Source organism: Neobacillus drentensis (assembly GCF_036965645.1).
Taxonomy (GTDB): domain Bacteria; phylum Bacillota; class Bacilli; order Bacillales; family Cytobacillaceae; genus Neobacillus; species Neobacillus drentensis_D.
Genome location: NZ_JBALPZ010000085.1, coordinates 1 through 56,342 on the forward strand (window position 1 = coordinate 1; position 56,342 = coordinate 56,342).

Genomic DNA, 56,342 nt, shown 5'->3' on the forward strand with positions numbered 1-56,342 from the left:
ATATACAACAATAAGATTAATCCATAATAATGCCATAGTGGTTAATCCTTTCACTAATCAAATTCTAACTCTAACCGCTTTTTAAAACTGTGGTTTTCCCAGTCCTTGAAATATACAAATATAATGCAATACCAAAAGGAGTTGCAAAAAATGTAATTATTTTATTTGGAGACTCTAACAAATATTTAGAATTCCTTATCATCAAATTACTTGACACATAGTGAATAGATTCTCTAAATCTTTCCCTAAATGAAGGGGCATATCTCATAGCCACTTTTCTAAAAAAGGAAAAACCATTTGGATTTTTTTTATATTGATTGATAATATTCATGCTTGATCCATCTGGTAAATACTCTACAATACAGAGAACTTCATTTATTGTTAGTAATGGATATTCTTGATCAATAAGAATGTATTTATAACTTAGTGGGCAATACTTCTCACCGGGAAAGATAGGATAAGGTGGTATCTTTCGAGTTAAGTCCGACCGATAAACAAGTTTTTTATCTCCCTTTACATTGTGCTTTGCATATAAGTTCGATAAGGTGGATTCTTTTAATTTTTCTGGCATCCTTGTACCAATTACTTTTCCTTCCGGACTTGCATCTAGACCCACTAATCCTGCGTATTTTCCACTACCAAATTTTTTCCAAAGAGTAATTATTTTTTCAACAGCATCATCTGGCATATAATCATCTGAATCAATACAAACATTCAGTTCAGTTTCAATCAGTTCATATGCTGTGTTATGGGCACCATGCATACCTAAGTTTTCCTGAAAATGATAGCGAATTGGCACAATCTTTTCCTTCATCCATTCTGTAACTAGTTCTTTCGTGGTATCTGTTGAACCGTCGTCAATAATCAACCATATAAAATCTTTACACGTTTGTCTTTTAAGACTTTCATAACAAAGATGAAGGGTATATGCTCGATTATAAGTGGGAGTAAACACTGTAAGCATTGCAGGCATTTCATTCACCTCCATTGATTTAGAATTATTTATTTCCCACCAAATAGTAATCCTTATAATAACTTGTTAGCCATTTAGCCATGGTTGTAGAATCATAACCATTATTCTTCAACAATTCTGAAGTATCAACATGATCATATGTAGAATTTAGAATAATTGTTGCCCACTGCTCAGGTGACCTATTTAAACTGACGTACTCCACTCTTCCTGTTACATCACTTTCTAATGTAATTGAATCTGATACAACACATTTTAATCCTGCAGCCTGCGCTTCAACTAAGACAACTGGTAGACCTTCAAAGAGGGAAGGAAAAAGAAATAAATCCATAGCTTGCATTAAATTTGGAATGTCAGTTCTAACACCTAACAACTTAACATGAGATGATAAGCCTAGGTTGACGATCTTTTTTTCTATTTGCGGACGTAATTGACCATCTCCAACCAAAAGTAATGTAACATCTTGCCTTTGTTGAAGGACGGCTTTAAAAACATCTAAGAGATATTCATGATTTTTTTGTTTATTAAATCTTCCGATATGTCCAATAACTAATTTGTTTTCAATTCCAAACTCTTTTCTTAAACTACTTCTAACCGTTTCGTTATATTTAAATTCATTAACATTAACTGCATTGTTAAGTACTTTTATTTCTGTTGAATTTGCTATTTTATTTCCGAAAAGCCATTGACCTGCCTTCTCAGAACAAGCGAAATAATGAGTTGGATTATTTTTCATAAGATACCTAGCATATAATCGAAATGGGAGTTTTATATCTATTCCCAAATCACTTAAATGGGAGTGGGCGATTCGACAAGGTATTCCTGCATTCTTAGCAGCTCTTAAAACAAAGCTACTATTCTCGTTAATATGAGAATGCACCACTTTATATTCCAAATGTTGTTTAAAGAACTCATCAAGAAGTTTAAAATATAGACGATAATTACCTGGCTTAATTTGAGGCATACGATAAATCTTACCACCTAGCTCTCTTATCTCTTTATCATAGTGACCTTCCTCTTGACGATGTACAATAAAATCAAATTGTACTTTCTTTTTATTCAGTTGCCTATAATAATTCATTAACATGGTTTCAAGGCCACCACGATTCATGATCGTGACCACCTGAAGAATTCTAATAGGTTTCAAACCACATACCCCTATCTAATAACTTTTCTAAGAAATTCAATACAAATTAACATAAAATAAAAACCAGTAGCAAAACGATTTTTTGCGCAAAAATAAAATACTCTCCAGATAATTGGTAGCTGTGATAAATCAAATTCTTTAAAAGAGTGCTTTATTCGTTTCTCTTTTAAAAACATCCTAATCCTTCTAATTTTTTCAAAACCAGAAGAATCATTATCTTTAGTGATTGTATTTAATCCAAGTCCCAGTGTATTTAAACAGATCCGATTATTTAATGCTAAATAGTAATCATTATTCATATTTTTATCTTTCAAAAAATCTTCAATGTAACCAAAAAGATACATCCATTGGTTGATTAACTTTGGTTTGAACCTAGAAGTAACCGAAGTACTATTGGCACGCCAATAATGATAAAAAGGGCTATTAATAAATAAAAAGGACTTAGCATAATAAGAAGCTTCAATATTAAATAAGGTATCTTCATTGGTACCAATCTTTTCTAGATCCAAAAATTTAATGTTATTTTCTACGATTAAATTTGTCCGATACAACTTTGACCAAACAGTACCCCATGCGTCCAAAAATTCCGGATTTGCTATTTCATGATTAATTGGCCCAATTAAGCGTCTCATTATGTTAATTTTTACATCCTCATTTATATACCGGACCTTATTAGGAAGATTAAAATCTTTTATTTTTGAATGACTACCAAACTCACGGATATATGAACACATTACAATATCAGTATTTTCGGTAATCGCATTATTGTACATTTCCTCATACATTATTGGATTTATCCAATCGTCAGGATCAACAAAACCTATGTATTCACCTGTTGCAATCCGAATTCCTTCATTTCTCGCAGAGGAAACACCATCATTGGGCCTATCAATTACTTTAATACGAGCATCTTTTAATTCAAATTCTCTAAGAATTTTTATGCTCAAGTCATTTGAACCGTCGTTAATGACAATAATTTCTATATTATATAATGTTTGAGCTAACAGACTTTCTAGGCACCTACTCAAATACATTTCCATATTATATATAGGAACGATTATACTTACTTTGGGTCTCATTGGTGTCCTCCCCCATATAAACTGAGTAGATATCTTTTAACTCGAGAATTACTCTTGATATTGAATAATTCTTCATTTTATTCACTCCTGCTAAGCCAAATTTCTTGCAAAGTACTTTTGATTTATATACTTCTAGGATTCTTAAGGCAAAACTATTAGAATCGTTAGTAGGTATCACATATCCATTTTGTTCATTGTCAATTAGCTCGGAGTGCCCTCTATTTATAGTTGCTATGACTGGCAAGCCGCTGGACATTGCTTCCATTATATTTACTGGAAGACCTTCTCTTAAACTAGATGCAACAGATATATCACTTATTTTCAGCAGATTTCCAATATCTTTCCTATACCCAAGAAAATCTATGTTGTCACTAACATCTAATTTTCTAGCAATCTCCTTACATTTATTTAATAACGTCCCTTCACCTGCTAATAAAAGTCTTACATTTTGTACTTCATCTTTTATAAGAGCCAAAGATTCAATTAGTAATTCTTGATTTTTGTTCTTATTAAATTCAGCAGCGTAAAACATTAAAAAATCATTAGGCCTATAGCCTAATGACTCCCTTAAACTAAATTTCTCTGACTGTTCTACCGGTTTATATTCTTCAATATTAACCCCGACACCATGGACATGTTTAATTGATTTTGCCTTAAAACGATGAGTTTTTGCCAACAAGTAATCTTCTTTATTAATAGTAATCAGGCAATCTGTGACCGAAGACAGGACTTTTTCAATAGGATAATAAAGAAGCCAGTTTATAAATGGCGCTCCTTTACAAAAATGAAAACCGTGTGCTGTATAAATTACCTTCGTTCCCTTTTTTCTTACTTTCCTTGCAGCTAAGCGTGTTAGTACTCCACCCATAGGTGTATGACAATGAATAATATTGTAATGATTTTTATTAATTATTTTTTTTAGTTCCTTATAAGCCTCTATATTCATTTTTTGAAAAGGTGATCTTTGAACGGGGATATTAAACTTTTTATCTACGAAAGGAAGTTTTAATGATCCTGCAGCAGCAACGTGCACTTCCCATCCTTGATCTTTGAACCATTTTAGGTACGGTAAATGAAACGCTTGAAAATGATAATCCACGGTGGCACAGAAAAGAACTTTTTTTTTCATTATTAACTTCCATCCTTTTTTAACTAAGAAATCTCATTTTTTTTGCTGCCCCCGGAATAATAGCCATTCTTACGTTTATTTTGAAGACGCCTTTAAACCGGAACTGTTATTTTTGGTTTCGTGATTACTTTATGATTAGCAATTTCAATCAGTCTGGCCCTAATTTCTTCTTTTCCCAAATTTGAGTGTGTTAAAATTATTTCCTCAATTTCTTTTATTAATAGTTCAGTAGTTTTCCCAATATAAATCTTTGGATAAATTTGCTGCTCATGAACCTCATCCTCTTTTAGTAATTCTTCAAATAATTTTTCGCCTGGTCTTATACCGGAAAATTCAATCCCAATTTCCTCAATTGAATTACCAGAGAGTTTAATAAGGTTTTTTGCTAAATCTACTATTCTTACTGGTTCACCCATGTCTAATACGAAAATTTCTCCTCCATTTGCTAGTGCTCCTGCTTGAAGTACTAATCTTGATGCTTCTGGAATCGTCATAAAGTAACGGATCATATCAGGGTGGGTAACAGTCACAGGTCCCCCGTTTTCAATTTGCTTTTTAAATAGAGGTATTACACTTCCTCTACTGCCCAATACATTCCCGAAACGTACGGCTACAAATTTAGTTTCACTTTGTTGATCCATATGTTGGATGATCATTTCGGCTAACTTTTTTGCGGCACCCATTACACTGGTCGGGTTTACAGCTTTATCCGTTGAAATCATTACAAAGGTTTTCACACCATTCCAACTCGCAGCTTTTGCTATATTCATTGTTCCAATGATGTTATTTTTAACAGCCTCTTCTGGATTTGCTTCCATCAAAGGAACATGTTTATGAGCAGCTGCATGGTAAACAATATCGGGTTGGTATTTACCCACAACTGATATCAATTTCTTTTCATCCTGTATATCAGCAATTACCGGAACAAATTCAATTTTAGAATTTTTACTTGTTTCGTTTAGTTCCATTTCAATGGAATAGATGCTATTTTCACCATGCCCTAATAAAATAAGTGTTTTAGGATTAAAGTTCACTACTTGTCTACAGATTTCTGATCCAATAGATCCTCCAGCACCAGTGACTAAAACAACTTTATTAGTGATATTATCAGATATGCTATTTATATCTAATTCAACAGGTTCCCTTCCCAGTAAATCCTCTACCTGCACATCTCTAAACTGACTAACAGAAATTTTACCTGTCATTAAATCTTCTAACATAGGTAGTATTTGTGTTTTTGCTTTTGTCTTCGCACATTCAAGAAAAATAGTATTCAACTCTTTTTTTCTCAATGATGGTATGGCAATCACTATATTAGCAATTTCATAATCAATAACTGCCTTTTCGATATTATCAATACTTCCAACAACCGGGATTCCTAATATGTCAAGTCTATGCTTTTTATAATCATCGTCAATAAATGCCACTGGTAATAAGTCTGCTTGATTATTTTGTAATAATTGCCTTGCAACCATAGTTCCGGCCGAACCCGCCCCAACTATTAGCGTTCTTTTTTTATTATCAATTTTATTTAGGCGTGAATCTCTGAGCATTCGCCAGCAAAAACGAGATCCTCCAATGATGGACATGTTAAGTAACCACGTTACGGCCAGTAAACGAACGAATATTTCTTGAACGATTAGCTGCTGGAAAAACGCTGCAAGCAATACTGCGATTGTTACAATCTTTAAGATACTTAACAATTCTCCAACACTGGCATATTCCCAGGCTTTTTTATACAAATGAAACTTAAATGATAATGTAAAGTGTCCGAGTAAAATAACAATACAGCTTAATGAAACTGGAAAGGTTACAACCTGAATAGTTCCATTAACTAAAAAGCAGCTTATAAATATAGCAGTTAATACTATGCAAGAATCTATAAGTATAAATAAGGATAATCGCTGTTGATAAGACATATAAGCCCCCCTTGAATTAGAAAAATAAAGAACCCCCTAATTCATTGTTTTCGATCTGATTCTGATTGCAACGCCAATCAATTTCTTTATTTCATCTAACTTCTCTCTAGATGCATCTTGTTTAATATATCTCACTGCCTTTTTTATACATTTTGGATAAAGATGATTATCCTTCAGAAAATCACTTCCTTTTAAAAATCTTTAATTATATATTCTTGATAAAGAACACATAATTAAACATTTTTTGTAAAAAATAGGGCATCTAACCCTTCCTCACATCACACTCTTGACGACCAGCGTCTAAGGCCTTTCACCCACAGTATGACCGAGTGCCTCCATTGATATAGGAAAGTAGACATCTCCAAAAGTATAACTAATGTTAAAACTTCATTTCGTTTCTTATAACGAACAAATTATTTAAAAAATTTTATCCTTACAGGACAACTATCGATTCAAAACTACTCCTATAATTTTGGCTTTCGCAAAATCAAGCACTTTCTTCGCTTCTGTAGCTTTTTCTAATTTAGTTTTTCCATTTTGAGTTACAAGGATAACCCCATCACATTGACTTGCAAGAAGCTTAGTATCTGTTACTTCAAGAACTGAATTGGAATCAATAATAATAACTTCATAGCTTTGTTCTACTTTTTTGAGGAGCTCTTGCATCCGCTGTGAACCGATTAACTCAACTGGATTAAAAGGAACTACTCCACTCGGTAGCAAATCCAATCTCCAAACCTCAGTATGAAAAACAGCCTCTGAAAAAGATAATCTTCCCGTAAGAACATCCGTTAAACCAATGGAATTAGAAGTGTTAAAGAAAGAATGTAAAGCAGGTCTTCTTATATTCGCATCTATTAGAAGGACTTTTTTCTTCTGCTGTGCTAATGAAACAGCAAGGTTTGTCGCAAGTGTTGATTTTCCCTCACCATCTCCTGAAGAAGTAATTAAAATAGTACGACTATTTTGCTCAGACATGATAAATTTAATATTCGTTTGTATCATTCTGAATTGTTCAGAAATCATAGAATCAGGATGAGTATAGGCAATAATTATTCTTTTCTCTACTGACAGCAATCGTCGAATTTTATTTATGACCAACATTCTCACCCCTAGATTCTAACTGAAATTTCATAGTTCTCTTTTTTACATTTCTTTTGGTTACTTTTGGAACCCTTCCTAATAAGGGAAGACCTAGTAAGTTTTCAATATCATTATCAGGTCGGATTCTATCATCATAAGACTCTAATAAAAAGGATAAACCAAGTCCAATAACAAGACCTCCAATTACTCCAATGTATAACTTATTATTGTTTTTTTGATTAATTGGAACTGGAATTTCCTTAGCCTTGGATAAAAGTCGAACATAGTCCTGACCAATTATATTTGGTACTTCGTCCTTAAATATTTGAGCAGTGGTATTGGCAATTTTAGCTGCTTGTATTGGATCAGGATTAACCACACTGATACTCACAACTTGGGAAGAATCCACACTCGCAACAGTAATTTGTCCTGCCAAGGCCTCAGTTGTTGTGTTAAGTCCGAGCTCATTTATGACTTTTTCTAATATTACTGAATCTCTAATAATAACTTGTAGGGTTTTCCTTGATTCTTCATCTGCCCCAATGATAATTCTAGAAGAAGATGAATATAATGGGGTAACGGTGGTATTATTTAAAATATAACCTAACATACCGGTTAGAATTGTAACCAATGCAATTATCCAAAAGTGCCTTTTGAGAACAGAGAATAACTCTTTTAAATTAATTTCCTTTGACTTCTTTCTACCATTACTTCGATTTAAGCTTTCCATTAAACCACCTTTATTTTAAGACATTCACAAATATTATTCGTTCTACATAATGAACAATATAACAAAAAAATATACTTACTAGAACTATATTTATTATATTAGTTCTTTATTTAGAACATGTCAATAACAAAATCTACTTTGTGAATAAGCATGAATGGTAAAAATTATGAAACGGCAATTAAACACTTACCCCCATTTGCTTTTTTAGTAATTTACTAAACAATCCCCTTGTTTCACTAGCAAGTTGCTTAAATTTCCCTTGTTGAATGATTTCTCCCTGTTCTAACACGATTACTTGATCAGCATTTCGAATGGTAGAAAGTCTATGCGCAATAACTATAACAGTCATAGCTCCTCTAAGTTTCTCAATAGCCTCTTGAATCTTTGATTCATTCTCCGTATCTAATGCACTAGTCGCCTCATCTAAGATAAGAATGGACGGTCTTCGTAATATTGCTCTGGCAAGTACCAGTCTTTGTCTTTCCCCTCCTGAAAGTTTAATGCCCCTATCACCAATGAGACTATCAAGTCCGTTAGGCAATTTTCTTACAAAATCGTCAGCTGCAGCAAACTCTAATGCCTCCCATAACTGTTGTTCGCTGGCATCTTGATCGATAATTAACAAATTATCACGAATTGTAGCATTAAACAAAAACGGATCTTGGGGAACATAACTAATTGATTTCCTGAGTGATAATAAATTTTGACCTGCCAAGTTCATTCCATCTAGTAAAACTTCGCCGCTTTCAGGCGTATTTAGACCCATAATTAAATCAATTAATGTACTTTTTCCAGCGCCGGATTGCCCGACTATAGCTGTCATTTTATTGGCCGGAATTGTTAAATTTATGTTTTTTAATGCATAAGAGGGTTCGTTTTTATTATAACGAAAATATACATTTCCCAAATGTATACCATGTATAATAGACAAAGGTTTTACTTTAAGAATATCCTCTTCATTAAATTCTTTTAAAACATAACATTGTCCTTGTAAGTCTATTAAGGCTTTGAACGAAGGTGCTATTGACCCTAACTGTTCTAAGTTTGCTTGTATACCACTAAACCGTGGCCAAAGTCTTGAAAATATCATTATTATTAGAATTAACTGCGCAGGCTGCGCCTTAAACATTTTAATTGAAAAGAACATAAATACGACTATCAGGAAAGCCGAGACTATTTTGTATATTAGTTGAGAAATTGTGTTTAATTTTGCCAGATCTATAATATTTTGTTCCATTCGCCGATTTATTGAAATAAACCAAGAAATATGCGTCTGTTCAAGCATATTACTCTTTATGTCTTTAATACCATTAAAGTGATCTGTAACACCAGCTAAAAATAATTTAGTTAGATTGTATGTTTCATTTCCTAATTCACTAGACTTATTAACGAATTTCCGTAAAAAAAAGATAATTACAGCACCGAACCCCATGACAAATAGCGTCATCTTTGGAGACATCCAGAAGGCAATCCCTAATTGTACAAATGTAAATACCAAAGATGTTAAGAATTGTAAAAACATATTTGTTCCTAGACTTACTCTTGAAATTTCGGTTGTCATTAAATTAATTAGATCCGATTTTCTCTTATTAAGAAAAAGAGACCAATTTGCTTGAAGCAACAACTTATAGGTTTGTTCTCTTAAATGACGAATAAACCCTTGTTGAATTTTTACATTTAAAATGGTTTGCTGTCTTTGAAAGAAGCTTTGACATAATATTAAAAAGAAATAAAATACAAAAATAAGTATTAAACTATATGTTTTAGGAAGATAGTGAAAAAGTTCAGAGACCTTAGAAAGTACTGAGGATGAATTAGAATTTACATTAAAAATTCCAGATAAATTAATTAAAGGAATTAATAAAATTACACCAATACCTTCAAATAAACTTATTAGAACCATACCTATAAGGTTAAAGTACAAAATTCGTCCCGTAAAAGTTTGGATTTGTTTTGTAAAGTACAATATCTGTTTCATTTCAATATCCTCCTATGTTAATACATGGCTTTTAGTTTTCCTCCAAACCCACAAAAACGGACGTAATGGAAAATATAAAAAATGAAGATTTTTTGGTAATGGCAATGTCTCTTGATCTGTCGGATATGGATATAAACAACTAATTATAAATAGAAATTTTTGATGATTGGACATAAGTGATAACAAATGACGTTTATGATATTTTGCAATGTCTTCCGGAACTGTACCAGAATGTAGCTCAACCATCTTTTCTATATAATAAATTGCTTCTTGTGACAGTCTTCTAGATTTACCGGCTAATACTATTTGTTTAAATTCCGAAGGTATTTTAGTACCTAATAGTTCCATGGATAAATTTACAGCCTGCCCTCCTACGTGAACATATCCGTATTTATCCAGTAATTGAATACTCTTATCCCAACTAAAATCCTTTTCTATGATTCGGTCAATATCAATTAACCATCTTAGACGGGACCATCCATGGCGCGCACCATGTGTAATTAAAAAGAATAGTAAATCTTCATTTCCTAGATAATAAAGTGGCTTTGAAAATGCTCTGATATTCCTTTTTCTTTTCCATAATTCATTAAAACTAGGCTCTTTACCTGGTCCTGGATTTAATCTCCAATGAACTTCCACTTTAATATTTTTTATTGGGTTATGATATGTTAAATGGTGATGTCTCCATTTCCAATCACCTAATATTGTTTGTATATAGTCATCTTTTTCGTACCCCATTTGAAAAAGAAGTTTTTCCGTTCTTTCTAAATCTTCTATGGGTACTAGAAGATCCAAATCACATGAAGTTCGAAGGGATAAATCTCCATAAAGCTCCGTAGCTAAAACAGGTCCTTTTAAGAAAAGGAGGGGAATAACATTTCGTGATAATAAATCACCAACCTCATCCATTTCCGCCCTTAATTGGAGCATTTGAAAAGTATTTATCTTAAACATTTGGGATAATTCTTGGATTACAAAAGAAGGAATAAGATTGTAAGTATCTACCTTTTTAAAATAGGAATACAATAAGGGATGTACACGGTGGTGAATCGCTAATTGCAGAAAAAGATTCCAGTCTATGGTTTTTGTAATCCATTGATTATTTAACTGGGGATTAATCTCCTTACCCGCCTTGATAATATCTAAAATAAGTTTAAGTTCCTCAGGGATACGTGATAAATTAAGAGAGGGATTCTTATTCATATTTTTCTCCTTCTTCTTGTTCTTTTCCCAGTCTTTTTGCAAATTTGCTGACAACGCTAAATTTTCCCATCTCTTCAAAACCTGTTATATAATATGGCCCACTCCGCAGCCAAGCATGTGCTATTAAGTTACCATTTTCATCTTTTGCAGTACCTAAGTATAGCGTGCTTTCAATATTTCTTCGTTCAAGCATTATTAATCCAGCAATCGCCTTGACAAGACACATACTTTCCCAAAAAGTATATCTGCTCATGATTTGAATAGCCTGAGATATCTGTCTAAGTATTTTTACATTCGACTCATCACAAGTATAAGTAGATTCAACCATTTGTTCACCAAGTTTTGGTGCTACCTTTGCAAATGATTTGCTTTTTAAAACCCTAGCCCATGCCAAGAATAATAACGCTTCAATTAGTAATAATTTTGAATAAATATCTAACGAAAAAAACAATTTTATTTTATTCACAATCAACTAACCCTTTATCTTATGATTTATAAATCAGAGCCATCTATTATAATTAATTTTTCCTTATTTAAGTGATCTAAAAATGATTTTACTTGTTCTTCACACTCCCTTTGGCTTACATCATATAAAGAAATTAATTTGGAAATTATATCAGAAACCAAGATAGGTTGTTCTAATTGCTCCCAGATAACTCCACCAATCTCTCCTAAATTATAGTACTTTCCATTATTAATACTTAGCATCACTTTTTCTCCGTCCATATCACTTACAATGTTTCCAGGACTTTGTGATATTTCACTATTGATGGAGACACTTTTAGTCGTAGTCATTTATTTATCCTCCTTGTTAATAGTTCCTAAAACCAACGAAACCAAATCATTAGCAGTGTATCCATTCATTGGACGCTGAAGCCTAAATATATTCAAATCATTAATAATTCTAGTTGAAATTATAAAATGCCAGTCTAATATCCCTAAACGAGGAATCAAAAAATTCCTGTATGTATGTGCAAACAAAGTTTTTAAACTTTGTAATTTTCCAATTTTTAAAAGATTAACTTCTCCTAAGTTTTGCTTTGATAATTCGAAGATTCCAGCTAGTTGTAAGGGACGACCTGTAAATTTAGTTTGAACTGGTACATTAAATTTTGTTTCCCGTTCATAAATAGGTTTTAACTTTGTTGAATCCATCCCTAAATGGTCCAAGCTTTCCTGCCATAATTTTTGCTGAGGATAAGAGGGAATTACAAATGGTATGGAATTTTCAAAAGAAACAGGGATTATATCATCACTAACCAAAGAGAATCCTCGTTTCATAAATGCGGAAGCAAGCGTGGATTTCCCTGCTCCGGATTCACCTATAAAAGCATATGCCTTTCCATCTATCTCTATAGCACTACCATGAAGTGGAAGTATGTTTCTTTGCATTAAAATAACACCCATGCATGTTCCAAGAAGATATAGCCGGAGCAAATCCTCTTCAACATTGTGTTTGGGTGAAAATAATATTTTGGAACCCTCCTGGATTGAAAAAAAGGCAACGTCAGGCACATAGAACAAGACTTGATTATCAAGAACAGCATGAAAATATGGATTATTCTCTAGTTCTTTTTTATGTTTAGTAAAATCACCAAATTCTATTTGAATATCTTGTTTCTCTGTACTTTCACCAACTACAGGAAGTTCAGGAAAACTAATATCGCTAACTATTTTATATCCAAAAGCCTTATAAACTATTTTTTCCTTAGTTTTTAACATCTTTTTCACTCCAGAACTATCCATGATTTTTAAAAGCCCTTATACCCGCTTCGCAGTATAAGGGCTTTTAACTACTTTTTTAATTAACTAGTAAAACGTCTCCAAGTCCCTGGATCTTTTGGATCTACTGCCTTCCCCGGTACATATGCTTCGTCAGTATATGGTCCCCAAACAGTTGAAGCCATTGTCATTTTTACATCAAGTACTTCTAATACAGGCTGATTCCATTCCTTTTTCATAGTAACACCTCCTTTCAAGTGAATTTCTTGATAAATCGATAGACTATTAAACTTCTCATTAGAATTTTAATACCTGGATCAATAGCTAACTCAGACCGTACATCCCCATTAATCTTCTTTAATGCATTTTCTATTACTTGACCGTTTAAAAATTCTAGTATGGTTTTATCTTTACTTAAATACCCCAACTCTTCTTTAAAATGCATCCACACCGGTTTCATTCGATGTACCCAATCGGCCCCTTGAACCCCCCGAATACGTTGATTCAGCCTAATCTGATCTGGTAATAAATTTTCCGTTGCTCTTCTTACCAAAGCACGGTCCATTCCATTCTGGACGTATTGACTCTCTGGAAGAGACAAACAAAAACGAACCACTCTCAGATCATTTGTTGGGTCCCGTTTCCAAAGTGAATAGTTTAAAGATAATTTAGTTGCAAGTGTATTACTTGGATTCCAATGAAAAACATCTTCAAAATGTCTTCTTCTTTGTTCATATATATTTGCTGAAGAAAACCATCCAGATTCATCAATTCCGAACTTTTTTAACTTATCAAAGACACCGGTCTTTTTAGCAAAGGAAGTATTTATTAAACTCGGAAATTGATAAGTTGAGTTAGATTGTAATAAACGATCAATTATTGGAAATGCTTCTCTAGTTATAAGCGGTAATAGTCCATATCTACTTCCGCCTATATTTTTGCTATACTGCTGTAATTCTTGGATTAGTCGTACCCATTTCATTTTTTTTAATAATACAGCGTAATAATCTATAGCAGTCCCCCAGGAAATAGTTAGATTTCCTCTTCCACCATTTAATAAAACACCTACATTTTCCTCTTGAGCTTTCTCAAACATCCCTTTTAACCAAAAAGAGTTTTCGAAAAATTTATATGGCATTTCCATTATTGACAGAAAATCGTCAATCTCTGAAAAAGAATCTCTTCCTTCAAAGTCTAAAAAATGTCCTTTTATATTCCCTACATGATTTATAATTTCTTTTATAAAAGGAGTCTCATTAGGCATAAGATGGCTAGGTGTAAAATCTTCAAAATTCTTTGGAGGGATATAACTAAAAGTCTGTAGTTGCTTACCTTCATTTTTTAGGACATGTGAAGCAAAACTAACGATTGATCCAGAATCAAGTCCTCCGCTTAATTGAGCCCCAACCTGACGAAAGGTTCTCAACCTTGATCTAACTGCCTCTTGATATACTTCTTGAAAAGCTTCTACGTATTCAGAGTTTGACTTGAGACTTAATTCCTGATCAAAAGATAATATAATGTATTGCTTCAGTGTAACTTTCCCATTCACAACTGAAATAGAATGTGATGGTGGAACTTGTTCTATCGATTTAATAACAGTTTTAGAAACATCAACTACATCGATCATTCCAACAATGGCCAAATATTCTGCTAGCCATTGTTCATTTATTTTTTTTTCAATTTTGGGTAAGTGAAGCAGTGGTTTCATAATAGTGCAAAATGCAAAATATTTTTGATTTCGATGGAAGTAGAGCGTTCTCCCCCCGGAAAAATCTCTTGCACCAAAAAGTTTTCGGTTCTTTTCATCCCAAATCATAAAAGAAAAATCGCCAATTAAATATTTTGGAGTGTCCTCTCCCCACTTGTGATAGGAAAGCAAGATTAGTTCACTATCAGAAATACTTTTTCTATTTCTTCTATTAATCTGTAGTCTTTCAAACAACTCCTCACGATTATCAATAATCGCGTCGGCAGTAATAGCTAACTTCCGTTCCCGATCGTAATAGGGAAGTATTTCCCCTAAAGACTCGGGTGTGATCCATTGAGCATGGCAGCCAAGAAAGACTTTGTCATTATGCCAAGTTTGAATATCATCCGCCGGATATTTTTCTATTTCTTTCATCATCCGTTTTCCGTGCTCTAGATTGATTGGTTCATCGTTTAAATGATATATTCCGGCTATAGCGCTCATCTTTTCCTCCTGCCATACATTTCATCAGTTTTACTATCCTTTTCTTGAAATGTAAGTTCACTAAATAGAACATCTATTCCATAGTAAACTAAAAGAAATTTATTTTAATTTAATTTCCCGAAACTATGGTATAATTTTATCAACGTTATGTATTCCAACTACTATTTTATATTTCATAATACCTATATCGGTTCTTTATTAAGAACAACTTATAACCCTATCATAAATCCACAAACTACCACTGTCAACAACTTTTCCATTAACTTTTTATATAATTTGTTAAAAAGATTTTTCGCCCAGTTTCTTCATTGATATAGTTATTATAAAAAAACAAATTGACATAACACGAAATTTGTAGTAAATTTTATAAATAATCTAAATAATTGTTTTCTTATCAAGAGAGGTTGAGGGAAGGGCCCTGCGACGCCTCAGCAACCTTCAATGTTTTTTCTCATTGAAAAGGTGCTAAGTCCTGCAAATTTACTAATTTGCAAGATAAGAAGAATGACAAATGTGCTGCCTACAAAAGTCTTCTTCTTATAAGAAGACTTTTTTTATTTATCAAAAAGCTTTATTACCTAATCGCGTTAATGCGAAACTATAAACATTTATTTCAAGGAGTGTGCGTTATGTACAAAATCGATACGAAACTTGCCCAAATCGGCAACCGCAGTGAAACAACAACTGGAACCGTAAACCCACCTGTATACTTTTCAACAGCCTTTCGCCATGAAGGAATCGGGCAATCAACAGGGTTTGACTATACTCGAACAGGGAACCCAACACGCCAGCTCCTTGAAAAAACAATCGCTGATTTAGAAGGTGCTGATCAAGGATTTGCCTGCAGCTCTGGTATGGCTGCTATCCAGCTTATTCTTGCACTATTTGAATCTGGGGACGAATGGATCGTTAGTGAAGATTTATATGGCGGTACTTATCGCCTATTAGAAAAAGGCTATAAAAAATGGGGCTTAACGACTCAATATGTAAATACCTGTTGTCCGGAAGAAGTGGAAAAGAAAATCACAGCAAAAACAAAGGCGATTTTCCTAGAAACACCTACTAATCCGCTTATGCAGGAATCGGATATTGCAGCGATTTCAAAGATTGCAAAAGAACATGGCCTGTTGTTAATCGTGGACAATACATTCTATACGCCGCTTTTACAGCAGCCAATCAGCCTTGGTGCGGATATTGTCATCCACAGTGCAACGAAATACCTTGGTGGTCATAATGATGTTCTAGCCGGCCTTGTTGTGGCAAAAGGTAAAGAAATTTGTGAAGCATTGGCCTTCCACCATAACGGTGCCGGAGCCGTGTTAAGTCCGTTTGATTCTTGGCTATTAATGCGCGGAATGAAAACATTGTCATTAAGAATGGAACGACATGAAAAGAATGCAAAGGCCATCGTAGAATTCTTTTCACAGCATGATGCTGTAACAGATGTTCTCTACCCAGGACGCGGCGGGATGGTTTCCTTTAGAATTAAGGACGAAGCATGGGTGAATCCATTTTTACAGAATTTAAATTTAATCAGTTTTGCAGAAAGCCTTGGCGGAACGGAAAGCTTCATTACTTATCCAGCAACGCAAACACATATGGATATTCCAGAAGAGATTCGCATTCAAGCTGGCGTTTGCAATCGTTTATTACGTTTCTCGATTGGAATTGAAGATTCACAAGACATTATTGAAGATTTACAAAACGCTTTTGCTAAGGTACAGGAAGGGGTAATTGCATAATGGCACACGAAGAATATAGTTTTGAAACCAGACTGCTTCACAACAAGCATAAAATTGATCCAGTAACAGGGGCGGTTAGTGTTCCCATTCAGCATGCCTCTACCTTCCACCAATCTGACTTTGATTCGTTCGGTAAGTACGATTATGGCCGCAGTTTAAATCCGACTCGCGAAGCACTGGAAGATGTGATCGCAGAACTTGAGGGCGGAGTGAAAGGATTTGCTTTTGCATCAGGGATGGCAGCTATTTCAACTGCCTTCCTTCTTCTATCCTCTGGCGACCATATTGTGATTACCGAGGATGTGTATGGCGGTACATTCCGAATGGTCACTCAAGTTCTTTCGAGACTTGGGATTGAACATACCTTTGTCGATATGACCAATTTAGAGGAAGTAAAAGAAGCGATTCAGCCGAATACAAAGGCATTTTATGTGGAAACACCATCAAATCCTTTAATGAAAGTTACAGATATTAGAGCGATTAGCGAGATTGCTAAAGAAATCGGTGCGTTGACATTTGTTGATAATACGTTCCTTACTCCTTACCACCAAAAGCCATTGGCACTTGGTGCAGATGTTGTCCTGCATAGTGCAACAAAATTCTTAGCAGGCCATAGTGATGTTGTCGCGGGTCTTGCTGTTGTCAAAGATGAAGAGTTAGCTAAAAGACTAGGATTCTTACAAAATAGTTTTGGAGCGATTTTAGGTGTTCAAGATGCATGGCTTGTTTTACGAGGAATCAAGACATTGTCTGTTCGTTTGGAACAATCACAAAAATCAGCGATCAAAATCGCAGAATTTTTAGATGCACATCCTCTTGTGGAGAAGGTTCATTATCCAGGGCTCGAAAGCCATCCGCAATATCAGATTCAGAAAGATCAAGCCGATGGTCCGGGTGCCGTTTTATCCTTTGAATTAGCTACAGAGGATGCCCTTCGTACCTTTGTTGCGAATGTGGAAATTCCTGTTTTTGCGGTTAGTTTAGGCGCGGTTGAATCTATCCTTTCCTATCCTGCAAAAATGTCTCATGCTGCTATGTCTAAAGAGGACCGACTGCAGCGTGGAATCACAGATGGTCTTGTCCGTTTATCAGTTGGATTAGAAAATCCAGATGATTTGATTAAGGATTTTTCTCAGGCCCTTGAGGAGGTTCGTGCGCAACATTTAGTGTTACATCGAGGAGAATCATCATGACCTTTTTAGACAAATTAAAAAACCAAATTTTAATAGGCGATGGTGCCATGGGCACACTGCTTTATTCATTTGGAGTGGATACATGTTCAGAAGAACTCAATTTATCTCAAGCAGAGCAGATTCAAAACATTCATCGGGCCTATATTGATGCCGGGGCAGATGTCATTCAAACCCATACGTATGCAGCCAACTATTTAAAGCTGCAGCGGTATGGATTAGAAGACTCGGTTAAGGAAATCAACAGCGCTGCTGTCCGAAATGCAAAAAAAGCCGCTCAATCGAATGCTTATGTTCTCGGAACGATTGGCGGCAACCGCGGGATTAAAACAAGTTCGATTACAATCGAAGAATTAAAACGAAGCTTCCGTGAGCAGTTATATTGCCTTTTGCTTGAAGGTGTTGATGGGCTGTTATTCGAAACCTTTTACGATTTAGAAGAGCTCGAAACCGTCCTAACAATTGCTCGGAAGGAAACAAAGCTGCCGATTATTGCTCAGGTTTCCCTTCAGGACCCTGGATTTTTACAGGATAGAACACCAGTCAATGATGCTTTAAAAAGACTGGAAGGCCTTGGCGCCGATGTCGTCGGCCTTAACTGCCGGTTAGGCCCGCACCATATGTTATTGGCATTGGAACAGGTTGAGATTCCGAAGCATGCTTTCCTATCTGCTTTTCCAAATGCAAGTCTTCCAACCTACACAGACGGAAAGTTTCATTATGAAGGCGATGCCGATTATTTCCAGAAATCGGCGCAACGCTTTAGAAACGAAGGCGTGCACTTGCTTGGCGGCTGCTGCGGTACAACACCAGACCATATTCGCGCGTATGCATCTGAATTAAAGAATAGTATCCCTGTGACTGAAAAAGTTGTAAAATTGAAACAAAAGCCGATTATTGTCGAAACTGCTCCTAAAAGGGAATACACTCCCCTGCAGGAAATCGTGAAAGAACGACCATCGGTTATTGTCGAATTAGATCCTCCTCGAAAACTGGATACAACTAAGTTTTTCGAAGGAGCAAAGGCACTTAAAGAAGCTGGAATAGATTCGATCACGCTAGCGGATAATTCACTGGCTACAGTGCGGATTTCCAATGAATCCTTAGGCTATCTTTTAAAAAGTGAATTAGGCATGCGGCCTCTGATTCATCTTGCCTGCCGTGACCGCAATATTATCGGACTTCAGTCCCACTTAATGGGACTTCACACGCTTGGAATGAATGATATCTTAGCTATAACGGGAGACCCTGCAAGAGTGGGTGATTTCCCAGGTGCTTCTTCTGTTTATGATGTGTCGTCATTCGAACTGATCCAAATGATTAAACAGATGAACGAAGGCTTGTCCTATTCAGGTAAAGACTTAGGTCAAAAAACGGCTTTTAGTGTTGCCGCAGCCTTTAATCCTAATGTCCGCTCTGTCGAGAAAGCCGTGAAGCGTTTGGAGAAAAAGATTCAATACGGTGCGGATTATTTCATTTCACAGCCAGTATTCTCTGAGGAGAAATTGATTGAAGTCTATGAAAATACGAAACATCTTGATACACCGATATACATTGGCTTAATGCCGTTAACAAGCAGCAAAAACGCAGAGTTTCTTCACAATGAAGTACCTGGAATTAAAATTGCCGATTCCATTCGGGACCGAATGGCTCTCTTAAATGACAATCCGCTTCAGGCTGCCAGAGAAGGCGTTGCAATTACCAAGTCACTCATTGATACAGCATTAGATTTATTTAATGGAATTTATTTAATTACACCATTCTTAAGGTTTGAATTAACAGCTGAACTCGCTGCTTATTCAAACCAGCGAGCGAGTGAGAAAAGCGGAGGCACCCGTTTAGCTGCGTATGGACTAGAAAGCTCCAACTGAGATAAAGGAAACACGGAGAGCGAAAGTGAACCGATGTTGACTTATCATAGGGCGCCCAGGGCTAGTACACTAGCTGCTGAGCGCAGGGGCTGGACAATTCATGAAGAAGAACTAATAAACAGTTTTAGTACGATTAGGGGGGACAGCTATGCCGAAAACACCATTTTCTGAACAACTTAAAAAGCGCATCTTAGTCATGGACGGTGCAATGGGTACGATGCTGCAGCAAGCCGATCTTACAGCAGAGGATTTTGGCGGTGAGCAGTATGAAGGCTGTAATGAACACCTCGTTCTAACGGCTCCTTCGGTTATTTCTCGTATTCATCGTGAATACCTAGAGGCCGGTGCAGATATCATTGAAACGAATACATTTGGTGCAACCAGCCTTGTTTTAGATGAATATGAACTTGGATTTAAAGCTTATGAGATTAATAAAATCGCCGCGATGCTTGCTGTCAGGGAAGCAATGAGCATTTCGACTGATGAGTGGCCGCGTTATGTCGCAGGGTCCATGGGTCCGACGACTAAAACTTTAAGTGTTACCGGCGGAACCACCTTTGATGCTCTCTCTGCTACTTATGAAGAGCAGGCGATTGGTTTAATCGACGGCGGTGTTGATTTACTTTTACTTGAAACGAGTCAGGATTTATTGAATGTAAAAGCAGGTTTTGTCGGGATTCAAAGTGCTTTTTCAAAAACGGGTAAAACCCTGCCGCTCTTTATTTCAGGAACCATTGAACCAATGGGGACAACCCTGGCTGGACAAACGATTGAATCGTTCTTTATTTCAGTGGAACATATGAATCCTATCGCGGTCGGTCTTAACTGTGCGACCGGTCCTGAATTCATGCAGGATCATATTCGTTCACTTGCAGGTTTGTCTACAACGGCTGTCAGTTGTTATCCGAATGCCGGCTTGCCTGATGAAGATGGTCACTATCACGAAACACCAGAAATACTGGCGAAAAAATTGTCTGACTTTGCCGCACATGGCTGGTTGAATATAGTCGGCGGCTGCTGTGGCACAACACCGGAACATATCAAGGTGATTGCTGAAGCCATGAAACAATATCAGCCACGTCCGTTCCAATCATCCAATACTCACATGGTTTCCGGTATTGATCCATTTATTTACGATGATCCTACTTTAAGACCTATAATGGTTGGGGAACGTACAAACGTTATCGGCTCTCGTAAGTTCAAACGATTAATTACGGAAGGCAAATTTGAAGAAGCGTCAGAAATTGCCCGCGCTCAGGTAAAGGGCGGTGCGCATGTTATTGATATCTGTCTTGCCGACCCTGATCGTGATGAGATGGCCGATATGGAGAATTTTATTAAAGAAGTCGTTAAAAAGGTAAAAGTTCCGCTTGTTATTGATTCCACTGATGAAAAGGTTATCGAAAGGGCACTTAAGTATTCTCAAGGTAAGGCCATTATCAATTCCATCAACCTTGAAGATGGTGAGGAACGCTTTGAAGCGATTGTTCCTTTAATTCACCGTTATGGTGCGGCTGTCGTGGTGGGGACGATTGATGAAGAGGGAATGGGAGTTTCAGCAGAGCGGAAATTGGAGATTGCCAAACGTTCTCATGACCTATTAGTTCATAAGTATGGACTTAAGCCTCAGGACCTCATCTTTGATCCGCTTGTGTTCCCAGTTGGTACAGGTGATGAACAATATATTGGCTCAGCTAAAGCAACCGTAGAAGGAATTAGGATGATTAAGGAAGCTATGCCGGAAGTACAGACCATCCTTGGAATTAGTAACGTTTCCTTTGGTCTTCCTCCTGTTGGACGCGAGGTACTGAATTCGGTCTTCCTCTACCATTGTACGCAGGCTGGCTTGGATTATGCGATTGTGAATACGGAAAAGCTGGAGCGCTTTGCTTCGATTTCAAAGGATGAAGTGCAATTAGCAGAGGCTTTGTTATTTGATACAACGGATGAAACATTAGCTACATTTACCGAGTTTTACCGCGGGAAAAAGAAGGAAGCAAAAACAACCATTCCTAATATGACACTAGAGGAAAGACTTGCTTACTATGTGATTGAAGGAACAAAAGAAGGTTTGCTTCCTGATTTAGAACTGGCGCTTGCCTCCTACCCTGCTCCATTAGATATTATTAACGGTCCATTAATGGACGGCATGAAAGAAGTTGGCCGCCTGTTTAATGATAACCAGTTAATTGTGGCGGAGGTTCTGCAAAGTGCTGAGGTTATGAAAGCCTCTGTTTCCTTCCTAGAGCCTCATATGGAAAAAGGTGATGTGTCTGCCTCTAAGGGGAAAGTTATCTTAGCAACGGTTAAAGGTGATGTTCACGATATCGGTAAAAACCTCGTAGACATCATACTAAGTAATAACGGCTATAATGTGGTTGACTTAGGGATAAAGGTTACTCCAACAGATTTGGTGCAAGCGATTCGTGAAGAGAAGCCGGATATGGTCGGATTATCAGGTCTACTAGTAAAGTCTGCGCAGCAAATGGTGTTAACAGCTCAAGACATGAAGGAAGCTGGAATTTCTGTGCCAATTCTTGTTGGTGGTGCTGCCCTTTCTCGTAAGTTCACCGATACAAGGATTGCAAAGGAATATGATGGACTTGTTCTTTATGCAAAGGATGCAATGAACGGTCTATCGCTTGCCAATCAATTGCAGTCACCGGAAGAGTATCAAAAGCTGCTTGATGATAAAGCAGAAAAGTTGGCAGCATTGGAGATTCCAAGGGAATTACCAACCCGTGCAGCTAGTGCTGTTGCGGTAAAAGTAAAACCGGCGGTGTCAACAGAAGTACCTGTCTTTAAGCCGATGGACACCAAAAGGCATATTTTAAGATCTTATTCTCTTTCTCATATTGAGCCGTATATCAATATGCAAATGTTAATCGGGCATCATCTTGGTTTGAAAGGAAAACTTTCTAAGCTGCTTGCAGAGAAGGATGAAAAAGCCTTAAAAATTAAAGGAACTGTTGATCAATTGTTAGCAGAGGCCAGTGCAAATAACTGGATTACACCTGCGGCAGCATATCAATTTTTCCCGGCCCAATCGGACGGTAATAAGGTATATATCTATGATCCTGAAAATCAGACTACCATTATTGAAACCTTTGATTTCCCACGTCAGGATTCAGCACCATTCCTTTGTTTAGCAGACTTTTTAAAGTCAGTTGACAGTGGTGTGATGGATTATGTTGGCTTCTTTACGGTAACTGCTGGAAGAGGGATACGTCAAAAGGCAGATGAGTTTAAGGCAGAAGGACGTTTCCTTGAAAGTCATGCCCTGCAATCATTGGCGCTGGAGTCTGCTGAAGGTTTTGCTGAGTTGATTCACCGTCAGATGCGTGACCGCTGGGGCTTCCCGGATCCGCTTGATTTCACGATGCAAGATCGTTTTACGGCGAAATATCAAGGGCAGCGGTTCTCATTTGGTTATCCGGCATGTCCGGAGTTAGAGGATCAGAAGAAGTTGTTTAAGTTGATTCAACCGGAGGAAATTGGAATTGAGTTAACGGAAGGCTGCATGATGGAGCCTGAAGCATCGGTATCAGCGATTGTTTTTGCGCATCCTGAGGCTAGATATTTTAATGTGAATAGGTAATGTTTTAAGGGTATCCCAAGTATAAGGTGGGATACCCTTTTTACTATGACCATTGACCTAAAAAATAATCTAAACTGATTTACAAGCTCATATAAATGTACTATTATTCTTAATAGGAAACGTTTTTTATATTTTATTGAGAACTTACGATGATATTTTACTATAAAGGAGGTGGTAATGAGTTTTGAAGGCAATAATTAGTTTTACCCTCGTCTTGATTGTTGTTAGTACTTTAATGATCCCTACTTCTACATATGCCTCTACATATTCTACACAATCGAATTCTAGTAGCGGATTTTCCCAAACATTTTCACTTTCTTATCTACTCACTATCTTTAAAAATGATAGTTATAAAAATGATTCCCAATATTATAGTCTCGAAAAAAACAACTATGATAATAGAAATGAAGATGATTGGTGGGAGAGTTTTTTGAAGTGGTGTAATGGGGGAAGTTCTGGCGGAGGAGGAGATCATGATGAGTGTCAGGATAATAAAGGCAGTTGGGGAAATGATGATGGCTGCCTAGACTCCGCTGAAATTTGGAAAAAATGGTATTGTAACTGATATTTATGATTTAGTCCGCGGGATTTTTGTCTGCGGATTTTTTTTATGAGGATTTTTATGTTGGTGGATTCCGCCGGCTTTTGTGTTTATTCCGCCCTGTAGCATCCATCCACCAAGCTTATCCTCATTTCCGCACAAATTCACGTTCTTCCTTGACAGAATTTCGCTTTTCAACTATAGTTACCTAGGTAACTAATTATAAACAAATTGGAGCGAATCATGTCAACCCACGAATTATTCCATACACTTCATCAGCTTTCAAGACAACTCACCAATAGACTCAATGAAGCACTAAAACCAACAGGATTATACAGTGCCCAGTGGGCCGTTATCTATGTTCTAAAAAATAAAGGATCGCTAACACAAAAAGAACTTTGTGATTACCTATTTGTTGAAGCGCCGCCGATGACGAGAACCATCCAACGTTTAGTTAAACAAGGATATGTAACTCAAGTTCCCGGGAGAGACAAACGAGAAAAGCATGTCCAACTAACAGAATTGGCCAATCAGGAATATCCAAAATGGGAGCATATTGTTAACTCGGTCAATCATGAACTAATGAGAGACTTCCCTATCGAATCACGAGAACAATTTCTAAAACTGCAAAAAAGCTGGCTACAGCAAATTTTATAAATAGAGGTGCAACACATGAACAAACCTAAATTATGGACAAAAAACTTTATTAGTATTTCCTTTAGCAATCTATTTCTGTTTTTATCTTTTTATATCTTGCTCGTAACACTACCATCTTACGCACTTGATGAATTACATAGTAGTTCTTCTATGGCTGGTCTGATGACGACAATCTTTTTACTTTCGGCCATCATTTCCCGCCCGCTTGCCGGTCAATGGCTTGAACGAGCAGGTAATCGCAAGGTCCTGCTGACAGCATTAATTATCTTCGCTGCAGCCTCGCTGTTATATTTCTTCCCTAGTTCCATGGTTGGCTTTTTAGTCATCCGCCTGTTACATGGAGTTGGCTTTGGAATGGCGACAACAGCGGTGGGTACGATTGTCGCGGATCTTATCCCTGCCTCCCGTCGTGGAGAAGGAATGGGCTATTTCGTTATGTCAACCAATTTAGCAATGGTTATTGGTCCCTTTATTGGTCTATTGGCCATCCATCAATGGGGCGCTAAGACCTTGTTTATTATCAGTGTGATTGTTTCCATTTGTGCGTTAATTACTGGTTTAAGTGTAAAACAAGTCAAAACAGAAACTACTGTTCAGCCGAAAGCTCATTCCTCTTTTTCTTTCAGCAGCCTATTTGAGGGTTCTGCCGTTCCCATTTCGATTGTCGGCGGCTTCTTGGGAATTGTTTATTCTGCTCTCTTATCCTTTGTATCGATTTTTGCTAGTGAAATTCACTTAGCGAATATAGCCAGCATGTTCTTTGTGGTTTATGCGATTCTTTTATTAGCTTCAAGGCCGTTTACTGGAAAATGGTTAGATCAATATGGAGCTAATGTGATTAGTTTCCCATGTATCGCGCTTTTCGCTATCGGGATGTTTATTCTAAGCCAAAGTAATGGAGCTGTTACTTTCCTTTTATCAGCGGGTTTAATTGGTTTAGGCTGGGGAACCTTGTTCCCAACGTTTCAAACGATTGCGATTCAAGATGCGGAACCCCGCAAAAGAGGGGTGGCCACTGCCACGTTTTTATCTATTTATGATACCGGAATTGCGTTAGGTTCCTTTATCATAGGAATCATTGCAGCAAAAGTCGATTATGGTACTCTATATTTCTTTTGTTCCTTTTATATTCTAATCGGATTAGTTCTCTTTTACTTCCTTCATACGAAGAAAAGTGCTTCGGCAAAGGGAACTGCCCAGCAGCACGCAAAAGCATAGGAAATTTAAGTTTTTTAACAAACCTCCTTGATTTGTTATATAATGGATTGAAACAAATCAGAGGAGTGATGTTTTATGGCTAAATCCAAAGCCAAAAAGCTTAGAGAAAAACTAGCGCGCGAAGGGAAAATGAAACCCGAGGCGAAAAGAAGTCCGTTTGTTTTCACGGATATGAGAACAAGAGCAACCAAGACGAAAAAGGATCACTTATATCAGTTTAAACACAAGAACCATCAAACCCGTGAAGGAAATGATGGTTCTTTTTATTTTGCCGCCCACAGCTGCAAATGTTTTAATACTTTCTGCCTCTTTAGATAAAGCAGTTGTGCTTCCTCCACTGACACTATGGAAAAGTGAAGAATGGTGTCAGGCACCGCTTGAGCAACACTCGGAATGTCTTCAGAGATGACAGTACCGATTCTTGTATAGCCGCCGGTGGTTTGCCGGTCGGCGAGGAGAATGATGGGCTGGCCGCTTGCGGGGACTTGGATTCCGCCTAGCGGGATGGGATCGGAAATGATATCTGGGCCGCCAATGTGTTCGAGTTTCGGGCCTTTTAGCTGATAGCCCATCCGATTGGCTTGATGGGTCACAACAAATTGCTCCGAGAAAAACCGATGAATACTCTCCTCCGTAAATCGATCTTCATGAGGTCCTATAACCACCCGAATCGTCATTTCTTTTGCATATTGGGGAACCAATTCCGGATGAAGCATTTTATATGGCCTCCTTATTAAAGGGTTGCCAACTAGTACATCCCCCTTCTGAAGTGCCCGTCCCTCAAAGCCGCCAAACTTTCCATTTAAAAAGGTTGATTTACTGCCTAACACAAAAGGAACATCAATGCCTCCTCCAATGGCTAAATAAGCTCTGGCGCCCCGTTGACAATGGCCGACTGTCAGTACCTGCCCCTTCCGGAAGAGGAAGCTTTTCCACATCGAAACTTCCATCCCATCCACTTTAGGCGTAAAATCACCGCCGCAAATGGCGATTACAATATCGCTTAAGGCCTCCACTTCTGGACCTATTAAAGCTGCCTCGAGTACAGCTTCGCCCTTAGGATTTCCAACGAGGATATTTGCCACTTGCATAGAATAGGAATCCATTGCCCCAGATGGACTTATTCCGAATTGTTGGTATCCATATCTGCCTAAATTCTGAACGGTGGTTTGCAGCCCAGGTTTCAATACTTTTAAGATATCCTTCATTCGCTTCGCCAGATTTTTCTAATCTTGATGTTTTCCTGTTGAAAAGCCTGCTTTAGTTTCGTTACAAATTCCAATGCCTGCGGGTCATCTCCATGTACACAAATCGTATCCGCCTGAATCGCTATATCTGTCCCATCAACAGCCTCAACCTTTCCTTCCTTAATCATGCGGATAACCCGAGTTATCGCAAACTCAGAATCATGAATCATAGAGTTTGATTCCTGGCGGGAGGTTAATGTCCCATCTGGCTGGTAGGTGCGGTCGGCAAACACTTCCCCTGCAACCAGTAATCCCCTCTCTTGCCCAACACTCGCTAATTCGCTTCCGGCAAGCGCGAATAGAACAAGTTCAGGATTCAGATCGAAAACAGCTTGAGCGATGGAATCGGCCATTTCCCGATTCTTGGCCGCCATATTATATAAAGCACCGTGCGGCTTCACGTGAGAGAGGTTTGTTCCATTAGTTTTACATACAGCTTCCAAAGCCCCTATTTGATAGACCATAAGATGATAAATTTCTCGAGGGGTCAGCTTCATTTCCCTTCTCCCAAAACCGGCTAGATCCGGGAAACCGGGATGAGCACCTATTTGGACTCCATATTTTTTGGCAAGTCTGACGGTCTCAAACATGACATTGTGGTCTCCGCCATGATACCCGCAGGCAATATTTGCAGACGAGATATACTTTAATACCACTCCATCATTACCAATCTTAAAGGCGCCAAAGCTCTCCCCTAAATCACAATTCAAATCAATCACTGTCATATTTCTTCTCCCTTTTATATGTTTTTAGTTCATATGTCTTATTAGCAATTAATTGCTGTATTCTTTCATACTCTTGTAAATCGATCGAATGAAATCTGATATAGTTTCCTGCCGAAAAAAGAAACGGTGACGGGCGATTTACGTCAAAAAGGGTAACGGGTGTAATTCCTATGATGCGCCAGCCGGACGGGACCTCAGCGGGATAAATACCTGTTTGATTCCCACCAATACCAACCGCACCCGCCTTCACACTTGGTCGTGGATGTTCGAGTCTTGGAACCGCGAGATTTGGCGGCAGTCCGCCCAAATAAGGAAACCCCGGGACAAATCCCATCATATAAATCAGGTATTCCTTACTTGTATGCAGGCTTATCACCTCTTCCTCGCTTAACTGATGATAGCTGGCCACAAATGGTAAGTCAGGACCTGTTTCCCCGCCATAATAAACAGGTATTTCATAAACGATCCCCTTTTCACGCTCAACTTTGTCAGCAGAAGAATAATAACTTTTGAGGATTTTTTCCAAGACGTGATAGCTAATGACCTCTGGCTGATAGTAAATAACTACCGTACAATAGGACGGCACCCATTCGATGATCCCCTTTATTTTTGCTTTTTTAAGACCTGCAATAAATCGCTGGATCTCCCGTTGTATCTCCTCATTAATTTGATTCCCAAACGATACTTGGATGGCTAAATCTCCGAGTGATTTTATCTCAATCATGGTAATCCCCTATTTTTCGTCGTTTGTTTTTAGGTTATAGATAAGTACACTACCATTATTAAATTAATTTTCTCAAAATTGCAATTTTAATTTAAAGATTCACTTTAAGAACTCCCTAAATTTCATATTACTGTTGTTATAAAAGTATCAAAAAAAGCATCTGCGTTTATGCAGATACTTTTCATCGGTAATTCCACTTTTTACTTGGAGGTCAGTCCAGCTATCCAATAACGAATCAATCCAATTAATTTCCTACTAGTATTAATTTAACTGTCTTATTTTTTCCTCATGATAAATAATCTTTTTTGTTATTTTATTTTTCAAAGTATAATCTAGACAACTATCCAATAACAGTTGATGATAGTTTTTCCTCATTATATGCCATTTGTGATGAATCTTAGATATTAACGACATATTGTCCGCCCCCTATCCTTGATTTCTATATGTTACGATTTTGAAAGCGGTTTATTGGGGGTAAAAAATGATTTAAAATTTCCCCCTTAAAGAAAGCATAACTTGTTATCTACGTCAGCCCTAAAATGTAAGCACTTCATTTTACAATCATTTTTAATTACGCTAAGCTAGAATTATTACTAAAAATTGGAGGGATTTTGATGTTTGATGTAGTTATTATTGGAGCAGGTGCTGCAGGTGCCAGTGCTGCTTTATTTACAGCTAAAGCTGGTAAAAAAACTTTGGTTGTCGACAATGACAAAAGCATGACCAAACGTGCTTGGATTGAAAACCATTATGGTGTTTCCGAAATCACTGGTCCTGACTTAATTGAGATTGGTAAAAAGCAAGCAACAAAATTCGGCGCTGAATTAGTCGAAGCGACTGTTACCGATGTTAAAAAGACCGAAGATGGTTTTAAGGTAGTAACCGACCAAAATGAATATGAAGCAAAACATGTGATTGTGGCAACCGGAGCTTTGGTAACACTTGCAGAAACGATTGGCCTAAATACAAAGCCAGGAACAGAACCAAGAATTAAAACAGTCCTAGATGTGGATGCAGCTGGTAAAACCAATATCGACGGCATTTGGGCAGCTGGAACGGTTGCTGGTGTGAGTGTCCATACCATCATTACAGCTGGCGACGGTGCTAAAGTTGCGATTAATGTGATTAGTGAAATCAATGGTGAACGCTATGTTGACCATGATGTTTTAAAATCTTAATTAGCATAGGAGCAATGAAAATGGCTGTTAAAAAGATGGACCATGTTGGCGTATTTGTTAAAGACTTAGATGCATCACTGACATTTTATCAAGAGATTGTTGGTATGGATATTAAGGATAAGTTTACCATTAATAATGGAGCTTTAACCTTAGCCTTCCTTGGCTTCAATGGTTCTGATGAAACGGAATTGGAATTAGTATATGGCGGTAATCCCGATCTTCCAGAGGAAGGGAAAGTCAACCACATTGCTTTCCTAGTAGATAATATTGAAGAGGAATTTAACCGTTTAAAAGGATTGGACGTTTCATTTATTAGCGAAGAAGTCGCTACCCTTCCGAACGGGTATCGTAATTTCTTTGTAAACGGTCCTGACGGGGAAAAAGTTGAATTCTTTCTAAGATAGCAGTAAAAAACCTCCTTTTTTCAGGAGGTTTTTTACTATAATACTTAATCGCTATTTCACCGTTATGACTAATGATGTATGAAGTGATTTACCGGGTTCAACGATGACTAATTCTTCTTTCCGATTGAGTTCATCGGTCATGGCCATCCATGGTTCAACGCAAATAAATTCTTGTTCTGCCTCTGTCCACAACACAATATACTTAAATTCATCTCCATATCTCATGGTAACATTTTTCCTTAGTTCGGGAAGCTCAAATGCTATTTGCTTTTTCCTACTATCCAATAATACTAAGGATTCCTTTTTATTGGTTAAATCCAAGGAATGGTTAATAGCGTTTTTCTCCATCGTATTATAATCTAAATAGGACTTCGCATCGGTTTCATAGGTCAAATCTTTACTAGATGTTTGGAAATATGGGTGAAAACCCGCATAGATCGGCATGGACTCGTCTGAATTGTTCCGATAAACTTGGTCGATCGATAGCTCATTTTTAGTAATCGTATAGTTAAAAATAACTTCAAAATGAAATGGGTATTCTCTCATGGTTTCTTCATTGCTTACTAAGCGTAAAATTACCGTGGCCTTTGTATCATTTAAATCTGTATCGATTACTTCCCAAGGATGATTCCTGGCTACACCGTGATTTTTCATTTTGTAAACTTTATCGTTCCATTCATATTCCCCATTTTCCAGCTGTCCTGATATGGGAAAAAGAATTGGTATTCCGCCCCTAATATTTTTCTTTGGATCATAAAGAGTCTCTTTATTTAAAAATAAAATCTCGTCGTTTTCTACACCAAAACTAGTAATAATTCCGCCGCGGTCTGGAACCACCCTTAACCAGCTGCCTAACGTTTCATTATATAATTCATAAACAGATAATTCCTTTTCTTTATTAACCTTAAGCTGATACATGTGTAATGTTCATCCCTTCTATTTAACATTCTTCACCTTTAACAATTAAATTGACAATTCTATAACCCAATTAATAAAATTAATTTTAACCTGCTAGTCGGTATTTAAACATCAAACAAAAAAAGCAAAGAAGCACTCGGGTTAGTCCGCAATTTATATTTCGGAACATTAAAAGGAGATTTTTATGATTAAACAAGGTACAAATCTTAAGCTTGTTGTGACAGGGCTCTTGCTCGCAATTTTGATGTCGGCCATGGACAATACCATTGTCGCCACAGCCATGGGAACCATCGTCTCAGACCTCGGCGGGTTTGACAAATTTGTTTGGGTCACATCTGCCTACATGGTTGCCGTCATGGCGGGAATGCCAATATTCGGAAAGCTATCCGACATGTACGGACGGAAACGTTTCTTTCTTTTTGGGTTAATCGTCTTCCTGATTGGTTCTGCTCTATGCGGTATAGCCCAATCGATCGTCCAGTTAAGTGTATACCGGGCCATTCAGGGAATTGGCGGCGGTGCACTAATGCCGATTGCTTTTACCATTGTATTTGATATTTTCCCGCCGGAAAACCGCGGAAAAATGACAGGTCTGCTCGGTGCTGTTTTTGGCGCTTCCAGTGTTTTGGGGCCATTGCTTGGTGCTTATATAACCGATTATATTAGCTGGCATTGGGTTTTTTATGTAAACGTTCCAATTGGTATTGTATCGATTATTTTAATTGTCCGTTTCTATCATGAATCATTACAGCATGCTAAGCAAAAAATTGATTATCTTGGTGCCATTACACTCGTGATTTCGGTCGTGAGTCTGATGTTTGCACTCGAATTAGGCGGTAAGGAATATGATTGGGATTCTGTGCAAATTATTAGTTTATTTGCAAGCTTCTTCATCTTTTTTGTTGCCTTTTTCATTGCCGAATTTAAGGCGGCGGAACCGATTTTACCACTTTGGCTGTTTAGACGCCGTTTGTTTGCTGCATCGCAGATCCTGTCCTTCTTATATGGCGGAACATTTATCATCCTAACCGTGTTTATCCCGATTTTTGTTCAAGCTGTTTATGGAGGTACTGCCAAGAACGCGGGATTAATTTTAACACCGATGATGTTAGGGTCGGTGGCAGGAAGTTCAATTGGAGGGATTTTTTCAACAAAAACATCTTTCCGAAATTTGATGATCGTATCGATTATTTCCTATGTGGCCGGGATGTATTTACTCGGAACGATGACGGTTGACACCGCCCGTTATTTACTAACGATTTATATGATTTTGGTTGGTTTTGGGGTCGGCTTTTCGTTCTCCTTGCTGCCCACTGCCTCGATGCACAATTTGGAGCCGCAATACCGGGGAACGGCTAATTCAACTAATGCCTTTTTACGTTCATTTGGGATGACACTTGGTGTCACCATTTTTGGTACCATGCAAGGCAATCTGTTTACAGACCAATTAAAGGAAGCCTTTAAAGGCATGCAGGGCGGTAGCGGACAGCAGTTTCAAATGGGCGACCCCCGGCAAATTTTCCAAGCAAGTGAACGAGCCAAAATCCCTGATTTTATCTTAGATAAAATTGTTCAAGCAATGTCTTATTCGATCACACACACCTTTATACTAACATTGATCCCTATTGCCCTTGCTGCAATTACGATTATATTTATGGGAAAAGCCCGAGTAGAAGTAACCAAGAAATCCGTAAAAGGTTGAAAAAAACAAGCACTGACCTGAAGTACAAAGCGGCCAGTGCTTTTGTTTTTAAACCTTAAGATCCTTCCCTGCTTCAACGATATGAAACAATAAATGAGCAAGATGATGAATCGCTCCATATTCTTGTTCCTCTTCTTCTTCGTCTGTTTCCTCGTTAAATTCAAGATCATTTAAATAGAGCGCCATAAATTCATAGAAGTCTTTCAATTGAAAGGAATAACAGCCAACAGGGTCTTCATTGTCGTCTTCATATTGTAAGACCATATAAGAGAGATTTCCATCAATGTCTGCAGCGTCAAAAAAGACAAAAAAGCCGATGTTTGTATCAAGCTCAAATAAATGCCTTGTCCCGCCCTCGGTTGCTTTATTAAATTCCTCTTGATTTATTTTCTGTATTTGCATGCTGTCTACATTATCTTCTTGGTGAAACCCTACAACAAATGATTCCATGATTTCCTCCTTAACCATTACATAAAGTACAAACACATGATATTAGGATACCCAATAGTGGATCCATTTCATTCGGCTTATTGTTCATCTTTACATCGGTCTGGGTAATATTCCGTTAGTAGAGGATTTTCTGTTGTTGCGAACCTGGCTGTTTGCAGAGTCATTTCCGGTTCTACACCGTAAAGCTTTTTTATCGTCTCTTTTTCCCATTCTTTATCATCAAACAGTTCTTGATCTCTCATGTAACATCACCCGCTTTCTATTTGGACTTTAATCAGTATGTGACTGCTCTACATCATGAATTAAGACACACATCCTCAAGACCGACTGCCGAGGATCGTTCTCGAACTAATGTGTTTTCTTGTGCTGTAAAATCCCCTCGGTATTAGTAGAATATACAACCGTGTGACTTATATTAAATTTTCCTAAATATTTTAGCAGGTCAATCGTCCAATAATATAAATTACTGACGCAAAGGATCGGATCGCCACTTTGAACACTATCTGTCTTCCATAGTCATGCATTCCAGCGATTGAAAAAAATCCCTGAGCGATCAGGGACTTTTTCACTATTATCCTACTGGAGGCTGGATAGGAGGACCTTGTGGCCCAACATAAGCATAATTAGATGCAGTAGATACACTTTCACTTTTTACAGCAGTATTAGATACGAAAACAAAAAGAAATGAAAATGAAAGTATTAAGGCAGCCATTTTTTTCATAAAATTCCTCCTGTAATTTTATTTAGATAACTCACAGCTTTGTGGACCATCCCGATTTCATTATAATAATCTGCTAACATTTTATAAAAACGGCAAAGATAATCAAAATGTTCCTTTGTCTCCTCAAAATAAGGAATGAGCTTAGTTTCTAAATATTTAAATGCTTTTTGCGGTGCTGCCATATAAAACAAATAAAATTCAGCCAAGAGACGATATTTCTTATTCCCCAACTCCTTTGATAATGAATAGACCTCCTGTAAGCATTTCTTTGCTTGATCGGTCTCCTTGAAGGAAAAATGAATTTCACCAATCGAATAAAGTGTCACTAAATAGTCCTCATTTACATTAGGCTGAAGGTCCAAGCTCTTTTCATAATAAAACAGTGCTTCCCGGTCATTGTTGAGTTTATGCTGTAAAAAACCCATGTTATGGTAAATTTGCGGCAGCATCTTTTCTTGCTTTAGCAATTCAGCATTACGAATTGAATGCTGAAAACAGCCTTCTGCTTCTTCATATATTTTGGAATGAGTATAATTAATGCCTAATAGCATTAAGGTGTGAAGGACCCGTAAAAAGTTATGCTGATTCATAAAAATCTGCAGAGCGATTTTTCCAAAATGGATCGCATGTCCCGATTGTTCGAGCGAGCTTTTTACGAGAGCTCGATGATAAAGAAATTCACCGCTAGTTGTCTCATGATAGTTCTCTATGTACAGTGTTTCAAGGATTTCATCGGCGTTTATAAGCTTTCCTTTTAAAATTAAGAATATGGCATTATAGTAGCGAAATAAATAACTTTCATGTTGGGAAAAATTTTTCCTTTGCTTAACTAGTAAGTCCCTTTGTAACTCCGCTTCCGCAATGTATCCTTTAAATAGCAGATAACGATATTTCGTTAGCTCACACATATAAATATGGTTTGAGAATGGGATGAGATGCTCCCTCTTTTTTAATTTTTGATAAAATACATCTACTTCTTTACTAAGGTAGAAATTTATTCGATTATGTAGATTTCTAAGAAGGTGTTTAATTTCTTCTTCCTTTTCTTCCGTTTCTTCAATGCTAACACTGAGCCGTTCAAGTAAAAGCGCAATCGTTCCCTCGTTTGCCTCTTTGGAATTGTTTTCAATTTTACTTAAATGCGGAACAGAGCATATTCCCTTCGCTAGCTCTGTTTGGGTCATTCCTCGTTGGGTTCGATAGTATTTAATTAGGGCTCCAAATTCCATCATGCCACCAGCTTGCCTTTCTTTTATTACCATTTTATTAATATAAAAAATTCCTAACACCATTTTTTATTATTTTTATGTTGACAATTTTTCAAAAAGTTGAAAACAGCCATCCGAAGGAACTTATCCGGATGGCCTTATCATGATTACTTTACTCTTGGAAAACCAAAACCCGATGCATTATCATCACCTGTTACGGCACTTATACCCCCCTTTATATCATATGATTTTGCTCTATTCTGCAATTCTGCCCGTATCTGTGCATTGGACCATGTCGGATTTGCAGCCCAAATCTTTGCCGCAAGACCGGAGACATGCGGTGTTGCCATGGAAGTACCACTAATCGTGTTATATCCACCGTCCTTCCAGGTCGATTCGATCGCCCTGCCTGGTGCCGAAACCTCAACATCCCGTTCTTGAATAATATAGTCACCATCTGTAGCTGAATTACCTCTAGAAGAGAAATCTGCTACACGATAAGTCCCATTTTGCTGGACATTTTCGAGTGCAGCTACAGCCACGACATTCGGTAATGCCCCTGGGTAGCCAATGGTATTATCGGCAGATCCATCATTTCCGGCCGCTGCCACAATCAGGACACCTTTACCGTAGGCATAGTTCACAGCGTCAGTGATGAGTGAATCCTTAGTGCTCGAACCAAGTGACATCGAAATAATCACCTTTTTACCTGCTGCTTGATCCGCTACCTTCCGAATGGCAGCTGCAATGTCATCGGAATAGCCGCTGCCACGATCATTTAATACTTTATACGACCATAGTTTTGCTTCAGGCGCGACGCCATAAATCCCCGACCCATTTCCGCCATTCGCCAGGACTGTACCCGAAACGTGAGTACCGTGCCCATTTCCATCCGAACAGCTGCCATCTACCCAGGACACCTTCATTTGCGAAAAGTCCTGACATTGTGCCACATTGGCAGATAAGTCTGGATGGTTTCGATTCACCCCTGTATCAAGAACAGCTACTACTATGCCGCTGCCGCCGGATGTACTGGCAATGGCTGAATCATTGTAAATTGCTTGTATTCCCAAGGTGTTCGATCACTAGGAGCCGTCCAAGCAGTTGCACCTGGTTTTGCTGCCGTTTCATTTACAACAGCTAATTGAACCTCAGGCACCTTCTCAATCGTTAAATTTTTGTTATGGAGGAGTGCTTGATATTGCTGTGCATTGACGGTCGTTGTAAAACCATTTGCTGCAAATTCCCAGCGGGCACCGTAGCTTGCTTTTGCCTTTGCCTTTTCAGAAGCTGGACCTTGAATCAGAACCCGGAATGATTCATCTGACTTCACTTGCTGACCATAAGCCCCCGTCGCAAACAAGGAGATCCCCATTACCACACTCATGATCACTGCACCTATGGTTCTCTTTTTTTCATCCAAACTCCCCTTTCTAAATAGTACAGAACAAGTCACCGCGCTAAATTATATTCGGACCTGCCTATCAATAGTAGAAAAAGAAGTTGGGAAATTTTTTTAAAAATGGCTTTGTTAAACACATGGTTGTTTTTTAAACTCTGTTGTTTGGAGCGGAAATCAACAACCAAATTTAACAGAGCGAAAAAAAACCAGCCTAATAAAAGACTGGTAATCTAGAAATATTTCTTTTTCCAAAAAATAAACGCTGTTAAACTCGTTAAAAATGCCGAAATTACTAATGGAATGGCATACGAATGGGTCGCGTGCTGGAAAGGAATATCCACATTCATCCCATAAAAGCTTGCCACCATCGTTGGGAAAGATAAGATAATAGTAATCGACGTCAAAAACTTCATGACAATGTTCAAATTATTGGAAATGATCGAAGCAAATGCATTCATCATACCAGATAAAATCGAACGGTATGTTTCTGCCATCTCAATGGCCTGCGTCTTTTCGATAATCACGTCTTCTAATAAATCCTTATCTTCTTCATACATTTTTAAATAATTAAAACGCAAGATCTTATCAAGGACAACCTTATTCGATTTTAGTGATGTGGTAAAGTAAACTAAACTTTTCTCTAACGCAAGAAAAGCATACAGTTCTTTATTTTTTAAGGATTGATGTACTTCCCGTTCAATTTCATTTGTTTTCTTATTAATTTGCTTAAGATAACGAAGATAATAAGACGAAATCACAAACAGTATTTGCAGCGCAAAGCGTGTTTTTTTAAAGGTAAAGAACTCCTTCACCCGATTTTTTCGAAACTCTTCAATAATTGGTGAATCCTTTAATGAGACAGTAATAATATTATCTTCTGTTAAAATGATGCCAATTGGAATCGTTTCATAAACAGCTAAGCCTGTTTCATCGTGGATAATATAGGGAAAGTCGACGATGATGTACACTCGGCCGTCATCCCGTTCAATCCTCGGACGTTCTTCATCATCCAGCGCATCTTTTATTATATCTACATCAACCTGAGCATCATTTGAAACTTTATTTATTTCTTCTGCTGTTGGGGCATACATATTGACCCAGCAGCCTTTTGAGACTACGTCAACCTGTTCAAGAACCCTTGCTTCGGTGCTTTTAAAAATTTCTAACACAAGTAAAACCTCCTCTGTACTTTATTCGAGGAAGCCAACAACCTTTTTAAGAGTTGATATTCTGATATTCAATTTCATCAATTCTAAGATTACATTGACTTCCCCCCGCCTACTTGGGTCCGGGTCTACGGAATAACTCAAAAATATCAACTCCCTTTTCTTTTATATCCTATCCTATCATAAACCCAAATGCTTCAAAGTACAAAGGAGTTTTTTTCAGGAATTATTTGTCTTCAGGAAAATAAGGATTTAGATGGATTAAAACTTCATGGATATTGTCATTTTGGTCCATAAGTGCCAGTTTAATTGATTTTGCCAAATCATGCCCTTCCTTAATGGTCTTGAAATGATCAATGGCGATCCGAATGTCCACTAACACGTAATGGCCATGTTCTCTCGCTCTTACACGGTCGATCCTGCGAACTTCTGTAAAATCCTTAATCACCTTTATATAATCCTGCAGCGTTTCCGTGTCGATATTACGCTCTAATAGAATATCAAAGGCTTCGGTTAACATCTCTTTGGCAATTTTAAAAATTAAATAAGCGACAAATACACTGGCTGCCTTATCACCGTAAAGTAAAAAGTGAATATCCATCCGCTCTCCAATGATGGAAAGGAGTACCCCAATCGCGGCCGCAATCGATGCTACAATATCCGCCTTATGGTCAAAAGCGATCGCTTCAATGGCCTTACTATTATTCTCATTCGCCACTTTTAGTGAATTTCGATAAAGGATAATCTTTGTAATAAATGAAAAAAGGGCCACCCACATCGCTAACAGACTTGGTGATTCCACCTCATGGAAGAAACCGCTGATTCCTTCATATGCCACATAGACCGCAACTAAAAGAAGGAGAATCCCAATGATTTCAGAGACAATGACTTCAGCTTTTCCATGTCCATAGGGATGTTCCTTATCAGCCGGTTTATTGGCAATTTTGATTACCAGTAAAACAATCACAGAAGCAAATACATCTGCTGCTGAGTGGATTCCATCTGCAAAGACGGCGTCACTATGTCCGTACCAGCCAATCACAATTTTCCCTAGTGTCAGGATGACATTACTAATCACACTAATCCAGGCTATTTTCTTAGCCAGAGCTTCTCTCATTACCATAATGAAACCACCTTTAAATTAAAAAAACGTCAAATAACACATTGTTGACATTGACCTGTTTTTTCTTAAGTTTAAGCAGAATTGCCTCAAGAATCATATCAAAAAGGACCTGGGTGGGTCTAGAGAAAAACTCTTGCGTGATACAAGCAAAGTTGAATAAGGGCAACAAACAGGCCCTTATTCCTCTTGTCCTTGTTTTTCTTCCTTTAGCATTTCTACTTCTTCCACGACAGAAATCCGGTTTATTTGATCGTGCAGGTAATGGAAGGCTTGATCAAGCTCTTCGCGTGATGGAAAATCATTGTTTTGTTTCATTGGTATGCCCCTTTCAAAAATTTTATAGGAGTAATAAATGTGAAATAAGAAAAAATACGGTTGTACCATTAATCTAACAAGGGAGGTTTCCAAGTGGAACATAAAAAAGCAAACCCTAAAAAAGAATTAGCAGGCAGTTTTTATCATCCAAGCTACTATAAAGAAAGTGACGACCTATCTTCTGGCATTGCTACTTCTCATGAGCAAGTGAGCGATACCTATACAGAGGGTGAAATTGGGGCCGTCATTGATGACGTTAATGGCAAAGATATTCCGATCCCTAAAAAAGGTTTCGAATAAAGTTAATAAGAAAAGCGCAAGGCGCTCGCTTATCGGCGACAAGCACAAGATGAGCCGGCCGAAAGGTTGTTCTTTAACCTTTTGGTCGGATTGACCTAAATGTGGAGGCGACTGTTCTGGGACTCTAGGCTAAGACGCACCCTGTAAGAAGGCGCTCTTTGCCTTCTTCTGGGGGGTGGCTTAGACTTCGAGTCCCAAGGAGCCGCAGCTGGATAAGCTTGTGACCTCGAGTCGATGGCGCCTGGAGCTGGACAATTATCTAAGCAAAATTTTATTCACTTTTTCTTTTGAAGTAGGAAAACAGCTCTCACATGAAAGCTGTTTTCTTTTTTAGCCATCATTTATCATCATCAACGTATGGGTCATGTTCAAAAGCAGGCAAATCCCCAAAACTTGTCATTATTCCTTCTTCATCGAGAGCATCCTCATATTTTTCATGCTGTGCATTTGGATAAACGGTTACGTTGTTTCCATACATATCATTTCCAACAAAGTTCTCATAGTCTTCCACGTAGCCAATACTTTCTTCGGATTCATTGTATGTGTCGTTATAGTGGTCCTTAGGAAAAGCAAGATCAGAAGGCGTATCAGATGTCCCCCACTCCGCTACAGCCTGCCACGAATCCTCCGCATCAAAGGCCACATTCTCATCAGATTCATCCATATCAAACTTACCAAACGGAGGCATCAGGACACCCTCTTCAATTGGCCGGTCATGGGAGGTCACTTGGTCAGGGCTATGCTCAATACAATAAGTTGTATTTGGCAGGGCTTCTAACCTTTCTGTTGGTATCTCCTTGCCGCAAACCTCACATTTTCCGTATGTTCCCTGTTCCATTGCCTCTAGGGCGCGATTAATGTTTCCTAATTCTAATTTATAGTGTTCAAGTAAGGCATTATCTTTTTCACGCTCATAAAGTTCAGTGGCATCATCGGCTGGATGGTTATCGTAACTAGATAACTCCCCCATCGACTCGTGGTCATGTCCGCGTTCAAATCCGAGATGGTCGTTCTGGTCAAGTCGTTCCTCTACATCACTTTTTTCTTTTAATAATTGTAACCGTAACTCAGCTAGCTGCTGTGTCGATAACATGTGAAAACCCCTTTCACTAAAACGCTATTTCACAATCTATTTACCCATTTATTGTTTTTGTTTATCTTTCCTTTATATTTTCATTTTTTTCATGGTTGATTATGTAATAAAAATTTAATTCCAATAAATTTCACTTTTGTTTTTAGGAAGCATTCGAATAAGTTTTTAGCCGTCGTGTATCTTAAGAATGATTAAGTGAAAATAAAAAGAAAAGAGGAGATTTTGTGGTTAATGAAAACTTTGATAAATTTAGAAAAGTTCAGCAGGAACATCAAGGAAAATATCTCGGAAGCGACAAAAATCAACAGCCTGGACTTAATGACCGTGAATATAATAACCAATCTAATACGGATAAATCACCTGGTGCAACAGGGCGCGATTTATAAATAGCAGCCCTTAAGGAGAAAGGAAGTCTCCCTCTTACATGATCGATGCACAAAGGAGAATACAATGAGTAAATCCAAATCAGGTGCAAAAGAAAAAAACAATATGAAATGGTGGCAGTTGTCGCTATTTGGAGTGGGCTGTACGATTGGAACAGGCTTCTTCCTAGGCTCTGGTCTTGCCATTAAAATGGCAGGTCCCGCTATATTGCTTGCGTTTTTAATTGCTGCGCTTGGTACTTATTTTGTCTACGACGCTTTGTCAAAAATGACCTCACAAGAGCCTTTAAAGGGAGGGTTTAGGTCATATGCCAAGAAAGCATACGGACGATGGGCCGGTTTTAGCAGCGGCTGGGTTTATTGGTCTTCAGAAGTGCTAATTATGGGAAGCCAATTAACAGCACTATCGATTTTTTCACGCTTCTGGTTTCCAAACATTCCCTTATGGATATTTACCGCCGTCTATGCGATTTTAGGATTAACGATTATTTTAATTGGCGTAAAAGTGTTAAATAGGCTTGAAAATATTTTGGCTATTTTAAAAATATCTGCCATTACTATGTTTATTGTTATTGCTTTGCTGGCTATCTTTGGTGTTATTGATGGTGACCGTCCGATTCAGTTTCCGAATAGTGCTGATGAAATTTTACCGCATGGGACAATCGGCTTGTGGTCTGCCGTTATTTTTGCCTTTTATGCGTTTGGCGGGATTGAAATTTTAGGTTTAATGGCGACGAAATTAAAGGATCCAAGTGAAGCACCAAAGGCTGGAAAAGTCATGCTGTTTACCCTCATGATTATCTATGTATTGTCGATTGGTTTGGCTGTTATGATGGTAACCTGGGATAAATTTAACACAGATGAAAGTACCTTTGTTGTCGCCTTAAATGCATACCATTTGCCTTTTATCCCTCATTTCTTTAATGCTGCGTTGATCATCGCTGGTTTTTCGACGATGACCGCATCTTTATATGGAGTAACCAGCGTATTAGAAACCCTTGGTGAAGAGAAAGACGCTCCTGCCTGCTTTGCTAAAAAAGGGAAGTTAAAGGTCCCGTTATGGACACTGCTTATTACGATGCTCGGCATCACAGCATCAATCGTGTCGGCCCTAGTACTCCCTGATAAAATTTATGAGTGGGTGACGACGGCAGCTGGATTAATGCTTCTGTATAATTGGCTTTTTATTCTTGCCTCCTCTAGAAAAATTTTAGAGTTAAAACTAAAGGAAAAAATTATGTATACGATAGGAGCCCTTTTTATTTTAATCGCTGTCAGCGGAACTTTATTTCATGAAACAAGCAGGCCTGGTTTCTTCATTAGTTTAGCCTTTATCGGGGTCATCGGGATTATTACCTTTATCCTCAGTTTTAAATGGAGAAAACAAAAGACCAAAGAAAAAAGCAAGAGTAAAGTTCTCAAGCCTTGGCCAACAGCATAGAAAAGCGGAAGCGCCTTGATAAGCCCCGACAAGCACAAGATAAGCCGGCCGAAAGGTTGTTCTTTAACCTTTTGGACGGATTGACTTGTGACCTCGAGGGGTAGGCGCTGGAGCTGGACAATTTCCAAAGTTCAGGAATCAAAAAAGTCAGTTGCCTTAGGCTGACTTTTTTGATTATCCAAACAAATTATGAAACGCTTGCATGCCAAAGTAAATCCCAAAACCAATCAATGAAATACCAGATAGACACGATATAACGACCAATAAGTGGGAAGTTAAGAATTTTCGGAAGCTACTCGCTACACCTGCCATCGTAATATCCCAGATCAGCAGACCAATAAAAATGGCACTGCTATAAAGAATTAATTGGCTTGTCTCATAGGTAGCCGCCGTTTTAGCAAGAACGGATCCATAAATCCCCAACCAAAACAGAATGGTTAAGGGGTTGGAAATCGACATTAAAAAGCCCGAAAAAAATGATTTATAAAGCGGTTCTTTGCCTCGTGCTTGTTGCAAATTGATTTTTCCTGCATTCATAAAGGTTTCGATTCCTGTATACATCAGTACAAAGCAGCCAAAGAACCACAGAAAGGTTTGCATAAAAGCCGTCTCTAGGAATTGAACCACACCTATGTAAACAACAAGCATATACATTCCATCTGCGACCACGGCGCCTACTCCAATAAGCCAGGAGTGCATAAAGCCATTTCTAATCCCTCGGTCAATTTGTGCCGCATTAATGGGCCCAATTGGAGCGGCTAGCGATAACCCCAACAATATATAGCTCAAAAATACATTCATTAATACCTCTCCCCCCATAGCACTGGATAGATGCCTGTCTATCCATGTGTATTCAAAAGGACAGGGTTGTACAACTAAAAATACAAAAAAGAGCTTTCCTGATTTAATAGAAAGCCCACTGTTTAACAGTTACTTATTTGAGTCAGATACCCTCCTAAAGTCGAAACTCAATCCGCCCTCATCCAGCGGCTGATTAAGCAAGTGATGCCTGGGCACAGGTAAAGAATAGGAATCAATTTCAACAATATATTTAGGCCGGTTCTTGGTTTCTTTATAAATTTTCCCTACATATTCACCTATCAATCCGATGGCAATCAACTGCAGGCCGCCAATTAACCAGATCGAGGTAATTAAGGACGTCCACCCCGTTTGAGTGGTTCCAAAAAATTTAAGGGCCAAGAAATATCCTCCAAAAAGCAAACTCATGAAAAAGGAAACAAATCCTGTTATTAACACAAAGCGGATGGGAGAAACAGAAAAGGATGTTATACCGTCAAAAGCAAACCCAAGCATCTTTTTTAAAGGGTATTTGGTTTCCCCAGCCTGCCTTTCTAAACGGTCATAATAAACGACATCGGAACGAAAACCTAGTAATGGAACAATACCTCTTAAAAATAAATTAACTTCATTAAATTGCTCGAGTTCATGGACAGCACGCTTGCTTAACAGTCGAAAATCGGCATGATTATAAACAAGGTCAACACCCATCTTTTTCATAAGTTTGTAAAACCCTTGCGCTGTACTTCGTTTAAATAGGGTATCCGTCTCTCTCCCTTTGCGGACACCATAAACAATTTCACAACCTTGACAGAACTTGACGATAAAATCACGAATAACCCGAACATCATCCTGGAGGTCAGCATCAATCGAAATGACACAATCAGAATGCTCCTTGGCGGTAAATAATCCCGCCAAAAGAGCATTCTGATGGCCTACATTTCGCGATAATTTAAGGCCGCGAACATATTCGTTCCGCAGCCCCTCCTTATAAATGAGCTCCCATGTTCGATCCTTACTGCCATCATCAACAAATAAGATTTTGCTTTTTTTTGAAACAAGTTTATCATCGATAAGTTCTTTTAGCTGCCCCTCGAGTTGTTCAATGGTGTCTGGTAACACTTCTTCCTCGTTATAGCATGGTACAACAATGGTAAGGACTGGTTCTATCATTTATAATCCCTCGCTGCTTACATAGTTTTGTATAAATAAATCTTCCAAGCTGAATTCTTTGAAGAGAACACTTTTTCAAGTAAAAGCTTGTTCTGCCTGGCATTGTCGATTGGAAGGGACGAGAAGATATACCGGCCGCCCATCTCCTTAAAGACTTCCGTGTTGAGCTGAAGATTTTTCAAGTGCCGTTTTGAATCCTTTTTAATCATATATCTTTTTCCCAGCTGGGCTGTAAAAAGGTAACAGCGCCCGCCCCACTTGTCATAATATTTTTGGATGGTATTATTTTTCGCTAATTCCTTTGCAATGATTTTCCTAAATTGATGCTTATAGCTTAATGGATAAAAATTGTTATAAGTATCAATCGTATAAAAACCGTTGAATTGAGAAATAGCCGGATGCAGCCCGATACTAGCCACACGGTATTTTTCGGGATTTTGACCGATATAATCCTTTATTTCGATGAACAAGTCTTCTGCGAAGAACTCCTTAACCGTTGGCTTTTCCCGGTAGATAATCTCATCATTCAATAAACCTAAAAAAACAATTTGCGAAACGATTAGCCATTTAGCTATTTTCATCCCATCAAGTCCATGGACGGCAATAATTTTTAAAGCAAGAGCAAAGCTTGCATAGATCACCATTGGTCTTAAAAAATGGTAGCGGGCAAAATTAAAGGTATCCATAAAGTGAAAGATTTTTGTTAATGGCAGCCAGCCCTCATAAAACCAAAAGGCATACCATAGTGATAGGAATATATTTAATCCAAATAAAAGGACATAAATCTTTTCCTTTTCCCAAAGCTTTTTTGTAAACACGATATAGATTGCAATTAAGGTTGCCGGCAGAATAATGAGGGTATGTACGGTCATCACATGCGTGTGTCCAAGTAAGTAGTTTTTTGCAAAGAGCCTAACGGCTCTCCAAAATGAAAGATGGGCATGGAAGTATTCATCACGGCTATTAGGTTCAGAGGAAAACAAAAAAGAATAAATAAGCCGATATTCCACCAGCATAAAAATACCCGTCATGTAACCAATCGCAAATAAAAATCGCAGATTCCATCCCCGGCCTCGCAATACATCCCAGAGCCAAAAAATCCCTATTGCACTCAAAAAAAAGAAAAAACCTAATACAATGCTTGCGTACAAAGGAAGTAGTGTCAGCACAAGATAGTCCTTCCATGTGTCCTCATGGTTTCGGATATTGAGGAATGCCCATAGTGCTAATGGCATACCTAATGTACTTAGCATCCCTGAGGGCCAAAAAGGGGTTAGAGCAAAAGCTAGAGCACTTCCAATCTTTATCACAAGCCATTTATGTCCTGGCATTAGATGGTCTTTAAGCAATAAGTACATACCAAAGAAAGCAACAACCCTTGTGATCGCTTGGCTTAATCCGTAGGCAATCATTGTCGGAAAGAGCGTATATAACCAGACAATCACACTATATTCCGTCCCAAAAGCATTTCTCGATAATTGTCCATTAATAATTTGCGGAATGACGGCATTAACGCTGCCAAACATTTCTCCACTTCTTGCTAATACCTTATACCAAGCTAAATTGGAGTCCAGATTATCATGAACCCGGATATGGGCATTTTCCTGCAAAATAAATAGTGGAGAGAGATAGACCGCAATCACAATTAAAGCGAAAAGGATTAAGCTGCGCTCCTTTTTCGTTTCAATAACCACTCTTCTACACCCCTATGTTCAAGAGTTCTTCCATTTTAAAATTTACTGAAGGAATGAAATTTATTCCAAAAAACAAAAAAACGGCGATTTTTTAAATATACTTCTGAAGTGGTAAAAGATTATGAGACTTCTTACTTTTGACTATAATACTTAGTATAGAAACGAGGTGCCGGTGATGCCAAACAGGGTTTATATAGGCTTTTTACGCTTACCACTTCTTGTACGCATTCTTATGATGGCTTTATTGGTCTTTCTTACTTTTGGGATTACGATACACTTTTTAGAGCCTGACACCTTCCCAACAATCTTTGATGGGATTTGGTGGGCGATTATTACAGCATCCACCGTTGGATATGGTGATTATGTGCCCCATTCATTCTTTGGCAGAGTAACTGCCTTACTATTAATTCTATTTGGCGTGGCTTTTGTGTCCTCTTATTTTGGGACATTAGCTGCTGCCGCTGTTACCAAACAAGATGCCCTTTCAGAAGGGAAAATCCCTTTTAAAGGGGCTGGTCATATTATTATCATTGGCTGGAATGAGCGGTCAAAAGAATTAATACATAAGCTTACCAATACAAATGATCAGCAAATGATTGTCTTAATTGATGAGACGCTTGAAGCAAATCCCGTTAAATCGAGATATGTCCATTTTATCCAGGGAAAAGGCCATGTCGATGATACGATTATGAAAAGTGATATTGAAAATGCGGAAAAGGTACTTATTACGGCTGACCGGGGGAACGATGAACTTCAAGCAGATATGAACAGCATCTTAACATTACTTACGATTAAGGGACTATGCCCACAAGTAAAATGTATCATTGAAATCTTGACCGCTGAGCAAGTTGTCAATGCAAAACGGGCAGGGGCAGATGAGGTCATTCAATCCAATAAGTTAACCAGTGTGTTTATGATTAATAGCCTCCATTCGAAAGGGGATGGACTATTATTAAATGTGATCAACCAACTGCAGGAAAGCAGGCTCTCCACCAATACTGTGAAAAACGCCGAAATTGGAAGGAGCTTCAGGGAAATTGGACTAAAACTAATCGAGGATGAGTTTTTATTAATTGGATTAAAAAGAGGGGATGATACCATTCTAAATCCCCCCAACTCATTTAAAATTGAAGAACATGACCAATTATTGATGTTTAAATAGTTATTGAGTTGTTAAAAGGACGTTTTCTAAATCGGACACTAACCTTTTTCCTCTATCAATGTATTTTGAAGGAATATCTGCATCCGGATCAATGGGCGCTTGAAATTGATTTAAGGTAGCTGAAAAGTTACCGGTATCACCATGCTCATCAATTCCATATTCATACTGATGGGATAATAGGAAAGGTTTTCCGATTTCGACCGTGCATCCTCTAGTATCCAGCTCGCCATTAACAGCGGTAAAGGGCACCCTCAGAAACTGATAACCTTCTTCATCATTCAGTTTATAGTCGAAGGCACCATGATCATAATCCCAATTCCCGCCAATCGTATAGCCGATTGGCTTTAATTTTTGCTCAAGCTTATACAGGTCAAATTGTTTGCCTTCTATTTTAGATTGAATTTCGTACATATTCCATTTCCCCCCTTTTGATAGCGTTAGTTTCCCCAAATAAAAGAGTGCTGATGCAAATAGCATCAGCACTCTTTTAAAATTATTTCAACCTTTTTTCTAGTTCTGCTTTCTTTTCTTCAAAGCCAGGCTTACCTAGCAGAGCAAACATATTCACCTTATAAGCTTCAACGCCCGGCTGGTCAAATGGATTAACACCTAGGAGATAGCCGCTCATCGCACATGCCTTTTCAAAGAAATAAACAAGGTAGCCAAATGAATATTCATCCATTTCAGGAATAGTAACAATCAAGTTTGGCACTCCGCCATCTGTATGAGCAAGCATAGTCCCTTCGAAAGCTTTGTTATTAACAAAGTCGATTGTTTTTCCTTCTAAATAGTTAAGACCATCTAAGTCATTTTCAAAGGCTTCAATTGTAAGCTCATGGCGAGGCTTGTCTACTTTTACAATCGTTTCAAATAGGTCGCGACGTCCTTCTTGAACATATTGTCCTAAAGAGTGAAGGTCAGTTGAGTAGTTGGCTGAAGATGGGTAAATACCTTTTTGGTCTTTCCCTTCACTTTCACCAAACAATTGCTTCCACCATTCATTAAAGTACTGTAAGCCTGGTTCATAGTTAATTAGCATTTCAATTGTTTTTCCTTTATTGTAAAGGACATTTCTTACGGCCGCATATTGGTAGGCTGGATTCTCTTCGATTTCAGAATGGCTGAAATCATTTTGTGCTTGGCGGGCACCTTCCATCATCTTTTCAATATCTGCACCAGATACAGCAATTGGTAAAAGACCTACAGCTGTTAATACAGAATAACGTCCGCCGACATCATCTGGAATCACAAACGACTCGTAACCTTCTTCTGTGGCTAATGTTTTAAGAGCGCCTCTTGCTTTGTCTGTAGTCGCATAAATGCGCTTACGAGCTTCTTCTACACCATATTTCTCTTCAAGAATCTTACGGAAAATACGGAAGGCAATCGCAGGCTCTGTAGTTGTTCCTGATTTTGAGATAACGTTAATTGAGAAGTCTTTACCATCTAATAGGTCCATTACATCGCGCATATAGGTAGAACTAATGCTGTTCCCAACAAATATAATCTGTGGATTGCTGCGATTTTCTTTTGGAAGGGCGTTGTAAAAGCTGTGAGAAAGCATATCAATCGCAGCCCTTGCACCAAGATAAGATCCGCCAATTCCGATAACGAGAAGAACATCTGAATCTGCTTTAATCTTCTCTGAAGATTTCTGAATCCGTGAAAATTCTTCCTTGTCATAGTTAGTTGGCAGTTCAATCCAGCCTAAAAAGTCACTTCCAGCACCAGTTCCCTCGTGTAGAGAATGGTGAGCCACTTTTACAGCATCACGTAAATATGTAATTTCATGTTCTCCAAAAAAGGAGAGGGCCTTCGAGTAATCAAAGCGAACGTGTGTCATGTATGATCCTCCAAAATTTTATTTTTCAGTTATCACTTTACCTAAGCTTGAGAAAATTATCAAGAAACCTCAGCTTGTGAAAGCGTACCCATTTTCGACAATTTCCTACTTTTATAATGACGCCCGGTAAATGGCTAGTACATCGTCACGGTTTAGCTTTTTAAAGTTACCAAACTCCCCATTGACCATCGCACGGTCTGCCATAAGCTCAAGCTGGCTGTCATCAATATCATAATCTGCTAAGCGGGAAGGAGCCTCAATGCTGTTCCAGAATTCACGCAGCTTACGAATTCCTTCTAAACCGGCTTCCTCTGCTGTCTTGCCTTCTGGATCTACGCCGAACACCCTGACGGCCAGCTGTTTAAAGCGCTCAGGTTTCACGCTTAGATTATGCTCCATCCAGTGAGGGAACAGAATCGCCAGGCCGCCGCCATGTGGAATATCATAAACTGCCGATACAGCATGTTCTAGGTTGTGGGTAGCCCAATCACCCCGATAGCCCATGTTTACCATACCGTTTAAAGCCATTGTGCCTGCATAAAGTATAGTAGCGCGATGTTCGTAGTTTTCAAGGTCTGCCAGTAACTTAGGAGCGGTTTCCATTACAGTAATCAACAGTGATTCACACATGCGGTCTTGGAAATCGGTATTTTCTTCCAGATGGAAGTAATGTTCAAACACATGTGACATCATATCAACCATGCCATAAATGGTTTGGTTTCTAGGAACGGTAAAGGTATTTACCGGATCAAGGATTGAAAACTTAGGGAATGTTACGGCACTTCCCCAGCCGTATTTCTCATTGGTTTCCCAGTTTGTAATAACAGAGCCTGAATTCATCTCAGAACCAGTTGCTGCAAGGGTCAGAACAGTTCCAAATGGCAGTGCCTCGCGTGCGAAGGTTTTTTTAATGACGATATCCCAAGGATCTCCCTCGTATTTAGCACCTGCAGCTATTAGTTTGGTGCAGTCAATGACACTGCCGCCTCCTACTGCTAATAGAAATTCAATACCTTCTTTTTTACAAATTTCTACACCTTTTCTAGCTGTAGAAATGCGCGGATTCGGTTCCACTCCGGAAAGTTCAAAAACCTGAGCTCCAATTTCATCCAGGATGCTGGTAACCTGATTATAAAGGCCGCTTTTTTTAATACTGCCCCCGCCATAAACAAGTAACACTTTTTTGCCATATTGCGGGATTTCTGTTTTTAATTGTTCAAGCTCGCCTTTTCCAAAAATTAATTTGGTTGGATTTAAAAATGTAAAATTCTCCATAGATAACACCTTCCTTTACTTTTACTATTATTATTTATTATGTTTTATTTTGCAAAGAACTAGACTGTGGGTGGTGCTTGGGGATGAGAAACCTTCTTATCTTGTTGCAGCTTTTTGGCCTTCGGGAGATATAAACCGGTCTTATCTGTCGTAGCACCCGATTCTCTTTCCCTTCGAGGGTTATGACTCGCTCTTATCTGTCGTAGCACCTGGATCCCTTTCCCTTCGGGGGTTATGACTCGTTCTTATCTGTCGTAGCACCCGATTCCTTTTCCCTTCAGGGGTTTTATCTGTCGTAAAAACACAACGATAACGTTTGACCATTTTCAAAGTTATAGTTTTCCCCCGCTTACAAAAAAATTCCCTGTATCGATGTACGATACAAGGAATTTTTTAGACCCAGCCCCTAAAAAGGGACGCTTCTGCCACTTTTTTCACTCCCACCATATACGCAGCAAGGCGTATATTGATATGAAGGCTTTGAGCAAGCTCATAAATACGATCAAAAGCCTGGACGATTTTTTCTCGTAGTTTCTCCTCTATTTCTTCTTCATCCCAATAAAGTCCCTGATTGTTTTGAACCCATTCGATATAGGAGACAATCACATTTCCGGCACCAGCTAAAACATCTGGGATAAGTAAAATATCGCGCTCTAATAAAATATTTGTTGCCTCTAATGTAGTAGGTCCGCTCGCAGCTTCTACCACAATTTTTGCTTTGATATGGTGGGCATTTTCAATCGTGATCTGATTCGCAATCGCAGCGGGAACTAAAATATCACAATCTTTAGTAAGGAGCTCTTCGTTTGTCATCACACTATCAAAGAGCGCGGTGATGGTTCCAAAGCTATCCCTGCGGTCCAGAAGGTAATTGATATCTAGACCATCAGGGTCATAAAGTGCGCCGTAAACATCGGAGATACCAATAACGACGGCCCCTTTGTCATGCAGGAATTTAGAAACATATCCACCGGCATTACCGAATCCTTGGACAATCACTCGAGCTCCTTTAAGGGGGATTCCTCGCCTTTTGGCTGCTTCTTCAATACAAAGGGTAATTCCTTTTGCTCCTGCTTTTTCCCACCCCTCTGACCCTCCGAGCACCAATGGCTTTCCGGTGATAAAGGCTGGAGATTCATTTTGCCTGAGACGGCTGTATTCATCAAACATCCAGGCAATCATTTGCGAATTCGTATACAGCTCTGGAGAAGGAATATCCTTAGTAGGTCCCACCATTTGGCTGATGGCGCGGACATACCCGCGGCTTAATCGCTCTAATTCTCCAAAGGACATCGTCCTTGGGTTACAAATAACCCCGCCCTTGCCGCCGCCAAATGGCAGGTCACAAATTCCGCACTTTATGCTCATCCACATCGATAATGCCTTCACTTCATCCTCTGTTACTTTAGGATGAAATCGGATTCCCCCCATTGTCGGTCCGACTGCATCACTATGCTGGGCACGGAAACCTTTAAAAATCTTAGTGGAACCATCGTCCATCCGAACAGGGATCCTGACGGTGAGTGTTCTGAGCGGCTCCTCTAAAAGATGAAACATATCCTGTTGATACCCGAGCTTTTTTAAGGCATCATGTATTACAATTTTTGTTGAGGCAAGTAAATTTAATTGATCAGCAACCGCTGTCTCCTCTTCCATCGTCACCATGTTGACACCCCTAATTATTTTGATTACCCGAGTACTTTGTTAATCCGTTCAATAGCCCAGTCTAATTCTTCCTTTGTTATAACAAGCGGCGGAGCAAAACGAATGACGGTTTCATGAGTTTCTTTGCATAAGAGTCCATGTTCTTTTAGTTGTTCACAATATTTCCGGGCGGATTCTGTTAATTCCACTCCAATAAATAAACCTCGGCCGCGCACTTCCTTAATTTTTGGATTCTTAATATCTTTCAATTTATTGATAAAATACTCCCCAAGTTCCAATGACTTTTCCGCAAGCTTTTCGTCAACAAGTACATCAAGGGCAGCGATTGAAACAGCACATGCCATTGGATTCCCCCCGAAGGTAGAACCGTGTGAGCCAGGGTTAAATACGCCTAGTATCTCTTTATTGGCAACTACACAGGAGATAGGAAAAACACCGCCGCCAAGGGCTTTACCGAGGATATACATATCCGGTTCAATTCCCTCCCACTCACTAGCAAACATTTTACCCGTACGTGCTAAGCCTGCCTGGATTTCATCAGCAATAAACAGAACATTGTTTTCTTTACAAAGATTGAATGCAGCCTTCATAAAGCCCTCAGACGGGATAATGATCCCAGCTTCACCTTGAATGGGCTCAATTAAAAACGCTGCTGTATTGGGAGTTATCGCCGCTTTAAGAGCCTCTAAATCACCATATGGAATTAACTTGATGCCAGGCAGCATGGGGCCAAATCCACGCTTATATTCGGCATCAGATGAGAGGGAGACAGCCGTCATCGTTCTGCCATGGAAATTCCCAATACAAGCAATGATTTCAGCCTGATCTTCCGATAAACCTTTTACATCGTAACTCCAGCGTCTTGCTGCTTTTACAGCCGTCTCAACTGCCTCCGCTCCGGTGTTCATCGGCAGAACCATGTCTTTGTTTGTTAATTTGCAAACTTTTTCATACCATGGACCAAGCTGGTCGTTATGAAAAGCACGTGAGGTTAACGTAACCTTATCCGCTTGATCTTTTAATGCCTGGACAATCTTAGGATGGCGGTGGCCTTGATTGAGGGCAGAATAGGCACTTAACATGTCCATATATTTGTTGCCTTCGGGATCTTCCACCCAAACACCTTCAGCGCATGAAATAACAATTGGCAGTGGATGATAGTTATGGGCACCATACTTTTCTGTTTGCTCAATTAAATCACTTGTGCTGTTCTTTCTTTCCATGTTATTCCCCCGTCTGCGTTCCGGATTTTATATATAGATACTTCTATTGTAGCTGAGCATTAACCAAGAATGAACATTTTTTCTATTAATTTTATAAGATACTTGATAAATGAATGGAAGCTCGATAAACCTTATAATTTCCTATAAATAAAAAAATAAGCCTAGTCCAAACTGTACAAATAGTTTGGTCTAGGCTTACATTTCTGTATTATTTTTTAATTAAATCTTCCCGTGAAGATTGATCAATCCACTCTTGGAGCTTATCTTTTAAGGTATTAAAACCTTGTTGTCCTTCAGCTTCAGGAATAATGGCAGCAGCAAGGCGCTTGCGCGGTTTTTTTGGCTTTGCAGCTTGTTGGACTGGTGCCTCTTCTGTAGCACGGATGGAAAGACCGATTTTTCCTGCTTCTTCATCCACTGATAAGATTTTAACTTTAACTTCATCTCCCACTTTTAGGTGTTCATTAATATCTTTCACATAACCGTGCGTGATTTCCGAAATATGAACAAGACCTTGGGTATTCTCATCTAAAGCTATAAATGCTCCGTACGGTTGAATTCCTGTTACCTTACCTGTTAAAATACTTCCAACTTCCAATTTTTCTGTCATGAAAACACTCCTAAATAATAATTATTTTTTCCCTTATATACGCATTAAAAAATTATATCATAAATAAAGACTTTAATCAAAATTAGGGAGATTGCTGTTTTTTACCCCTTAACATAACGTTCATAAATGCATAAGGAAATAGAAGTATTACCATGATATAATACATGGTGAGAAAATATCTTTTTTTAGATGAGGTGAACAGTATGAATTCAATTGGTGAAACCATTAGAATAAGCCGTGAAATGCTTAAGATGACGCAAGAGGAACTTGCTCAAAAGATTAGAGTCGGAACGCATACAATCGCTAAATATGAATCTGGAGAACAAATACCAAGTAATCAGACCATCTTAAAATTATCTACTGTTCTAGATATACCTGCATCAGAGTTATTAAAGCAAAATACCAAGGGGAATCCTTAAAAATTTTTATTCAAAACGGTATAATTTACCGTTTTTTATTTTTTTAATGTATAAAAAGGGGGAAACTGGGAAAACTTTTATTATAAAGCTTTCTAGTATTCCCCCCTTTTTGAGAGGACAATCCGTCAGATTGTCCTCTTTTTTTATCGTTTAATCAACCTGCTCTTTGTAACTTACAATGAGCAAGATTGATTTTCTTTGATGACTAATAATTCGGCCGCAACTTTACGACACTCGTCTATTGGAATCAGTTTTTCGAATGAGAACTCATAAATTGCCTGAATTCGTTCTGCTAACCTATAGGGGTCATCGAGCTCATAAACAGCTTGGATCGTATCGGCTATTTCCGTATCATAATCGCCGCTTTCTAATTGAAAAGGATCCCATTGATTTAAGACATCTACAAACTGCAGGTTGGTTTGTACCTCTTTTCGCATATTTCCCCTCCATCCTTTTAAGCTATTCTAACATAATAACTAGCTAGTTCATCAACGATAAAAGCCTATCTAGGATTTGTTCACCCGTTAAGAGAGCCTCACCACCGCCTTGAGCAAAGGAATCATTCCCTCCGCCCTTACCATGAATCATTGGCAAAATCTCGCCGATCAGTTTTTTCATATTTTCTGTTCTTGCTTTCCCTTTTGCGAGAACTACTTGTATACGGGTCCCATCTGTTGAAACAAAAAAGGCGAGGCTGTTTTCATGGTCGGCCGCGATCATCCGGGCCAACTTCTGGAGTTCTTGGATTGTTCTGTTCTCAAATACCTTCGTAACAACAGACTGATCCTTACTTGCCAGTTCCTTGGCTTCATATTGAAGTAATGATTCCTTTGATTGTTCAAGTAATTTGGTCAATTGTTTCTCGTTTTCCAACAAACGGATGACGGCTTGCTGCATGTCCTTTTCTGGGGCATTCAAGAGGTTAGTTAATTCAAGTATAACCTCTTGTTTCTCCCCAAGCTTTTTGATCACACGCAGACCGCAGGCAAATTGAATGCGAATGTTTTTTCGTTGTTTTTCCCAATCCAAGATTTTAACAGCACTTACCTCACCGGCACCCTTTGGATGAGTACCGCCGCAGCCGTTATAATCAAATTCGGGGATGATCACAAGCCGTATGTTTTCTTTTACCTTTGTCTCTTTCCTTAAATCATATTGGGACAATTCTTCTGCTGTAACCCATTTAGTTTCAATGGGGCGGTTCTCTAGAATGATTCTGTTAGCTAGTTCCTCCGCTTTTGCGGCTTCTTCTTTCGTTAATTCTTCGGTTTCTAAATCGATCGTTAGATTTTCCGGCCCCATATGGAAACCAACCGTTTTATAGCCAAACAAATGGTCAAAGGCGGCCGATAAAATATGCTGTCCTGCATGCTGCTGCATATGATCAAATCTTCTTTCCCAATCAATCGTACAGCTTACTTCAGTATCAGCCACCTGTAATGGCGCGTCAAGATAATGCCGAATTTCACCGTTCACTTCTTCTACGTCAATAACGGCCCTTTCCGCTATTCGACCTGTGTCATGCGGCTGTCCGCCTCCGGTTGGATAAAAGGCTGTTTGGTTGAGGACAATGTAATTTCTGCCCGTTTCATCGCGCTCTTGCTTCAAAATACGTGCAGAGAAAGTATGTATGTAAGCATCTTGGTAATAAAGTTTTGATTGCATCAGAAAAGCACCTCGTGATTGTTTTGAATGGATGTATTCATTGTCTAAAAAGTTGGCCATGAAATCAAGCGAAATAGAAAAACCTGTCCCTTATTTGAAAAGAACAGGTCCCTCTTACCTTGTTTACTTATGTTATTACTTATCTTTTTTCCGTTGGCCAAAGGAAGTTGGTGTTTGCCCTTGCATGAATCCGCCCATTCCGCCCATACCTTGAGGAAAGCCCGTTTGCTGCTGACCGCCCATCATTTGCGGGAATCCTCCCATTTGTTGGGAACCTCCCATTTGCGGAAAGCCTCCCATTTGTGAATGGCCTCCCATTTGTGGATAGCCTCCCATTTGCGGGT

At 38.4% G+C, this 56,342-nt stretch carries 52 protein-coding genes, 2 pseudogenes and 1 riboswitch; of the genes and pseudogenes, 15 read left to right on the plus strand and 39 right to left on the minus strand.

Features of this window, described 5'->3' with window-relative positions:
- Window positions 1-70 precede the first annotated feature (70 nt).
- From V7266_RS16680 to V7266_RS16745, 14 genes are all read right to left on the minus strand, one after another.
- Entirely contained in the window at window positions 71-973 is a 903-nt protein-coding gene (locus V7266_RS16680; RefSeq protein WP_335469228.1) for a glycosyltransferase family 2 protein, read from the minus strand.
- Between the two features lie 25 nt (window positions 974-998).
- A complete protein-coding gene (locus tag V7266_RS16685; RefSeq protein ID WP_335469231.1) occupies window positions 999-2,081 on the minus strand; it encodes a glycosyltransferase family 1 protein in 1,083 nt (360 codons plus the stop codon).
- Window positions 2,082-2,128: 47 nt separating this feature from the next.
- Window positions 2,129-3,196, minus strand: coding sequence for a glycosyltransferase (locus tag V7266_RS16690; protein ID WP_335469232.1), 1,068 nt, complete (start codon window positions 3,194-3,196; stop codon window positions 2,129-2,131).
- On the minus strand, window positions 3,159-4,328 hold the full coding sequence (locus V7266_RS16695) for a glycosyltransferase family 4 protein (RefSeq protein ID WP_335469335.1): 1,170 nt from the start codon (window positions 4,326-4,328) through the stop codon (window positions 3,159-3,161). Before V7266_RS16695 ends, V7266_RS16690 begins: the two co-directional genes overlap by 38 nt.
- 89 nt (window positions 4,329-4,417) lie before the next feature.
- Window positions 4,418-6,244, minus strand: a complete 1,827-nt coding sequence (locus V7266_RS16700; RefSeq protein ID WP_335469233.1) for a polysaccharide biosynthesis protein — start codon at window positions 6,242-6,244, stop codon at window positions 4,418-4,420.
- A gap of 444 nt (window positions 6,245-6,688) precedes the next feature.
- Window positions 6,689-7,345 (minus strand): CpsD/CapB family tyrosine-protein kinase, encoded by a 657-nt coding sequence (locus tag V7266_RS16705; protein WP_335469235.1) that lies wholly within the window; start codon window positions 7,343-7,345, stop codon window positions 6,689-6,691.
- Window positions 7,332-8,057, minus strand: coding sequence for a YveK family protein (locus V7266_RS16710; protein WP_335469236.1), 726 nt, complete (start codon window positions 8,055-8,057; stop codon window positions 7,332-7,334). The genes V7266_RS16705 and V7266_RS16710 overlap by 14 nt, the downstream gene beginning before the upstream one ends.
- 178 nt (window positions 8,058-8,235) lie before the next feature.
- Entirely contained in the window at window positions 8,236-10,035 is a 1,800-nt protein-coding gene (locus V7266_RS16715) for an ABC transporter ATP-binding protein (RefSeq protein WP_335469238.1), read from the minus strand.
- A gap of 12 nt (window positions 10,036-10,047) precedes the next feature.
- On the minus strand, window positions 10,048-11,238 hold the full coding sequence (locus tag V7266_RS16720; RefSeq protein WP_335469241.1) for a nucleotidyltransferase domain-containing protein: 1,191 nt from the start codon (window positions 11,236-11,238) through the stop codon (window positions 10,048-10,050).
- Complete coding sequence (locus tag V7266_RS16725; RefSeq protein ID WP_335469337.1) at window positions 11,231-11,707, minus strand: lasso peptide biosynthesis B2 protein; 477 nt, start codon at window positions 11,705-11,707, stop codon at window positions 11,231-11,233. Before V7266_RS16725 ends, V7266_RS16720 begins: the two co-directional genes overlap by 8 nt.
- Window positions 11,708-11,730: 23 nt before the next feature.
- The gene (locus V7266_RS16730; RefSeq protein WP_335469243.1) at window positions 11,731-12,033 is read right to left on the minus strand and encodes a lasso peptide biosynthesis PqqD family chaperone; all 303 of its coding nucleotides are present in this window, start codon (window positions 12,031-12,033) and stop codon (window positions 11,731-11,733) included.
- A complete protein-coding gene (locus V7266_RS16735; RefSeq protein ID WP_335469244.1) occupies window positions 12,034-12,960 on the minus strand; it encodes an HPr kinase/phosphorylase in 927 nt (308 codons plus the stop codon).
- A gap of 83 nt (window positions 12,961-13,043) precedes the next feature.
- Window positions 13,044-13,199 carry a paeninodin family lasso peptide gene (locus V7266_RS16740; protein WP_335469245.1) on the minus strand — a complete coding sequence of 52 codons (156 nt, stop codon included), beginning with the start codon at window positions 13,197-13,199 and terminating at the stop codon, window positions 13,044-13,046.
- Between the two features lie 14 nt (window positions 13,200-13,213).
- Window positions 13,214-15,154: a lasso peptide isopeptide bond-forming cyclase gene (locus V7266_RS16745; protein WP_335469247.1), complete on the minus strand. Its 1,941-nt coding sequence runs from the start codon at window positions 15,152-15,154 to the stop codon at window positions 13,214-13,216.
- A 388-nt stretch (window positions 15,155-15,542) separates the two neighbouring features.
- Window positions 15,543-15,656: riboswitch (SAM riboswitch) on the plus strand.
- Window positions 15,657-15,783: 127 nt separating this feature from the next.
- Here V7266_RS16745 and V7266_RS16750 point away from each other — a divergent pair.
- The 7 genes from V7266_RS16750 (at window position 15,784) to V7266_RS16780 (ending at window position 25,971) form a co-directional block, all read left to right on the plus strand.
- On the plus strand, window positions 15,784-16,896 hold the full coding sequence (locus tag V7266_RS16750) for a methionine biosynthesis PLP-dependent protein (protein ID WP_335469248.1): 1,113 nt from the start codon (window positions 15,784-15,786) through the stop codon (window positions 16,894-16,896).
- Entirely contained in the window at window positions 16,896-18,089 is a 1,194-nt protein-coding gene (gene metC / locus V7266_RS16755) for a cystathionine beta-lyase (RefSeq protein ID WP_335469250.1), read from the plus strand. Before V7266_RS16750 ends, metC begins: the two co-directional genes overlap by 1 nt.
- A complete protein-coding gene (locus V7266_RS16760) occupies window positions 18,086-19,957 on the plus strand; it encodes a bifunctional homocysteine S-methyltransferase/methylenetetrahydrofolate reductase (protein ID WP_335469252.1) in 1,872 nt (623 codons plus the stop codon). Before metC ends, V7266_RS16760 begins: the two co-directional genes overlap by 4 nt.
- Window positions 19,958-20,105: 148 nt before the next feature.
- The gene (gene metH / locus V7266_RS16765) at window positions 20,106-23,555 is read left to right on the plus strand and encodes a methionine synthase (protein WP_335469254.1); all 3,450 of its coding nucleotides are present in this window, start codon (window positions 20,106-20,108) and stop codon (window positions 23,553-23,555) included.
- A 184-nt stretch (window positions 23,556-23,739) separates the two neighbouring features.
- On the plus strand, window positions 23,740-24,120 hold the full coding sequence (locus tag V7266_RS16770; RefSeq protein WP_335469256.1) for a hypothetical protein: 381 nt from the start codon (window positions 23,740-23,742) through the stop codon (window positions 24,118-24,120).
- Between the two features lie 219 nt (window positions 24,121-24,339).
- Window positions 24,340-24,753 carry a MarR family winged helix-turn-helix transcriptional regulator gene (locus V7266_RS16775; RefSeq protein ID WP_335469259.1) on the plus strand — a complete coding sequence of 138 codons (414 nt, stop codon included), beginning with the start codon at window positions 24,340-24,342 and terminating at the stop codon, window positions 24,751-24,753.
- Window positions 24,754-24,768: 15 nt separating this feature from the next.
- Window positions 24,769-25,971, plus strand: a complete 1,203-nt coding sequence (locus tag V7266_RS16780) for an MFS transporter (protein WP_335469262.1) — start codon at window positions 24,769-24,771, stop codon at window positions 25,969-25,971.
- Window positions 25,972-26,234: 263 nt separating this feature from the next.
- Here the strand turns inward: V7266_RS16780 and V7266_RS16790 are convergent, their stop codons facing one another.
- Genes V7266_RS16790 through pxpB form a run of 3 tightly spaced genes read right to left on the minus strand, consistent with a single transcriptional unit; the run spans window position 26,235 to window position 28,667 of the window.
- Window positions 26,235-27,179 (minus strand): biotin-dependent carboxyltransferase family protein, encoded by a 945-nt coding sequence (locus V7266_RS16790; protein ID WP_335469266.1) that lies wholly within the window; start codon window positions 27,177-27,179, stop codon window positions 26,235-26,237.
- Window positions 27,176-27,943: a LamB/YcsF family protein gene (locus V7266_RS16795; protein WP_335469268.1), complete on the minus strand. Its 768-nt coding sequence runs from the start codon at window positions 27,941-27,943 to the stop codon at window positions 27,176-27,178. Before V7266_RS16795 ends, V7266_RS16790 begins: the two co-directional genes overlap by 4 nt.
- Window positions 27,930-28,667: a 5-oxoprolinase subunit PxpB gene (pxpB, locus tag V7266_RS16800; protein WP_335469269.1), complete on the minus strand. Its 738-nt coding sequence runs from the start codon at window positions 28,665-28,667 to the stop codon at window positions 27,930-27,932. The genes V7266_RS16795 and pxpB overlap by 14 nt, the downstream gene beginning before the upstream one ends.
- 614 nt (window positions 28,668-29,281) lie before the next feature.
- Between pxpB and V7266_RS16805 the strand changes: the two genes are divergently transcribed.
- Entirely contained in the window at window positions 29,282-29,845 is a 564-nt protein-coding gene (locus V7266_RS16805) for an FAD-dependent oxidoreductase (protein ID WP_335469271.1), read from the plus strand.
- Window positions 29,846-29,865: 20 nt separating this feature from the next.
- Window positions 29,866-30,249 (plus strand): VOC family protein, encoded by a 384-nt coding sequence (locus V7266_RS16810; RefSeq protein ID WP_335469273.1) that lies wholly within the window; start codon window positions 29,866-29,868, stop codon window positions 30,247-30,249.
- Between the two features lie 51 nt (window positions 30,250-30,300).
- On the opposite strand, the gene V7266_RS16815 is transcribed toward V7266_RS16810, so the two are convergent.
- Entirely contained in the window at window positions 30,301-31,167 is an 867-nt protein-coding gene (locus V7266_RS16815; protein WP_335469274.1) for an aldose epimerase, read from the minus strand.
- 184 nt (window positions 31,168-31,351) lie between these two features.
- Here V7266_RS16815 and V7266_RS16820 point away from each other — a divergent pair, with 184 nt between their 5' ends.
- The gene (locus tag V7266_RS16820) at window positions 31,352-32,869 is read left to right on the plus strand and encodes an MDR family MFS transporter (protein WP_335469275.1); all 1,518 of its coding nucleotides are present in this window, start codon (window positions 31,352-31,354) and stop codon (window positions 32,867-32,869) included.
- Between the two features lie 48 nt (window positions 32,870-32,917).
- Here V7266_RS16820 and V7266_RS16825 read toward each other — a convergent pair whose 3' ends face one another.
- The 8 genes and pseudogenes from V7266_RS16825 to V7266_RS16860 all read right to left on the minus strand — a co-directional run bounded on the left by V7266_RS16825 (window position 32,918) and on the right by V7266_RS16860 (window position 39,254).
- A complete protein-coding gene (locus tag V7266_RS16825; protein WP_335469277.1) occupies window positions 32,918-33,319 on the minus strand; it encodes a cytosolic protein in 402 nt (133 codons plus the stop codon).
- Window positions 33,320-33,396: 77 nt separating this feature from the next.
- Window positions 33,397-33,561: a hypothetical protein gene (locus V7266_RS16830; protein WP_335469279.1), complete on the minus strand. Its 165-nt coding sequence runs from the start codon at window positions 33,559-33,561 to the stop codon at window positions 33,397-33,399.
- A gap of 329 nt (window positions 33,562-33,890) precedes the next feature.
- Entirely contained in the window at window positions 33,891-34,040 is a 150-nt protein-coding gene (locus tag V7266_RS16835) for a hypothetical protein (protein ID WP_335469281.1), read from the minus strand.
- Window positions 34,037-35,269, minus strand: coding sequence for a helix-turn-helix domain-containing protein (locus V7266_RS16840; protein WP_335469282.1), 1,233 nt, complete (start codon window positions 35,267-35,269; stop codon window positions 34,037-34,039). Before V7266_RS16840 ends, V7266_RS16835 begins: the two co-directional genes overlap by 4 nt.
- 146 nt (window positions 35,270-35,415) lie before the next feature.
- A pseudogene (locus V7266_RS16845) lies at window positions 35,416-36,623 on the minus strand (S8 family peptidase).
- Window positions 36,624-36,880: 257 nt separating this feature from the next.
- On the minus strand, window positions 36,881-37,819 hold the full coding sequence (locus V7266_RS16850; protein WP_335469284.1) for a magnesium transporter CorA family protein: 939 nt from the start codon (window positions 37,817-37,819) through the stop codon (window positions 36,881-36,883).
- 223 nt (window positions 37,820-38,042) lie between these two features.
- On the minus strand, window positions 38,043-38,939 hold the full coding sequence (locus V7266_RS16855; RefSeq protein ID WP_335469285.1) for a cation diffusion facilitator family transporter: 897 nt from the start codon (window positions 38,937-38,939) through the stop codon (window positions 38,043-38,045).
- Between the two features lie 177 nt (window positions 38,940-39,116).
- Window positions 39,117-39,254, minus strand: coding sequence for a hypothetical protein (locus V7266_RS16860; protein WP_335469287.1), 138 nt, complete (start codon window positions 39,252-39,254; stop codon window positions 39,117-39,119).
- 93 nt (window positions 39,255-39,347) lie between these two features.
- On the opposite strand from V7266_RS16860, the gene V7266_RS16865 reads away from it, so the two are divergent.
- Window positions 39,348-39,554: a YozQ family protein gene (locus V7266_RS16865; RefSeq protein WP_335469288.1), complete on the plus strand. Its 207-nt coding sequence runs from the start codon at window positions 39,348-39,350 to the stop codon at window positions 39,552-39,554.
- 337 nt (window positions 39,555-39,891) lie between these two features.
- Here the strand turns inward: V7266_RS16865 and V7266_RS16870 are convergent, their stop codons facing one another.
- The gene (locus V7266_RS16870) at window positions 39,892-40,647 is read right to left on the minus strand and encodes a yteA family sporulation protein (RefSeq protein ID WP_335469290.1); all 756 of its coding nucleotides are present in this window, start codon (window positions 40,645-40,647) and stop codon (window positions 39,892-39,894) included.
- 224 nt (window positions 40,648-40,871) lie between these two features.
- Between V7266_RS16870 and V7266_RS16875 the strand changes: the two genes are divergently transcribed.
- Complete coding sequence (locus V7266_RS16875; protein ID WP_335469291.1) at window positions 40,872-41,033, plus strand: hypothetical protein; 162 nt, start codon at window positions 40,872-40,874, stop codon at window positions 41,031-41,033.
- Between the two features lie 64 nt (window positions 41,034-41,097).
- A complete protein-coding gene (locus V7266_RS16880; RefSeq protein WP_335469293.1) occupies window positions 41,098-42,471 on the plus strand; it encodes an amino acid permease in 1,374 nt (457 codons plus the stop codon).
- 174 nt (window positions 42,472-42,645) lie between these two features.
- On the opposite strand, the gene V7266_RS16885 is transcribed toward V7266_RS16880, so the two are convergent.
- The 3 genes from V7266_RS16885 to V7266_RS16895 all read right to left on the minus strand — a co-directional run bounded on the left by V7266_RS16885 (window position 42,646) and on the right by V7266_RS16895 (window position 46,136).
- Window positions 42,646-43,272 carry a LysE family transporter gene (locus tag V7266_RS16885; RefSeq protein WP_335469295.1) on the minus strand — a complete coding sequence of 209 codons (627 nt, stop codon included), beginning with the start codon at window positions 43,270-43,272 and terminating at the stop codon, window positions 42,646-42,648.
- 129 nt (window positions 43,273-43,401) lie between these two features.
- A complete protein-coding gene (locus V7266_RS16890; protein WP_335469297.1) occupies window positions 43,402-44,442 on the minus strand; it encodes a glycosyltransferase family 2 protein in 1,041 nt (346 codons plus the stop codon).
- 17 nt (window positions 44,443-44,459) lie between these two features.
- Window positions 44,460-46,136, minus strand: a complete 1,677-nt coding sequence (locus V7266_RS16895; protein WP_335469299.1) for a DUF6044 family protein — start codon at window positions 46,134-46,136, stop codon at window positions 44,460-44,462.
- A 175-nt stretch (window positions 46,137-46,311) separates the two neighbouring features.
- Here V7266_RS16895 and V7266_RS16900 point away from each other — a divergent pair, with 175 nt between their 5' ends.
- Window positions 46,312-47,298: a potassium channel family protein gene (locus V7266_RS16900; RefSeq protein ID WP_335469301.1), complete on the plus strand. Its 987-nt coding sequence runs from the start codon at window positions 46,312-46,314 to the stop codon at window positions 47,296-47,298.
- On the opposite strand, the gene V7266_RS16905 is transcribed toward V7266_RS16900, so the two are convergent.
- From V7266_RS16905 to yugI, 6 genes are all read right to left on the minus strand, one after another.
- The gene (locus tag V7266_RS16905; RefSeq protein WP_335469303.1) at window positions 47,299-47,709 is read right to left on the minus strand and encodes a YugN-like family protein; all 411 of its coding nucleotides are present in this window, start codon (window positions 47,707-47,709) and stop codon (window positions 47,299-47,301) included.
- 82 nt (window positions 47,710-47,791) lie between these two features.
- Window positions 47,792-49,141, minus strand: a complete 1,350-nt coding sequence (locus V7266_RS16910; protein WP_335469304.1) for a glucose-6-phosphate isomerase — start codon at window positions 49,139-49,141, stop codon at window positions 47,792-47,794.
- A 111-nt stretch (window positions 49,142-49,252) separates the two neighbouring features.
- Entirely contained in the window at window positions 49,253-50,416 is a 1,164-nt protein-coding gene (locus tag V7266_RS16915; protein ID WP_335469305.1) for an iron-containing alcohol dehydrogenase, read from the minus strand.
- 393 nt (window positions 50,417-50,809) lie between these two features.
- The gene (locus tag V7266_RS16920; protein WP_335469306.1) at window positions 50,810-52,081 is read right to left on the minus strand and encodes a Glu/Leu/Phe/Val family dehydrogenase; all 1,272 of its coding nucleotides are present in this window, start codon (window positions 52,079-52,081) and stop codon (window positions 50,810-50,812) included.
- Between the two features lie 23 nt (window positions 52,082-52,104).
- Entirely contained in the window at window positions 52,105-53,304 is a 1,200-nt protein-coding gene (locus tag V7266_RS16925; RefSeq protein ID WP_335469307.1) for an ornithine--oxo-acid transaminase, read from the minus strand.
- Between the two features lie 208 nt (window positions 53,305-53,512).
- Window positions 53,513-53,914, minus strand: coding sequence for a S1 domain-containing post-transcriptional regulator GSP13 (gene yugI / locus V7266_RS16930; protein WP_335469308.1), 402 nt, complete (start codon window positions 53,912-53,914; stop codon window positions 53,513-53,515).
- Between the two features lie 203 nt (window positions 53,915-54,117).
- Here yugI and V7266_RS16935 point away from each other — a divergent pair, with 203 nt between their 5' ends.
- The gene (locus tag V7266_RS16935; protein ID WP_335469310.1) at window positions 54,118-54,333 is read left to right on the plus strand and encodes a helix-turn-helix domain-containing protein; all 216 of its coding nucleotides are present in this window, start codon (window positions 54,118-54,120) and stop codon (window positions 54,331-54,333) included.
- A gap of 173 nt (window positions 54,334-54,506) precedes the next feature.
- Here the strand turns inward: V7266_RS16935 and V7266_RS16940 are convergent, their stop codons facing one another.
- The 3 genes and pseudogenes from V7266_RS16940 to V7266_RS16950 all read right to left on the minus strand — a co-directional run.
- Window positions 54,507-54,770: a DUF1871 family protein gene (locus V7266_RS16940; protein ID WP_335469311.1), complete on the minus strand. Its 264-nt coding sequence runs from the start codon at window positions 54,768-54,770 to the stop codon at window positions 54,507-54,509.
- 43 nt (window positions 54,771-54,813) lie between these two features.
- Window positions 54,814-55,998 (minus strand): alanyl-tRNA editing protein, encoded by a 1,185-nt coding sequence (locus tag V7266_RS16945; protein ID WP_335469312.1) that lies wholly within the window; start codon window positions 55,996-55,998, stop codon window positions 54,814-54,816.
- A 135-nt stretch (window positions 55,999-56,133) separates the two neighbouring features.
- Window positions 56,134-56,342: pseudogene (locus V7266_RS16950) on the minus strand (hypothetical protein); the annotation flags it as partial.

Coding starts and splice junctions, on each gene's coding strand:
- V7266_RS16680 (WP_335469228.1), bottom strand. CDS start 973: ATGCCTGCAATGCTTACAGTGTTTACTCCCACTTATAATCGAGCATAT.
- V7266_RS16685 (WP_335469231.1), bottom strand. CDS start 2,081: ATGAATCGTGGTGGCCTTGAAACCATGTTAATGAATTATTATAGGCAA.
- V7266_RS16690 (WP_335469232.1), bottom strand. CDS start 3,196: ATGAGACCCAAAGTAAGTATAATCGTTCCTATATATAATATGGAAATG.
- V7266_RS16700 (WP_335469233.1), bottom strand. CDS start 6,244: ATGTCTTATCAACAGCGATTATCCTTATTTATACTTATAGATTCTTGC.
- V7266_RS16710 (WP_335469236.1), bottom strand. CDS start 8,057: ATGGAAAGCTTAAATCGAAGTAATGGTAGAAAGAAGTCAAAGGAAATT.
- V7266_RS16715 (WP_335469238.1), bottom strand. CDS start 10,035: ATGAAACAGATATTGTACTTTACAAAACAAATCCAAACTTTTACGGGA.
- V7266_RS16720 (WP_335469241.1), bottom strand. CDS start 11,238: ATGAATAAGAATCCCTCTCTTAATTTATCACGTATCCCTGAGGAACTT.
- V7266_RS16730 (WP_335469243.1), bottom strand. CDS start 12,033: ATGACTACGACTAAAAGTGTCTCCATCAATAGTGAAATATCACAAAGT.
- V7266_RS16735 (WP_335469244.1), bottom strand. CDS start 12,960: ATGTTAAAAACTAAGGAAAAAATAGTTTATAAGGCTTTTGGATATAAA.
- V7266_RS16740 (WP_335469245.1), bottom strand. CDS start 13,199: ATGAAAAAGGAATGGAATCAGCCTGTATTAGAAGTACTTGATGTAAAA.
- V7266_RS16745 (WP_335469247.1), bottom strand. CDS start 15,154: ATGAGCGCTATAGCCGGAATATATCATTTAAACGATGAACCAATCAAT.
- V7266_RS16750 (WP_335469248.1), top strand. CDS start 15,784: ATGTACAAAATCGATACGAAACTTGCCCAAATCGGCAACCGCAGTGAA.
- metC (WP_335469250.1), top strand. CDS start 16,896: ATGGCACACGAAGAATATAGTTTTGAAACCAGACTGCTTCACAACAAG.
- V7266_RS16760 (WP_335469252.1), top strand. CDS start 18,086: ATGACCTTTTTAGACAAATTAAAAAACCAAATTTTAATAGGCGATGGT.
- metH (WP_335469254.1), top strand. CDS start 20,106: ATGCCGAAAACACCATTTTCTGAACAACTTAAAAAGCGCATCTTAGTC.
- V7266_RS16775 (WP_335469259.1), top strand. CDS start 24,340: ATGTCAACCCACGAATTATTCCATACACTTCATCAGCTTTCAAGACAA.
- V7266_RS16780 (WP_335469262.1), top strand. CDS start 24,769: ATGAACAAACCTAAATTATGGACAAAAAACTTTATTAGTATTTCCTTT.
- V7266_RS16790 (WP_335469266.1), bottom strand. CDS start 27,179: ATGAAGGATATCTTAAAAGTATTGAAACCTGGGCTGCAAACCACCGTT.
- V7266_RS16795 (WP_335469268.1), bottom strand. CDS start 27,943: ATGACAGTGATTGATTTGAATTGTGATTTAGGGGAGAGCTTTGGCGCC.
- pxpB (WP_335469269.1), bottom strand. CDS start 28,667: ATGATTGAGATAAAATCACTCGGAGATTTAGCCATCCAAGTATCGTTT.
- V7266_RS16805 (WP_335469271.1), top strand. CDS start 29,282: ATGTTTGATGTAGTTATTATTGGAGCAGGTGCTGCAGGTGCCAGTGCT.
- V7266_RS16810 (WP_335469273.1), top strand. CDS start 29,866: ATGGCTGTTAAAAAGATGGACCATGTTGGCGTATTTGTTAAAGACTTA.
- V7266_RS16815 (WP_335469274.1), bottom strand. CDS start 31,167: ATGTATCAGCTTAAGGTTAATAAAGAAAAGGAATTATCTGTTTATGAA.
- V7266_RS16820 (WP_335469275.1), top strand. CDS start 31,352: ATGATTAAACAAGGTACAAATCTTAAGCTTGTTGTGACAGGGCTCTTG.
- V7266_RS16825 (WP_335469277.1), bottom strand. CDS start 33,319: ATGGAATCATTTGTTGTAGGGTTTCACCAAGAAGATAATGTAGACAGC.
- V7266_RS16830 (WP_335469279.1), bottom strand. CDS start 33,561: ATGAGAGATCAAGAACTGTTTGATGATAAAGAATGGGAAAAAGAGACG.
- V7266_RS16835 (WP_335469281.1), bottom strand. CDS start 34,040: ATGAAAAAAATGGCTGCCTTAATACTTTCATTTTCATTTCTTTTTGTT.
- V7266_RS16840 (WP_335469282.1), bottom strand. CDS start 35,269: ATGGAATTTGGAGCCCTAATTAAATACTATCGAACCCAACGAGGAATG.
- V7266_RS16855 (WP_335469285.1), bottom strand. CDS start 38,939: ATGGTAATGAGAGAAGCTCTGGCTAAGAAAATAGCCTGGATTAGTGTG.
- V7266_RS16860 (WP_335469287.1), bottom strand. CDS start 39,254: ATGAAACAAAACAATGATTTTCCATCACGCGAAGAGCTTGATCAAGCC.
- V7266_RS16870 (WP_335469290.1), bottom strand. CDS start 40,647: ATGTTATCGACACAGCAGCTAGCTGAGTTACGGTTACAATTATTAAAA.
- V7266_RS16880 (WP_335469293.1), top strand. CDS start 41,098: ATGAGTAAATCCAAATCAGGTGCAAAAGAAAAAAACAATATGAAATGG.
- V7266_RS16885 (WP_335469295.1), bottom strand. CDS start 43,272: ATGAATGTATTTTTGAGCTATATATTGTTGGGGTTATCGCTAGCCGCT.
- V7266_RS16890 (WP_335469297.1), bottom strand. CDS start 44,442: ATGATAGAACCAGTCCTTACCATTGTTGTACCATGCTATAACGAGGAA.
- V7266_RS16900 (WP_335469301.1), top strand. CDS start 46,312: ATGCCAAACAGGGTTTATATAGGCTTTTTACGCTTACCACTTCTTGTA.
- V7266_RS16905 (WP_335469303.1), bottom strand. CDS start 47,709: ATGTACGAAATTCAATCTAAAATAGAAGGCAAACAATTTGACCTGTAT.
- V7266_RS16910 (WP_335469304.1), bottom strand. CDS start 49,141: ATGACACACGTTCGCTTTGATTACTCGAAGGCCCTCTCCTTTTTTGGA.
- V7266_RS16915 (WP_335469305.1), bottom strand. CDS start 50,416: ATGGAGAATTTTACATTTTTAAATCCAACCAAATTAATTTTTGGAAAA.
- V7266_RS16920 (WP_335469306.1), bottom strand. CDS start 52,081: ATGGTGACGATGGAAGAGGAGACAGCGGTTGCTGATCAATTAAATTTA.
- V7266_RS16925 (WP_335469307.1), bottom strand. CDS start 53,304: ATGGAAAGAAAGAACAGCACAAGTGATTTAATTGAGCAAACAGAAAAG.
- yugI (WP_335469308.1), bottom strand. CDS start 53,914: ATGACAGAAAAATTGGAAGTTGGAAGTATTTTAACAGGTAAGGTAACA.
- V7266_RS16935 (WP_335469310.1), top strand. CDS start 54,118: ATGAATTCAATTGGTGAAACCATTAGAATAAGCCGTGAAATGCTTAAG.
- V7266_RS16940 (WP_335469311.1), bottom strand. CDS start 54,770: ATGCGAAAAGAGGTACAAACCAACCTGCAGTTTGTAGATGTCTTAAAT.
- V7266_RS16945 (WP_335469312.1), bottom strand. CDS start 55,998: ATGCAATCAAAACTTTATTACCAAGATGCTTACATACATACTTTCTCT.